This is a genomic window from Vibrio sp. Makdt, from assembly GCF_027587015.1.
Taxonomy (GTDB): Bacteria; Pseudomonadota; Gammaproteobacteria; order Enterobacterales; family Vibrionaceae; genus Vibrio; species Vibrio chagasii_B.
In genome coordinates, this window is the sequence record NZ_JAPPTH010000021.1 from 1 (window position 1) to 57,671 (window position 57,671).

Annotated in this window: 54 protein-coding genes and 1 pseudogene (1 of these 55 running past the window's edge); 13 read left to right on the top strand and 42 right to left on the bottom strand. The window is 43.7% G+C overall.

The window, feature by feature from the left end; translation table 11 throughout:
- Window positions 1–89 precede the first annotated feature (89 nt).
- The 5 genes from OH460_RS20815 to OH460_RS20835 form a co-directional block, all read right to left on the bottom strand.
- Window positions 90–851 carry an alpha/beta fold hydrolase gene (locus OH460_RS20815; RefSeq protein ID WP_269999391.1) on the bottom strand — a complete coding sequence of 254 codons (762 nt, stop codon included), beginning with the start codon at window positions 849–851 and terminating at the stop codon, window positions 90–92.
- 294 nt (window positions 852–1,145) lie between these two features.
- Window positions 1,146–1,754, bottom strand: coding sequence for a sugar O-acetyltransferase (locus tag OH460_RS20820; protein WP_269999392.1), 609 nt, complete (start codon window positions 1,752–1,754; stop codon window positions 1,146–1,148).
- A gap of 88 nt (window positions 1,755–1,842) precedes the next feature.
- Entirely contained in the window at window positions 1,843–2,223 is a 381-nt protein-coding gene (locus OH460_RS20825; protein WP_105057071.1) for a VOC family protein, read from the bottom strand.
- A 75-nt stretch (window positions 2,224–2,298) separates the two neighbouring features.
- Complete coding sequence (locus OH460_RS20830; RefSeq protein WP_443088693.1) at window positions 2,299–2,988, bottom strand: pseudouridine synthase; 690 nt, start codon at window positions 2,986–2,988, stop codon at window positions 2,299–2,301.
- The gene (locus tag OH460_RS20835) at window positions 2,988–3,149 is read right to left on the bottom strand and encodes a hypothetical protein (protein ID WP_269999398.1); all 162 of its coding nucleotides are present in this window, start codon (window positions 3,147–3,149) and stop codon (window positions 2,988–2,990) included. Before OH460_RS20835 ends, OH460_RS20830 begins: the two co-directional genes overlap by 1 nt.
- Window positions 3,150–3,331: 182 nt before the next feature.
- Here OH460_RS20835 and OH460_RS20840 point away from each other — a divergent pair, with 182 nt between their 5' ends.
- Window positions 3,332–3,733 (top strand): YkgJ family cysteine cluster protein, encoded by a 402-nt coding sequence (locus OH460_RS20840; RefSeq protein WP_171730665.1) that lies wholly within the window; start codon window positions 3,332–3,334, stop codon window positions 3,731–3,733.
- Between the two features lie 30 nt (window positions 3,734–3,763).
- Here the strand turns inward: OH460_RS20840 and OH460_RS20845 are convergent, their stop codons facing one another.
- The 9 genes and pseudogenes from OH460_RS20845 to glpT form a co-directional block, all read right to left on the bottom strand.
- Entirely contained in the window at window positions 3,764–4,165 is a 402-nt protein-coding gene (locus OH460_RS20845; RefSeq protein WP_269999401.1) for an NUDIX hydrolase, read from the bottom strand.
- A gap of 197 nt (window positions 4,166–4,362) precedes the next feature.
- Complete coding sequence (locus tag OH460_RS20850; RefSeq protein WP_269999403.1) at window positions 4,363–4,743, bottom strand: STAS/SEC14 domain-containing protein; 381 nt, start codon at window positions 4,741–4,743, stop codon at window positions 4,363–4,365.
- Window positions 4,744–4,851: 108 nt separating this feature from the next.
- Window positions 4,852–5,454 (bottom strand): class I SAM-dependent methyltransferase, encoded by a 603-nt coding sequence (locus tag OH460_RS20855; protein WP_269999404.1) that lies wholly within the window; start codon window positions 5,452–5,454, stop codon window positions 4,852–4,854.
- The gene (locus OH460_RS20860) at window positions 5,447–5,968 is read right to left on the bottom strand and encodes an HAD family hydrolase (protein ID WP_269999405.1); all 522 of its coding nucleotides are present in this window, start codon (window positions 5,966–5,968) and stop codon (window positions 5,447–5,449) included. The genes OH460_RS20855 and OH460_RS20860 overlap by 8 nt, the downstream gene beginning before the upstream one ends.
- 42 nt (window positions 5,969–6,010) lie before the next feature.
- A complete protein-coding gene (locus tag OH460_RS20865; RefSeq protein WP_269999407.1) occupies window positions 6,011–6,511 on the bottom strand; it encodes a GNAT family N-acetyltransferase in 501 nt (166 codons plus the stop codon).
- Between the two features lie 39 nt (window positions 6,512–6,550).
- Window positions 6,551–7,494: pseudogene (locus tag OH460_RS20870) on the bottom strand (D-2-hydroxyacid dehydrogenase family protein).
- 97 nt (window positions 7,495–7,591) lie between these two features.
- Window positions 7,592–8,056, bottom strand: coding sequence for an ASCH domain-containing protein (locus OH460_RS20875; protein ID WP_269999473.1), 465 nt, complete (start codon window positions 8,054–8,056; stop codon window positions 7,592–7,594).
- A gap of 222 nt (window positions 8,057–8,278) precedes the next feature.
- Entirely contained in the window at window positions 8,279–9,334 is a 1,056-nt protein-coding gene (gene glpQ, locus OH460_RS20880) for a glycerophosphodiester phosphodiesterase (protein ID WP_004739607.1), read from the bottom strand.
- Window positions 9,335–9,416: 82 nt separating this feature from the next.
- Complete coding sequence (gene glpT, locus OH460_RS20885) at window positions 9,417–10,787, bottom strand: glycerol-3-phosphate transporter (protein ID WP_269999408.1); 1,371 nt, start codon at window positions 10,785–10,787, stop codon at window positions 9,417–9,419.
- 572 nt (window positions 10,788–11,359) lie between these two features.
- Between glpT and OH460_RS20890 the strand changes: the two genes are divergently transcribed.
- Both OH460_RS20890 and OH460_RS20895 read left to right on the top strand, forming a co-directional pair.
- Window positions 11,360–12,079 carry a membrane lipoprotein lipid attachment site-containing protein gene (locus OH460_RS20890; protein WP_269999410.1) on the top strand — a complete coding sequence of 240 codons (720 nt, stop codon included), beginning with the start codon at window positions 11,360–11,362 and terminating at the stop codon, window positions 12,077–12,079.
- 196 nt (window positions 12,080–12,275) lie between these two features.
- Window positions 12,276–12,776 carry a hypothetical protein gene (locus OH460_RS20895; protein ID WP_061031415.1) on the top strand — a complete coding sequence of 167 codons (501 nt, stop codon included), beginning with the start codon at window positions 12,276–12,278 and terminating at the stop codon, window positions 12,774–12,776.
- A 97-nt stretch (window positions 12,777–12,873) separates the two neighbouring features.
- Here OH460_RS20895 and OH460_RS20900 read toward each other — a convergent pair whose 3' ends face one another.
- The 4 genes from OH460_RS20900 to OH460_RS20915 form a co-directional block, all read right to left on the bottom strand.
- Entirely contained in the window at window positions 12,874–13,128 is a 255-nt protein-coding gene (locus OH460_RS20900) for a DUF3297 family protein (protein ID WP_004739610.1), read from the bottom strand.
- Window positions 13,129–13,321: 193 nt separating this feature from the next.
- On the bottom strand, window positions 13,322–13,789 hold the full coding sequence (locus OH460_RS20905; protein ID WP_269999411.1) for a GNAT family N-acetyltransferase: 468 nt from the start codon (window positions 13,787–13,789) through the stop codon (window positions 13,322–13,324).
- A 77-nt stretch (window positions 13,790–13,866) separates the two neighbouring features.
- Complete coding sequence (locus OH460_RS20910) at window positions 13,867–14,004, bottom strand: hypothetical protein (RefSeq protein ID WP_171730656.1); 138 nt, start codon at window positions 14,002–14,004, stop codon at window positions 13,867–13,869.
- 26 nt (window positions 14,005–14,030) lie between these two features.
- Entirely contained in the window at window positions 14,031–15,173 is a 1,143-nt protein-coding gene (locus tag OH460_RS20915; RefSeq protein ID WP_269999412.1) for a PcfJ domain-containing protein, read from the bottom strand.
- A 235-nt stretch (window positions 15,174–15,408) separates the two neighbouring features.
- On the opposite strand from OH460_RS20915, the gene OH460_RS20920 reads away from it, so the two are divergent.
- From OH460_RS20920 to OH460_RS20935, 4 genes are all read left to right on the top strand, one after another.
- Complete coding sequence (locus tag OH460_RS20920) at window positions 15,409–15,831, top strand: universal stress protein (protein WP_061031418.1); 423 nt, start codon at window positions 15,409–15,411, stop codon at window positions 15,829–15,831.
- Between the two features lie 202 nt (window positions 15,832–16,033).
- On the top strand, window positions 16,034–17,392 hold the full coding sequence (locus tag OH460_RS20925; protein ID WP_269999413.1) for a DASH family cryptochrome: 1,359 nt from the start codon (window positions 16,034–16,036) through the stop codon (window positions 17,390–17,392).
- Window positions 17,389–18,948, top strand: a complete 1,560-nt coding sequence (locus OH460_RS20930; protein WP_269999414.1) for a cryptochrome/photolyase family protein — start codon at window positions 17,389–17,391, stop codon at window positions 18,946–18,948. Before OH460_RS20925 ends, OH460_RS20930 begins: the two co-directional genes overlap by 4 nt.
- On the top strand, window positions 18,948–19,688 hold the full coding sequence (locus OH460_RS20935) for an SDR family oxidoreductase (protein WP_269999415.1): 741 nt from the start codon (window positions 18,948–18,950) through the stop codon (window positions 19,686–19,688). The genes OH460_RS20930 and OH460_RS20935 overlap by 1 nt, the downstream gene beginning before the upstream one ends.
- 381 nt (window positions 19,689–20,069) lie before the next feature.
- On the opposite strand, the gene OH460_RS20940 is transcribed toward OH460_RS20935, so the two are convergent.
- The 6 genes from OH460_RS20940 to OH460_RS20965 all read right to left on the bottom strand — a co-directional run bounded on the left by OH460_RS20940 (window position 20,070) and on the right by OH460_RS20965 (window position 28,039).
- Window positions 20,070–20,213, bottom strand: a complete 144-nt coding sequence (locus tag OH460_RS20940; protein ID WP_269999416.1) for a DUF2256 domain-containing protein — start codon at window positions 20,211–20,213, stop codon at window positions 20,070–20,072.
- A gap of 245 nt (window positions 20,214–20,458) precedes the next feature.
- Window positions 20,459–24,175 (bottom strand): AAA family ATPase, encoded by a 3,717-nt coding sequence (locus tag OH460_RS20945; RefSeq protein ID WP_269999417.1) that lies wholly within the window; start codon window positions 24,173–24,175, stop codon window positions 20,459–20,461.
- Window positions 24,176–24,180: 5 nt separating this feature from the next.
- Window positions 24,181–25,434, bottom strand: coding sequence for an exonuclease subunit SbcD (gene sbcD / locus OH460_RS20950; protein ID WP_269999418.1), 1,254 nt, complete (start codon window positions 25,432–25,434; stop codon window positions 24,181–24,183).
- A 187-nt stretch (window positions 25,435–25,621) separates the two neighbouring features.
- Window positions 25,622–26,191: a porin family protein gene (locus OH460_RS20955; protein ID WP_105057840.1), complete on the bottom strand. Its 570-nt coding sequence runs from the start codon at window positions 26,189–26,191 to the stop codon at window positions 25,622–25,624.
- Between the two features lie 484 nt (window positions 26,192–26,675).
- Window positions 26,676–27,332 (bottom strand): glutathione S-transferase family protein, encoded by a 657-nt coding sequence (locus tag OH460_RS20960; RefSeq protein ID WP_171730647.1) that lies wholly within the window; start codon window positions 27,330–27,332, stop codon window positions 26,676–26,678.
- A 110-nt stretch (window positions 27,333–27,442) separates the two neighbouring features.
- Complete coding sequence (locus tag OH460_RS20965) at window positions 27,443–28,039, bottom strand: LysE/ArgO family amino acid transporter (RefSeq protein WP_269999421.1); 597 nt, start codon at window positions 28,037–28,039, stop codon at window positions 27,443–27,445.
- Between the two features lie 186 nt (window positions 28,040–28,225).
- Here OH460_RS20965 and OH460_RS20970 point away from each other — a divergent pair, with 186 nt between their 5' ends.
- Both OH460_RS20970 and OH460_RS20975 read left to right on the top strand, forming a co-directional pair.
- A complete protein-coding gene (locus OH460_RS20970; RefSeq protein WP_269999423.1) occupies window positions 28,226–29,578 on the top strand; it encodes a sphingomyelin phosphodiesterase in 1,353 nt (450 codons plus the stop codon).
- Between the two features lie 417 nt (window positions 29,579–29,995).
- Entirely contained in the window at window positions 29,996–31,714 is a 1,719-nt protein-coding gene (locus tag OH460_RS20975) for a S8 family peptidase (RefSeq protein ID WP_269999424.1), read from the top strand.
- Between the two features lie 208 nt (window positions 31,715–31,922).
- Here OH460_RS20975 and OH460_RS20980 read toward each other — a convergent pair whose 3' ends face one another.
- Window positions 31,923–32,381 (bottom strand): GNAT family N-acetyltransferase, encoded by a 459-nt coding sequence (locus tag OH460_RS20980; RefSeq protein WP_269999425.1) that lies wholly within the window; start codon window positions 32,379–32,381, stop codon window positions 31,923–31,925.
- Window positions 32,382–32,568: 187 nt separating this feature from the next.
- Here OH460_RS20980 and OH460_RS20985 point away from each other — a divergent pair, with 187 nt between their 5' ends.
- Complete coding sequence (locus OH460_RS20985) at window positions 32,569–33,891, top strand: sensor domain-containing diguanylate cyclase (protein ID WP_269999426.1); 1,323 nt, start codon at window positions 32,569–32,571, stop codon at window positions 33,889–33,891.
- 128 nt (window positions 33,892–34,019) lie between these two features.
- On the top strand, window positions 34,020–34,763 hold the full coding sequence (locus OH460_RS20990; RefSeq protein WP_105057052.1) for a class I SAM-dependent DNA methyltransferase: 744 nt from the start codon (window positions 34,020–34,022) through the stop codon (window positions 34,761–34,763).
- Window positions 34,764–34,884: 121 nt separating this feature from the next.
- Here the strand turns inward: OH460_RS20990 and OH460_RS20995 are convergent, their stop codons facing one another.
- From OH460_RS20995 to OH460_RS21010, 4 genes are all read right to left on the bottom strand, one after another.
- Window positions 34,885–36,918 (bottom strand): TonB-dependent receptor domain-containing protein, encoded by a 2,034-nt coding sequence (locus OH460_RS20995; RefSeq protein ID WP_269999427.1) that lies wholly within the window; start codon window positions 36,916–36,918, stop codon window positions 34,885–34,887.
- A 181-nt stretch (window positions 36,919–37,099) separates the two neighbouring features.
- Window positions 37,100–38,020 (bottom strand): LysR family transcriptional regulator, encoded by a 921-nt coding sequence (locus OH460_RS21000; RefSeq protein WP_269999428.1) that lies wholly within the window; start codon window positions 38,018–38,020, stop codon window positions 37,100–37,102.
- A gap of 259 nt (window positions 38,021–38,279) precedes the next feature.
- On the bottom strand, window positions 38,280–40,469 hold the full coding sequence (locus OH460_RS21005) for an immunoglobulin-like domain-containing protein (RefSeq protein ID WP_269999429.1): 2,190 nt from the start codon (window positions 40,467–40,469) through the stop codon (window positions 38,280–38,282).
- 467 nt (window positions 40,470–40,936) lie between these two features.
- Window positions 40,937–41,932: a DHH family phosphoesterase gene (locus OH460_RS21010; protein ID WP_269999431.1), complete on the bottom strand. Its 996-nt coding sequence runs from the start codon at window positions 41,930–41,932 to the stop codon at window positions 40,937–40,939.
- 278 nt (window positions 41,933–42,210) lie between these two features.
- On the opposite strand from OH460_RS21010, the gene OH460_RS21015 reads away from it, so the two are divergent.
- Window positions 42,211–42,450: a PAS factor family protein gene (locus OH460_RS21015; RefSeq protein ID WP_008217643.1), complete on the top strand. Its 240-nt coding sequence runs from the start codon at window positions 42,211–42,213 to the stop codon at window positions 42,448–42,450.
- Window positions 42,451–42,674: 224 nt separating this feature from the next.
- Here OH460_RS21015 and OH460_RS21020 read toward each other — a convergent pair whose 3' ends face one another.
- The 4 genes from OH460_RS21020 to OH460_RS21035 all read right to left on the bottom strand — a co-directional run bounded on the left by OH460_RS21020 (window position 42,675) and on the right by OH460_RS21035 (window position 47,443).
- A complete protein-coding gene (locus OH460_RS21020; RefSeq protein WP_269999475.1) occupies window positions 42,675–44,384 on the bottom strand; it encodes a methyl-accepting chemotaxis protein in 1,710 nt (569 codons plus the stop codon).
- Window positions 44,385–44,947: 563 nt separating this feature from the next.
- Complete coding sequence (locus OH460_RS21025; RefSeq protein ID WP_061031436.1) at window positions 44,948–45,364, bottom strand: MarR family winged helix-turn-helix transcriptional regulator; 417 nt, start codon at window positions 45,362–45,364, stop codon at window positions 44,948–44,950.
- A complete protein-coding gene (gene dmeF / locus OH460_RS21030; RefSeq protein WP_269999434.1) occupies window positions 45,342–46,304 on the bottom strand; it encodes a CDF family Co(II)/Ni(II) efflux transporter DmeF in 963 nt (320 codons plus the stop codon). The genes OH460_RS21025 and dmeF overlap by 23 nt, the downstream gene beginning before the upstream one ends.
- A 221-nt stretch (window positions 46,305–46,525) precedes the next feature.
- Window positions 46,526–47,443 (bottom strand): LysR family transcriptional regulator, encoded by a 918-nt coding sequence (locus OH460_RS21035; RefSeq protein ID WP_269999436.1) that lies wholly within the window; start codon window positions 47,441–47,443, stop codon window positions 46,526–46,528.
- Window positions 47,444–48,216: 773 nt separating this feature from the next.
- On the opposite strand from OH460_RS21035, the gene OH460_RS21040 reads away from it, so the two are divergent.
- Window positions 48,217–49,476 (top strand): adenylosuccinate synthase, encoded by a 1,260-nt coding sequence (locus OH460_RS21040; RefSeq protein WP_269999437.1) that lies wholly within the window; start codon window positions 48,217–48,219, stop codon window positions 49,474–49,476.
- Between the two features lie 80 nt (window positions 49,477–49,556).
- Here OH460_RS21040 and OH460_RS21045 read toward each other — a convergent pair whose 3' ends face one another.
- The 9 genes from OH460_RS21045 to OH460_RS21085 all read right to left on the bottom strand — a co-directional run.
- On the bottom strand, window positions 49,557–50,498 hold the full coding sequence (locus OH460_RS21045) for a sensor domain-containing diguanylate cyclase (RefSeq protein ID WP_269999438.1): 942 nt from the start codon (window positions 50,496–50,498) through the stop codon (window positions 49,557–49,559).
- Window positions 50,499–50,695: 197 nt separating this feature from the next.
- Window positions 50,696–51,331, bottom strand: a complete 636-nt coding sequence (locus OH460_RS21050) for an OmpA family protein (RefSeq protein ID WP_269999439.1) — start codon at window positions 51,329–51,331, stop codon at window positions 50,696–50,698.
- Window positions 51,332–51,339: 8 nt separating this feature from the next.
- Window positions 51,340–52,902 carry a TadE/TadG family type IV pilus assembly protein gene (locus tag OH460_RS21055; RefSeq protein WP_269999441.1) on the bottom strand — a complete coding sequence of 521 codons (1,563 nt, stop codon included), beginning with the start codon at window positions 52,900–52,902 and terminating at the stop codon, window positions 51,340–51,342.
- A 4-nt stretch (window positions 52,903–52,906) separates the two neighbouring features.
- The gene (gene tadF, locus OH460_RS21060; RefSeq protein ID WP_105057041.1) at window positions 52,907–53,464 is read right to left on the bottom strand and encodes a tight adherence pilus pseudopilin TadF; all 558 of its coding nucleotides are present in this window, start codon (window positions 53,462–53,464) and stop codon (window positions 52,907–52,909) included.
- The gene (locus OH460_RS21065) at window positions 53,454–53,936 is read right to left on the bottom strand and encodes a TadE/TadG family type IV pilus assembly protein (protein WP_008217623.1); all 483 of its coding nucleotides are present in this window, start codon (window positions 53,934–53,936) and stop codon (window positions 53,454–53,456) included. Before OH460_RS21065 ends, tadF begins: the two co-directional genes overlap by 11 nt.
- Window positions 53,923–54,660, bottom strand: a complete 738-nt coding sequence (locus tag OH460_RS21070; RefSeq protein ID WP_269999443.1) for a tetratricopeptide repeat protein — start codon at window positions 54,658–54,660, stop codon at window positions 53,923–53,925. The genes OH460_RS21065 and OH460_RS21070 overlap by 14 nt, the downstream gene beginning before the upstream one ends.
- An 11-nt stretch (window positions 54,661–54,671) precedes the next feature.
- Complete coding sequence (locus OH460_RS21075; protein ID WP_116870464.1) at window positions 54,672–55,514, bottom strand: type II secretion system F family protein; 843 nt, start codon at window positions 55,512–55,514, stop codon at window positions 54,672–54,674.
- The gene (locus OH460_RS21080; protein ID WP_105057037.1) at window positions 55,511–56,413 is read right to left on the bottom strand and encodes a type II secretion system F family protein; all 903 of its coding nucleotides are present in this window, start codon (window positions 56,411–56,413) and stop codon (window positions 55,511–55,513) included. The genes OH460_RS21075 and OH460_RS21080 overlap by 4 nt, the downstream gene beginning before the upstream one ends.
- 1 nt (window position 56,414) lies before the next feature.
- A protein-coding gene (locus tag OH460_RS21085; protein ID WP_063523672.1) for a CpaF family protein crosses the window boundary here: on the bottom strand, window positions 56,415–57,671 show its 3' portion. It continues 15 nt past the right edge of the window; the window shows 1,257 of its 1,272 coding nt (coding positions 16–1,272); its start codon lies beyond the right edge, outside the window; it ends in the stop codon at window positions 56,415–56,417.

Genomic DNA, 57,671 nt, shown 5'->3' on the forward strand with positions numbered 1-57,671 from the left:
CCGCATTAAGGTGTGAGCGACGCTTGGCTATACTTGAGCGAAGCGAAACTGCCAAGCGTTGGGAATCACTCTTAAATGCTTTGTTAGGTTTATTTAATAGACTTCTCAACTACTAACGCCAATCCTTCTGGATTCTCCCATGCCATTGAATGTCCCGCATTAGCTACAACTGCTACATTAATATTTTTACTAACCAACTCATCATAATCTGGATCAGGTAAACTTTCACTTCCGTAAATATATGTTTTAGCAGCATCCAGTGAATAATATATTTGGCGCCAACTTGGTATTTGACCTTCTATCAGAGATACTGCATTTCGATGAATGGCTATAGGTGAACTGTTTGATAGCCCTGCAGCCCATTCAGTATTACCACTTGCAACGCTCTCTTGAAGAATCTTCGCATACCCAAATTTTACAAAATCACTTTCACTATAACTTGCGATTTGTTTACTAAAAAATCCACCACCTGAATCAAGATTTGCCTCACTTAAAATAATAGCCTTAACTTTATCTTTTACGCGATTAGCTAATGCAATAGATACCGCTCCACCCATGCTGTGACCAAAAATTACAATATTATCCAAGCTCAAATAACTTAATAACTCTTCGAGATATTTAGCATGATTAGCTATTGTATAATCAAAAAATTCAGGCTTATCGCTGTATCCAGAACCGACTAAATCGACAAGTATACGCCTATGATTAACTAAGCCACCCATTGAAGCTACTTGTGGATAATCAAATGAAGATGCACATCCAAGACCATGAATGAAAATAATTGGTATTTCATCGCCAGAAAAGTCGTGATATCGAAGAATTACATCATTTCCAAGTTTAAACTCTTTCATTTTGTTACCTAACCTTCATTAATTGCTCTGAATAGTAGCACAACAACTGTATATAAGAACAGTATCAATGGGATATGTATGCACTGTGAAACCTAACAGCTCTATTAGACAGAAAAAATCTGTATTTAAATGCAGAATAATTCTATCTAGTTTCTACCGCTCACATCTCATATGCAATCTAGTCATTATATAACAACGACTTATATCACAGCTAGGGTTGGCGTGAGAGAAAGTATGGAATATTTCTGTCTAATATGACCAAACTCCCAACATAAAGAATCTGGTCAATACGGCTTACTTCAATTCGTCTGGGATGCGCCGGTCTTTGTAGTAGTACTCTCGGTCGCGTTCGCTGATTTCTCGTACTACTTTACAAGGATTGCCTACCGCAACCACATTGGCTGGGATATCTTTGGTGACTATGCTGCCCGCTCCGATTACCGAGTTTTCACCTATGGTAACGCCCGGTAACACAACCGTGTGTGCGCCAAGCCATACGTTGTTGCAGATACGTACAGCAACATTGAACTGGGCGGCTTTGAGCCTGAGTTCTGGGCTGATGGGATGTGTGCCTGTCGCAATGGTGACGTTAGGTGCAATCATTACGTTATCACCGATGAATACGTCGGTGTCGTCAACAAGCGTTAGGTTGAAGTTTACGTATACGTTGTTACCTAAGTGAGTATGACGCCCCCAGTTGGCGTGTAGTGGCGGCTCTATGTAACAACCCTCGCCGACTTCTGCGAACAGTTGCTTCATGATTTGTTGGCGTTTTTTACCCTCGCTCGGGCGAGTGTGATTGAAATCGTACAGCACTTCTAAGCATTGCGTTTGCTCGGCGACCAGATCGACGTCATCACAGTAATAAACGTCTTGGCTGTGGATTTTTGCCTTTATATCCATGTTTGAACCTATTTGATAATTACCGAAGAGCGGCATATATAAAGCGACATATGGATAATTTGAAGCGTTTCACTGGTCTCAAAACAAGTTACGAGTTACGCGGGCTTATGTTCTCGGCAACACGCCATAGCACGCCACTTGGGTCAGTGATACAAAACTCAAGCATTCCCCAAGGCTGCTCAACAACCTCGGTAACGGTTACTTCAAATTCCGCCATTACATTAGAGTTTTGTACGTGCTGATACCAACTTTTTACGTCCTCAACGAGCAAGTGCATCATGTAATTGTGACAGTGCGCAGGTTCGTAAAAATCTTGTAAAAGGAATGCATAATCACCGTGACGAAAATAGGCGATATCATGGAACTCAGACATGAGTTCAAACCCCAGAGCTTGGTAAAACCGCTTAGATAAGTCGAACTCTTTTGCGGGCACAAACGATTTTATTTCAGTGACTTTGAGGTTTTCCATGATAAACAATTCCTTCTGTTTTGAAGCCCAGAAGTATCGCTGAGCTTTGTGCATTATGCTTAAATTTGTTTTAGGTTACTGGCCGAAAGAGCTAACTTCATATTCAGTGAGGTAACGCCAGTGACCTTCTTCAACATCTAAACGGACGTCGCCTATTTGTTCTCTATGTAGCCCAACCACTCGGTTACCAACAGCAGCAAACATTCGCTTAACTTGATGAAACTTACCCTCGGTGATGGTTAAGAGCACTACTTTTGGGCTAATTACTTCTAGTTCTGCCGGGCGAGTAAGGTTCTTCTCACCTTGCAGCGGAACCCCTACTTTGAACTTATCAGCGACATCGTCTTTGATATCTCGTGACAATGTCACGCGGTACACCTTTTTACACGACTTTGTGGGCAATGTGATATTGAAAGACCAACGACCATCATCGGTGATTAATACTAATCCAGTGGTATCAGCATCCAAACGCCCTGCGATGTGCAGTTCAGACACTTTATCTAACTCTAAATAATTGAAAAGAGATGGATACACTTCGTCGATATTGGAACAGATGGTGCCTGCTGGCTTGTGCATCAAGATATAGCGAAACGCGCGTAGCGTTAATGCGTCGCCATTCAGCAAGATGGTATTACTTTCGTGTACTTGAGTGGATTCATCGAGCACAACTTCACTGTTTACACTAACCTCACCATTATGAATTCTTTCAATCGCTTCTGACTTAGTGAGGTCTGTGCTTTTACAAAGGAATTTATCGAGGCGCATTAATCGTCGGCACCACATTTAGCACAAGGCTTGTAAGTGCTCTCACCTTGTTCAATCACCACATAGTCACGCACACAGTTTTCACATAACGCCAGTTTTGGATAAGCGTCTTTCTGTTTCTTTGCGTTAATGTCGCCTTCAGTGGTGTAGATCGTTCTCATTTGGAGCCTTTGTATTAATCACATATGAAGCCAAATTGTATCACTGTTTATGGCAGTGCGTCGGTTCACTTTGCCAATGGTTGTTTGCGCCTCGCGCTATTTCTAAGCTCTGGACAACAAAATCAACGTGCCACGCGTATCAGTGATAACATTACAAGAGTTAGCTAACTAAGAAGCCAAGAATGAAAGATTGTAATCAATGCGGAAAATGCTGCATCAAATATGGAGATGGCGACCTCGCCGCGACTCAAGAAGAGATTGACTTGTGGGAACTGTTCAACCCAGACATCTTTGAATATGTTCGTGGTGGTGAGATTTGGTTTGATCCTGAATCTGGTGAGCGTTTAACTCGTTGCCCGTTTCTAGAACTCGTCCCGAACAAAAACACGAACGCTCAAGCCAAATACACCTGCAGTATTTACTTAGACCGCCCAGAGGATTGCCGACACTACCCTAGCCTAATCAATGAAATGGTGAGGGATGAGTGTGAGATGATTGAAGTGGTGGATCTGCAAGATACGAAAAAAGCTCAAAGAAGACTCGACCTTTTAATGAAAGGAAGTCGCCCTTCAAGCTTTTCATAATTGTGAACTTTTGTAGAGCTTATCTTGTTATTACGACAAGTATTGATTCTCTTCTAACCAATCTAGCGCAACCAGTGCCGCCAATGAACATACTTCTCTGTCATTGCTATCGACAAACTTAAGCTCTTCGATTTCAGCGTCTGGCGATAATTCGCCCGTGTAATCAGCAGCGTAACAAGTCAATTGCACAGAAACGCCTTCCGCTTTGCCATCAGCTTGGCCAGTAAACGTCTCAACGTATTTGATTGAATCAGGTACTAAATCGACTGAAATCTCTTCTTTGATTTCACGAAGCAATGCTTGCTCGTCAGTTTCATCCTCTTCGCGTTTTCCGCCCGGTAAGTAAAACAGTTCTTTTCCTTTTGATCTCACCATCAGCAGCTTGCCATCTTGAATGAATACCCAAGCGAGCTTATCAATTACCTTATTCATGTTAATAGACCTTGTTATTGTGCTTCTTATTCTAATTAAAGCGACGATATCGCATGGGCGGTATGTTACCTACAGCAGTCAGCATATTCTATTGAATTACATAAAAAATGACGTTGGGAGTCGATGAATGACAGCTGGTGGTTCGTTAAAGGTAAACACTTACCACCAGCTGTGACTTGAAATAAGATGTGATGAATCTAATCAACAAGCCACTCAATGGCAGAGTCGTATTCTTCGAATGACTTGATATCGCCAGACACAAACCAGCTACCGACTTTTGATGCCAGTTCTTGCCAGCTTTTATCACCACAAATAGCGATTTTGTCTATCTTGGAGTTGAGTTCTAGCCCGAGTTTGAAATCATCCCACGCGGCGCGCAGTTCCCAGCCCGTTAATGTGGAGATATCAACAAGCATCTTCAGTGCGGACGAATCGATCTCTTTTATGGTGGTTTTTAAGATGGGTATCATTGCTTGATAGTCGTCGTGCGTTAATTTCCCTTTCGCTTTGAACACGATGATGGTTTCGCCGCTAACACGCTCAATTCCAACCGATATTCCATGACGTTCGATACTCATAACCTAGCCCCTCTATTAGAAATATAGGCTTAGCTTAGAGTATTAATTAGACAACAAATGAGAAGTTGCTTTCAAAATGAACGCACAGAAAATTTTAGTTTAACGTTACTAGGTTGAACGTCGCTTAATCGCTACAACAGAATAAGTATGCCAATGCTTCATCTTGCCTAATGATGTAAGCGCTTGTTCGTCCCGCTCGTGAAAACGGATAACTTCGAACGCATCAAATAGACTCAGTACTTTTGCCTTTGTGAGAGGCGTCGTAGAGGTTCGATAACCATAAGCCCAACTATCGTCTACCCCCATGAAATCGCCCGCAAATACACCACCGATTTCAATGCTATCGATGATTCGTTGCCACGTCTGATCGAACTGATTCGGCTCTGCAAAAAATAGACTGGAGTTAGCAATCACTAGCCCGGCTTTGGGATAATCATAATCTTCAAATGCGCTCTGAGATATCTCGACCAAAGCTTTTTGACCGAACCTGTCTCTACATATCGATATTGAGTCAGGATTTACGTCGAAGCCATAAACTTGGTGGCCTTGCTGCTCTAAAAACGCAATGTCACTTCCTGTACCACAACCACAGTCGATCGCGACATTTAAGCGTGACTCGTTCAGCTTCATAGCGAATTCTGTTCTTTTTAAATGAGGCTTATCTAAGGCTTTTTGATAATACTGACGCCAAATCTCGGAATGATCATCCATTGTATAACTCCAGTAGTTCGGTCAGGTTTTGAACCTCAACGATAGGTAAGTTTGTATCTGTAGCCGCGCCTTCGGTGTTCAGCCAAACAGCCTGTAGGCCAGCTTCAAGCGCAGGGTAAATATCTTTTTCTAGGGTATCGCCAATCATGGTGATCTCTTGTGGCTTTATCCCGAGTTGCGAGATGATCGCAGGATAAAAGCCCGGTTCGTATTTAGATAAGCCAATACTCGCCTTACAGAAGTAACCATCAATGTATTGGGACAAGCCAACTCGCTCAAACGCGCGGATGATGTCAGTTTTGCTTGAGTCGGCCGCATTAGTAGCGATGTAGATGTTGTGATGCTTGGACAATTCAGCGAGTAAAGCTTGTGCTCCACTCACTTCTTGTACGGTTTCCCAGTCACACATTTTCCCTTGTGCATCTGGAAAGTCGATCATTAAGGTGTTGCCCCAATCAAATAACACTGTTTTGGTCAGCTTGGTTGAAGCCGTTGATTTTATGCCTTTGCTCATCATGCCTCCTGCATCGATGATGTTACGAATGTATCACCGTACTTATAAGAATTTCTCGATGAGAATCTCATCAAAGTACTGCTCACCTATCTTGGCGTGCTTCTTTGCAATTCCGACAGTTTCAAAGCCTTGTTTGAGGTACGCCGCTAATGCGCGCTCGTTATCGGCTAGGACATAAGCAAAAAGCTTTTCGTAGCCTTTGGCTTTTGCGACTTCGAATGTGTGATCAAATAGCTGCTTTGCAACGCCTTGCCCCCGGCTGTTTGCGTCTACATACGTCCCAATAATACCGACATGATCAAAGGCTTTCGTATAAGAGGCAAACGGTTCTACGTTTTGAAAACCAAGCAGGTCACCAGTCGTTTCATTGACAGCGACACTGAATACGCCTCGCTCTGGAAATGACTCAATAAATGCCTTTTCTTCTTCGACCGTAAACGTCTTATCCAAGATAGTGTAACGCGCTTCAGTGATAATTGGATTCAATACGTCAATTATGCCTTGAGCATCGCTTACTACGACTTGTCTGACTGTTAAGTTCATACTTTCTCTACCTTTTTTTTGTTTGGGCAGATTCTAGCTCTATATGCCACCTTTTTGATAGGACAGAATGTTATCGAAAGCGATATCAAAGTAGAGTTCGTAGCTATTTTGTTCAACGTAGCCTAAATGCGGTGTTGCTGTCACGTTTGGTAGAGACAACAGCGGTTCGTTATCTGGTGTCGCAGGTTCAATATCAAACACATCTATTGCTGCTCTTTTGCTTGGTACCTTAGTGAGTTCGTTAAGCAAGGCTTCTGGTTTGACTAACTCCGCTCGGCTGATATTCACGAATAGCGAGTCAGGTTTCATTACGCTGAGGTCATTAGCAGTAACACAGCCTTTAGTGACACTGTTTAAACGAAGGTGTAATGAGAGTACGTCAACACTCTCGAAAAATGCCTGCTTGGTTGCTGCCGCCTCAAAACCATCGGCTTGTGCTTGGTCTCGCGAGTTCTGGCTACCCCACACCATGACATCCATCCCGAACGCTTTGGCGTATTGCGCGATGCAGCGCCCGATTTTTCCATAGCCCCAAATGCCAAGCTTTAAGCCCCTTAGCGTTCTGCCTAAACCAAGTACGCCTGAATCTTGCCATTGGTTCTGTTTGAGGTTTGAAGCGTAAGTAGGAATGTGACGAGATGCCGCCATAATCAATGCCCAACAGAGCTCGGAGGGCGCGACAGGTGAACCTCGTCCTTCTAGCACTTTCACACCGAAACGTTCACACAGTTGTGGATCGATGTGATTACTGACTTTTCCGGTTTGGCTGATCACTTTTAGGTTTGGCAGTTTAGATAGCAGCGACTCCGTGATTTCGGTACGCTCGCGGATGAGCACAAGTACCCAAAATCGTATAGCTTCAACGCTAGTTCATTTTCTGGATAGGTCTCGGTGAATACGGTGACGTCATGTTGTTCTAACTTACGGTAACACTCGAGGCTTTTTACTATGTTTTGATAATCATCCAATATCGCAATCTTCACTACACACTCCTTGTTCTATTGCTTTGCCGTTTTTGAGCTTTAAGTGCCACGGGTTAAGATTCATTTAACTTGTGACACTCTGTATAGCCCAAACCAATTAATGATGGACGACTTTGAAACGCTCAAGCACCAACATCATGTCTTCACCTGGTGTGATCTTTAATTCTTCACACTCACGAGAAAAAAAGTTCCAATGTGCTTCTCGCCACCATGCCAACGTTTTATCACCCTCACCTTCAGCGGCAGCAAACTCAGCAGTTACCTGGTTATATGGGCATAGTAAAACCGACGTAAGTTCAACAATACAGACAGGTTCACCGTGCCAATCAGTGACCACCTGTAAATGTCCAACAACAGGCATGGTTTCGCCTTCATGGCTGTACCAATATTCCATGCTGCACGAGGCTTGTTTTTCACCTTTCAGTATCAGCTGCGCACATAGATTGGCGTTGTATTCATCCGCACAGTAATAGTCGGCACTGAATGAGGTGTATTGTTTGGCAACTTCAGCCGGCAGTGTATTGAGATAGCTATCTAGATAGGCTTTGCTTCTTTCTTCCATGATGGGTCCATTTTCAATATTCGTTTCAGCCAGAAGCACTTCATATTGAGCAACTGACTGCATTGCGCGTAACCTATCAAGGAGTGTAAACGGTGTAAACCAAGTAACAATGAAAGTGTGTTAAGAGAGTAGATTTAATGCAGGATTGTTAGATCAAAAAAGAGCTAAAAACACCTTCAGGCAGTGCTTTTAACTCTTTGTATTTTGGTGTGGATTAACCAATTAACGGTTTAAGAAGTCTACCGCTTTATCTGGGAAGTCGGTAAACACACCGTCGACTTTCACTTGGTTATAAAACACATCCAACATCCCATCGAAGTTATCTACATAACCTGGAATTCGGCCTGGATCAGCGCGGAATGTGTATGGGTGAACATCTAAGCCTGCGTCTTTCGCTGATTTCATCAATGGCTTTATGATGATGTTGTCTTTGGTTGATGCATCGTCCACCAGCATAGGTTTCCAAGGGCCAATACCGTCAGCATAAGTCGCCACTTTTGCCATACCGCCTTTCTCGAACATCCAATCGTAACTATAAGGCGTCGCTACGTCGCCTTTGTAAGTCATGGTTTCATTCCAGTCGGTGTAAGCCATTAGCTGAACAAGCTTGAGGTCCATTTCCATCGCTGGCATGAGTTCGTCGTTAATACGCTTTAGTTCGTTTGCATCGAAACACTGCAAGTAGACCTTATCGTCTTTAGATAGGTAACCATATTGATGCAAGGTAGCCAGTACTGCTTTAGAAATGTCTTTGCCTTCATGACGGTGGAACCAAGGTGCTTTGATTTCTGGATAAATACCAACGTCATAACCAAGGGTCTTATTCAAGCCTTGGATCATTTCGATTTCTTCTGCAAACGTTGGTACTCGGAAATCAGACTGCCACATTGGGAAGCGTGTTGGGTAACCTGCGACTTTGTTCCCTTGCTCATCTAGCTTAAAGCCTTCTGTCACTCTTAATGACTTAATCTCAGCGAGCGTAAAATCTATCGCGTAGTAGCGCCCATCTTCACGCGCACGGTCAGGAAATCGCTCTGCAACATCGGTAACGCGATCTAGATAATGATCGTGAAGTACGACGAGCTGGTCGTCTTTGGTCATCACAACATCTTGTTCGATGTAATCGGGTTTCATTGCATACGCAAGAGCCTTAGCAGGCAGAGTGTGCTCAGGTAAGTAACCCGACGCGCCTCGGTGAGCAATAACCAAAGGGTCGGCAAAGGCGTTAGCCGATAAGCTTAGAGCCAAGAGAGTCAGGGACAGTGACGTTGTTTTCATTGTTCTATTCCTTGATAAAATAGAGGCAGGTTATCCCTGCCTCGTTTAACTATTAGTATGATGCTGTTGAGTTAAAGAATGATTAAGCTATTGCCTCTTTCTCTCGCTCAAGGCTTTTCTCTTTATGGTGCTTACGCTCACCGACAAACGCGTATAGAAGACAGATGATTGAAGCGACACAAGCACCCACCAAGATAGTGAAACCACCATCCCATCCGTAATGGTCAACCATGAAGCCAAGTACTGCGTTTGCTGCAACTGCGCCACCTAAGTAACCGAATAGACCTGTTAAACCTGCTGCTGTACCCGCAGCTTTCTTAGGTGCAAGTTCAAGTGCGTATAGACCAATTAGCATTACCGGACCATAGATTAGGAAACCAATCGCGATAAGAGCCAACATATCAATGGTTGGATTACCCGCTGGGTTAAACCAGTAAACTAGAACGGCGATAGTAACCAATACCATGAACAAGATACCAGCTGGAGCACGGCGACCTTTGAATAGCTTGTCTGAGATCCAACCACACAATAACGTACCAGGGATACCTGCCCATTCATACAAGAAGTAAGCCCAAGAAGATTTATCTACAGAGAAGTCTTTCGCTTCTTTTAGGTACACAGGAGCCCAGTCCAGTACCCCATAACGAATCAAGTATACGAACGCGTTCGCGATGGCAATTGACCACAACAGTTTGTTATTGAATACGTACTTAAAGAAGATCTCTTTCGCAGTCATCTCAGTTTCGTGAGATTTGTCGTAATCATCTGGGTAGTCGTTCTTGTGCTCTTCAATCGGCGGTAGACCACAAGACTGAGGCGTATCTCTTACCGTAAACCAAACGAAAATAGCAACGAGAGTGGCAAAAAATGCAGGAACATAAAAAGCGGTTCGCCAATCATCGTTGAAAACCCACAGACCCAATAGGAACATTGGACCAATCAATCCACCACCCACGTTGTGAGCAACGTTCCATACCGACACTATCTCGCCACGCTCTTTACGTGACCACCAGTGCACCATGGTTCGTCCACACGCTGGCCAGCCCATACCTTGGAACCAACCGTTCAAGAATAGAAGAATAAACATGGCTGTGATGCTGCCCGTTGCCCAAGGCATGAAACCAAAGCAGAACATAACCAGTGCCGACATTAACAAGCCACCACTGAGGAAATAACGAGGGTTTGAACGGTCAGAAACGCTACCCATTAAGAATTTAGATAAACCGTAAGCAATAGACACGGCTGCTAATGCCACCCCTAGCTCACCACGGCTGAAACCCTGTTCAATCAAGTAAGGCATTGCCAAACTGAAGTTTTTACGGACTAGGTAGTAACCCGCATAGCCAACAAAAATACCGATGAACAGTTGCCATCGTAATCGTGTGTAAGTGCTATCGATCTTATCTGATGACAAGCGATCGATATGCGCCATAGGTTTGAATATTCCAAACATAGGAACCTCATATTATTGGGCGAAGGAAATATAAAATGCTCGAACGAAAAAATATACGCTCATTCGAAAACAGGAGGGATTGTATGTGCTTCAGGGATAATTTCTGTGATGCATATAGCTATTAACAATAAAATTGTTTAAATACAGCAAATTAGTTTCATTTAATTAGACCACGCTTCATATTTTTGACGATTCGTTTACTATTCAACCAATCGTTAACCGAACTATGACTAGCCAAACTTGAGCAATCGAGCACAAAACAACCGCAACACGTCGTATTATTGTTCTGGCTTCATATTGAATGCTGAGTTTTGTGGGTTATTGCCGCGAACAACAGACCGCAGTCTCCTACCCTCCATATACAACTCATCCCCACTAGCGTTCTTTTAGCCACATAAAACATAACCAATCGTGATGTGACAACTATGATTCAGTTTATTTATTGAACACTCATGTTTGCGTATCGTTCACTTCAAGCGATGTAGCAGAATAACTAAGTCAAACTTATTGGCATTCGAGACACACTTTCTGCGCATCAACTGTTTTGAACAAACCCAACGATAGGAAACATCATGAACAAATCACTTATCGCGCTTGTCCTTACTGCCGTTCTTGCGGGTTGCTCATCTGGCGGAACCTCAGCCCCCGCACAACCACAATTCGATGGGGATCATGGCTATGAAAATATCGACCCAGGTTTTGGAAACGGCGACTCTGATAGTGATGTCGACAATGGGTTTGATAATATCGACCCTGGATATGGTAAAGGCGATTCAAAAAATATCGCAGATATCATTGAACAAGCTGATCTAGGTTTCGTCTACATCCCAGATATCGGTGACATTCCGTTTTTCAATAAAGGTCACGACGACGCAAAGCTTGGCGCCGTGAAAGAACGAGACTACGAAGGTGAAACCTTATACGGGATATATGTTAACGACATACGAGTCGGTGAAATATTAATTAACGATGGTCATGTCAAAGTAACTGCAGGTGACAAAGAAATTAATGGTACTAGAGAGAATTACCAAGACACTGAATACACGTTTTGGACAGTGAGAGACACCAACGGTAACGTGATTGGCGACTTTAAACGTTTAGACGATGGTGTTTGGATTTTCCGTGAAGAAATAGACCGTGAAACATTTGTTGTTAAATATCATGATGGTAAGTGGAACTTTATCCCGGTTGCCGACATCAAGAACAAAATTAAAGACAAACTGCCTACTCATGCTGAAGTGACAAAAGTACGTACCAAGATGCAGGTAAACAAACTACGCACTTTAAAATAGTGGACTTTCACTCCTCACGATAATGACACCCTATAGAGCAGGCACTCTTTCAATTGGAGAGTGCCTGTTCAAAACAAGAACAACGGAAACAGATAACAAAAACAACTCAAGGACGATCCCGACTAGGTTACTCATTTAATGGCGTTCCATATCACCGATATGCGTCTCGACTAAGTACACATAAGCGAGCGATCCAATGATTATCAAAGCCCTTCCCTTTACAGTGTTAGCTTCTCTTCTTTTGTTCTCTACATCTCATGTTAACGCTTTCGAACAGACTCAAGAAGAAACAGCCGTGACGTTTGGCCTATCTGCTGAAAGAGGCTGGAGAGATTGGTCTGCTTCTTATGTGAAATACCGTGGTCCGGGAACCGTTGGTTATGGTGTTGAGTTTACACGCTCTGCATATAACGAGGATGACGGGGCTTACGAGTACAAACAACGCGACAACGAATATCAGTTCCATGCACCGATCGGTATCACTGATAACTTGTACATCACACCCGGCTACGGGATCAAACGAACACACACGGATATTACTTTCGAAGGACACGAGCTTTCTGATAGCGCGACAAAACAAGTTGGTGGCTTAGATGCAACCTATATTACGGACACAGGCTTCGTTGTGACCGCAGGTTTTGATAAAGCCGAAGGAGAAGATTTAGAGTTTTCCATCGGTGCAGGTATTGCTTGGTAAACACTACTAATCCAAACGATGCATACAACAAGGGCCTAGATTTCTCTAGACCCTTCTATAAACAGAATTCGGCAGCTGAGTCAGCTACAACCATCTATTATTCTTCGATGTAGTAAGCTTCTACAGTGCCTTTAAGAGTAATAAGCATTGGCTGACCGAAGCGATCAAGTGCTTTAGGAGAAGGAATCTTCACCCAACCTTCGCTGATGCAGTATTCTTCAACATCAGTACGCTCTTTACCATTTAGACGGATACCGATTGGGTATTCGAAACACTCAGCCACGTGGTGTGGGCTGCGTGGGTTGCCTGCAAGATGATCTGGTAAAGCTGGTCTTGAATTAGTATCGCTCATGTTCATTACCTGTATGTACGTAAATAAAAAAAGTGCGTCATTCTAGTCAATATAGGCTTCGTGCTCAACAACTGCCGTAATAAATCGTATTGATAGCTTTAATCAGCGTCTAGTTGTTTGATTTATTGGCGATATTGGCTCTGTTTCTTACATAAAACTAAACACTTTTAACATCGTAAGCCGATACGTTTGCTCAAAAAGAAACACACACCACATGATGGTCTGGGTCGGTATTGATGTTAACGATCGACCAACCGAGAGAAAGGTACAAAGACGGTATGTTGGTATAGGCATAAAGGTTAGACGCAGAATCTTCCTCGACTTTAGACCGGTAGAAGGCTGGCATTTGTTCAACCGCTCGCTTAATCAATTCACTCGCAATGCCTTGGCCTCGCCATTTCTCATCAACATAAACAGCATTAATCCAGACGACATCCCTTACTTGATGAGGTTCTTGAAAATGGGAGTACGCTAAACCACCGATGACAACATTTTCGCGAATAACCACGATAACTGGCGGTAGATGAGTGTTGGTTGGGTCCGAGTGTTCTGGATAGGCCGATTTAAACTCAAAGTCCGCCCATTCACTTTGAAAAAGGCGTTCGAGCTCTTGCCAGTGTGGAGAATGCTGGACACATTGTCTAAAAACGACTTTTTGCATTTAAACTTCCTTTTTAAATACGAACGATAGAAATGAGAACCAGTGAGTTAAACAACTCACATAACAGCAGTATTACGCTACTCTTCTTCCTCATAATGATCATAGTCTGCGTCTTGATCAATCTCTTCTCCACAACCTAAGCATTCCGCTTGTAAGTCCGTTGGCATCGCAATAATCAAACCACAATGTGGGCACAAATCGCCTTGTTGATACATATAGATTCCCTTCTACTTTAACCAGTCTACTTTACCCAATTTTGATTAGGGTACGTTTGCTTACTCGCTTCTAACCAATCGTGAATCACTTGGCGAGCTGCCTCCGTCGGTGGCGCGTTTCTTTTACCGCAGATTTGGTCAATCTCAAACGGAAACGCTTTGCTTGGAACACGACGCAAACCTATGGTTAGGCGCTGAGGTTTCATCATTCGAAACACCACATAGCGATCACTCATTATGCGATTATGATACACGCCAATGCAGTGCTTTTGCTCGATGCCTTCTTTCTCAAGATCAAAGTAATCCATAATGGGATGAATGTTATCATTACCTAGCAAAGGAACCGGATACGGGATATCCATGTCCATAGGGCGATTGCCTTCTAAACGTCGCATTTGACGTTGCTCAGTCCAACGGTCGTGGAGTTGTTCGAACATTGCGAACGAGTTCTGACTGGTTATTGAACGTAAAGGATCATCAATCTCTAAATCCTGTCCCAACAATATTGCATCTTGGAACATCGCCATCTTCGACGGAGAATTGAGTCTACCCTCTTCAACCATTGCAATACCCAATCGACTGCCAGTTAAAAATGGGTGTACCTGATCTAAGCGTAGTGCCGTGTAGCCAACCTTCGAGTAGTGCTTAAACTTCAGAACACGTCTTTGCAGCGGCTCTAAAATTCGCACAATATGGTCGAGTTCATCGCCAACGTTATAGTGCAGCTCAAGCTTATCAATAAACTTTAGCGTCGCTTTGTTGCTATCTAAACCAAGCTTAGCTAGGATCTTCTTTTGCCCTAAACGGCTCAGTTCCAAAGCCTTCTGATTATCAACACTGTATTTCATGCAAATCAGCGCCAAGATAACAGGCCGTAACTCCAACAGTTGCGCCGCTTCATAGGTGTTAGCCGCCAACCATAACATTTGGTACTGATATTCTGGAAAGTTATCTGTGATTTCGCGGTAGCGTGCTGGCAGAGTTTCTAACCATCGCCCGTTAACATCAAATTGCTCTATGAGATTAAGGCTTAACCCAATACCACCATCGAGTGGACGTCGTCCGTCTTCAAACACATGGAAGCCAACCAATTTTTGTGACCAATCACGAATCTCGATATCGTAATCAAAGCCAAGTGTTCGGGTGGGAATGGTGAGTAATGCTGTCATTGATGCCTCTTCATTGGTGGCGCATTGAACTTGCAAGCCTATATAACAGCATAAGCTAGCGCTTCATCCACTATATCAACTTTTTGTAAATTTCTTATCAATCAAAGCGCTATATACAAGAAAGCCTTTATAAGATCTTTGAATGATGATTTTCCTTAATATGAGACCTCTTCGATATCATTTGCGCTAACAAAAACTATGCTTGTTACATAACCCACAACAAAAGGCTTAAATTATGGAATACCGACATATTCTAGTCGCCGTTGAGCTGTCTGACGACACTAAGATACTGATTGATAGAGCGACTTTCTTTGCAGATAAACTCGATGCGGGTATTTCGTTTGTCTACATCGATGGTACTCATGGAGAAATCTACCCTGAGCTGGTTGATATTCAAGCAAACGACGGGGATCTACCCATCAATCAAGATGCCGTTAACCACTTGAAAGAGTTCGAGGCTTACGCAAAGCACCCTATTAAGCATATTTTTGTAGGTACGGGCGATCTCAACGATAAGCTCAAGAATACTATCTCACAAAATAACGTTGACCTATTGATGTGCGGCCATCACCATGATTTTTGGCACAAGCTTATTTCCCATTCTAAACAGATAATCGATACTTCTCCGATCGATATCTTGGTGGTTCCAATGGAATAGCCCACCTGTTAAACGGCTAAAGCACTCAGCATTGCCAACCTCTATCGGTATTATTGGTTGGCATAGTCCGATTCGCTGAATACCCTTTTATAATCGTTCCTTTTCCTCTGGCTAAGCACTACCTCTTTCCCGACATCATTTGTGATCTTGTTAACGTATCAAATCGTAAGCGTCTAATAATTAACAATTCACGAGTGTAAGCATGAAAAAGATTGGTCTCTATCTTTTTACAAATGACTTAAGAATCAACGATAACACACTACTTTATCAGGCGTCGCAGCTCGTCGATGAGCTACTGTGTGTTGCAATTGAACCAAAGCTTTCTACCTATTCAGTCCGACTTTCACAAGAACAGGAAAACGGGCCGCATCGTCACCTTTTCATTAAGCAGTCTATTGATAATTTAGCCTCGAGCTTGTCACACCTTGGACAACGCCTTTTTGTGTTAGACCAAAATACTAACGAGAACTTAGTTCAACTCGTCAAATCTCAGCATGTGACACACTTTTTTGCCAATTCTCATTGTGCCTATGACGAGCGACAGTTAATAATCGATACGTTAACGCAGTGTCCTGATTTGTTCATCTCTCAGCAGCATCACACTACTCTGTTTGAGAGTGATGCGTTCCCCTTCGAACTGTCCAAGTTTCCTCGTTCGTTCACCAAGTTCCGTCTTCAAGTTGAACATTTAGAGATTGAGACAGAAGAGCACGTGATAACTTACCTTCCACCAGCACCACTCACGTCTACTGGCTCTTACAGAGAGCCGACACTTAGATTAGATGACTCAAAAACAGGCGACTACGTAGGCGGTGAAACGGCAGGGTTAACCCACTTAGAAAACTACTTTTCACGTGACTATGCGGGAACCTACAAACAGACGCGAAATGCATTAGATGGCCTTGAGAACTCAACTAAGTTTTCGCCATGGCTAGCACTAGGGTGTGTTTCGCCAAAAACTATTTACCGCCACTTAAAGCAATTTGAAGCGCATCGTGGCGCGAACGATTCTACATACTGGATTTACTTTGAGTTGTTATGGCGTGAATATTTCTATTGGAAGTGCTTAACGCTGAGGACGTCGCTGTTTGGTCGAGATTCTAACGATCTATTTAATAAACAATTGCTCGATACCGCTGCGGGAGCAAGCTTCGCGAAATGGAAAAGCGGCAACACCAACTACCCTATTGTTGATGCCTGCATGCGCCAGCTTAACGCAACGGGTTATATGTCTAACAGAGGCAGACAGCTGGTGGCGAGCTGCTTGATTCATGAGCTCGGTATTGATTGGCGTCACGGTGCCGCCTATTTCGAAAGCCAACTCATCGACTACGATGTGGCGTCGAATTGGGGGAACTGGGCTTATATCGCTGGAGCGTTGAATCCACAGGCTCCTCAGAACGCCAACAAACCAAGAGCAGCCAATCAATCACAATCTAAATCCCGTCACTTCGATCTGGTTAAGCAGACAGATATGTATGATCCAGAGCACGCCTTTATCAACAAGTGGCACCGGGATGATGAAGCTTCAACGTCAACTCGATATCAGGACGTAATATGAACTACAAAACTGTACGCCTAATTTTAGGTGACCAGCTCAATATTGAGCACTCTTGGTTTGATCATGTTAGTGATGACGTAATCTACATCATCGCCGAACTCAAGCAGGAAACCGACTATGTTGCCTCGCATATCCAAAAAGTGGCAGCGTTCTTCTCCGCCATGGACTATTTCGCTGAAGAGTTGGCACAACGTGGGCACCAAGTGTTGCATTTAACCTTAGATGATACGGCACAATTTAAAGATCTCGATGCCGTACTTCAGCACTACACAAACGAGTTTAACGCCGAGAAATTTGAATACCAAAGACCAGACGAATATCGTCTATTAGAACAGCTCAACAAACTCAAACTGCCTAACACTATCAAAGGATGCTACGACTCCGAGCACTTCATGTTTCCTTTTTCCGAAATCGAAGAACAGTTTCCGAAAGACAAACACATAATGATGGAGCATTTCTATCGCCGAATGAGAAAGCGTTTCGATATTCTCTTAAACGATGGAAAACCAGTCGGCGGCAAATGGAACTATGATGCAAACAACCGTAAAAAGCTCAAGAAACAAGACATCGAAAACCTGCCACAACCCTTGATGTTTGCCAACGATATCTCATCCATCTTAGAGCGTATTGAACGCCATCAAGTAGCGACCATAGGACGAGTCGGTGACCAACTACTTTGGCCTGTGAATCGTGCACAAAGTTTGTCTTTACTCGCTCACTTCTGCCAAGTCTGTCTGCCCCTGTTTGGTCACTTTCAAGATGCAATGACGGCGGAACACGATTCAAAGTGGAGCTTGTACCACAGCCGCCTCTCATTCTCGTTAAATAGTAAGCTTCTTAGCCCTAGCGAAGTTATTGATGCAGCTCTTTCGGCTTATCACGCTTCTTCTAAGCAAGGTGCACCCATTATCGATATTGCACAGGTTGAAGGGTTCATTCGTCAGATTTTGGGTTGGCGTGAGTACATACGCGCGGTGTATTGGGCGAACATGCCAGCTTACGCTAGCAAGAACCATTACTCAGCAGACCGAGCATTGCCGCATTATTTTTGGGATGGTCAAACTAAGATGAATTGCATGAAACACGCGATTGATCAGTCACTAGAGTTTGCTTATGCCCACCATATCCAAAGACTTATGGTTACGGGCAACTTCTGCTTAATCACAGGCATTGCACCAGACCAAGTCGACAGTTGGTACCTCGGCATTTACGTAGATGCGATTGAATGGGTTGAAATGCCAAATACGCGAGGTATGGCACTATTTGCGGATGGCGGGATCGTCGGAACCAAACCATACTCTGCCAGCGGTTCGTACATTAATCGCATGAGTGACTACTGCAAAGGCTGTCATTACAAGATTAAAGAGCGCACTGGTGAAAGCTCATGCCCGTTCAACAGTTTGTATTGGCGCTTTATGAATCAACACCGCGATGCCTTAAACCGAAACCCTCGCATGGGAATGCTTTATCGTTCTTGGGACAACATGGATGAACAAGAACAGCAAGCGATACTAGATACCGCAGAACAACGACTAACTAATTTGGAGAACTTATAATGGTGGAGCAACTCAGACTACATATATTGGTTATTGGTGGTAGTGGCGGCATTGGTCTCGCCGTAGTTAAACACCTACTCTCTGAGCTGTCTCGCTTTGATTTTCTCGATATTCGTGTTGCAGCGACTTACCATTCTAAAAAGCCTGAGGTTGATGACAAACGCCTGACTTGGCACCAGGTTGACGTGACTCAAGAATCCGATATTGCCGCATTACGATCTCAATTTGGTCAACTCGATTGGCTGATTAACTGCGTTGGGATGTTACATACGCCAGAATTGGGGCCTGAAAAGAACCTTTCGTCCATCGACCCAGAGTTCTTCCTCAAAAACATGTCTGTGAATACCCTACCAAGCTTGTTGCTCGCAAAGCATTTCACTCCACTTCTCAAAGCAAGCGACAACCCCAAGTTTGCGGTGGTTTCCGCCAAGGTTGGTAGCATTTCAGATAACAGATTAGGTGGTTGGTATAGCTATCGTTCATCAAAAGCAGCACTCAACATGTTCATTAAAACCATGTCAATTGAATGGGGTCGAACCATTAAGAAAGGCACCATATTAGCGCTGCACCCAGGGACGACTGATACTGCGTTGTCAAAACCCTTTCAAGCAAATGTACCGGAAGGCAAGCTATTTGATTCAGCTTACGTGGCACATCAGCTCGTCGACATTATTCGCACCGCCACACCAGAGCAAAGCGGTCATTTCTACGCGTATAACGGTGAACAATTATCTTGGTAAATTAGAAGTAAAAGGTTGGGAGTTTCGGAATCTCACTGAGATTCCCTATCACGCTCGTCCCTCGCTGTAGGGAATGACGACATTAAGTATGTCGAACCCTTTTATAAATGCCCAAGAGGCAATTAAGCATCCAAAGTCTATTACACTCACGTGGGACATCCGAACACATGGGCATGACGATGACTAAGTACTGTGCAAGTAGGAAGTATACGCAATAGTCCACTCCATAACCTTTCACCGTCACTCCCGAGAAGGGGAAACGACTGAGTCGGGAATCTCTTTAAGACTTTGGCTAAACGTTGGTGAGATTCCCTACTGCGCTCTTTCCTGACGGTAGGGAATAACGAAGATTGCACCAACAAAACCTAGCTTTGTTAAAGGCTAACTTTGCTTAGGTTTGTTACGTCGACAACGCTCAGAACAGTACACCACTTCCTCCCAGCAACGCTCCCACTTCTTGCGCCATGCGAATGGCTTCTGACACACAGGGCATGTCTTTGTTGGGAGGTACGGTTTTTTGTGCATGTCGGTTCCTTATATAGGTCTAGTTCGTTGAAGAGCTCACAACAACACTACCGATTGCGCTAGCACCTCGCGATAGGGAATGAGATTAGTTGTCACATCCAAGCTCGCTTGCCTCAACTAAGAGCCCCCACTCCGTCATCCCCGAGAAGGAGGAACGACTGAGTGGGGGATCTGCTTTACTGAGGTTGGAACCATTTCAACTCAACAGGCTGGCTTTGAATACCAACCGACCAATCTCAAAGATATTAAGCAACCACTTTGTATTGCTTTTCCATTTCACTAACGCCAAGGCCTGCATGTTTCGTCACTTTCAATTGCACAGGCACACGCTCTTTCAAAGCTTCAACGTGGCTAATGACGCCAATCATTTTTCCTGAGGCATTCAAGTTATCGAGTGCGTTCAATGCGATGTCTAGCGTGTCACTATCAAGCGTGCCAAAGCCTTCATCCAAGAACAGTGAATCAATACTGGTTTTGTAGCTCACAAGATCAGATAACGCGAGTGCCAACGCCAAACTCACCAAGAAGCTTTCACCACCAGACAGAGTTTTGGTGTCGCGCATTACATCTCCCTGCCAGGTATCGAGTACCTGTAACTCTAAGCCGTCGTCAGCTTTACGTTTTAGCTCATAGCGACCATGCAAACGCTGAAGTTGCTTATTCGCTAAATACACTAAGTTTTCCAGTGTTAAGCCTTGGGCAAATTTGCGGAACTTGTCGCCATTCTTAGAGCCAATCAGCGAATTCAAACGAGAAATATCATCAAACTCGACTTGTTGTTCAGAGATCTGCTTAAACAGATCTTGCTGGTTACTTCGGTTCTGACGATCAGTTTCAAGGTTCGCAGAAATTGCGCCAATTTTGCTCGCATGGCTTTGCTGAGCATCTTGGCACTCAGCCGTTGCCTGCTCCACTAGCTGTTGATCTTGTTCTTGCCATGTTTGCGCATTTTCGTGGTTTTGTAGCTCCACTTGCGCTGCTTTTGCCGTATTCAGCCTTGCTTGTGCGCTGACAATTGCTTCATCCAGAGACCTCTTAAGGTTTTGTAATTGAGTGCGTACCTCTTCATCAAGCAGTGCCGCTTCAAAATCAATTTCAGCTTCGAATGGGCTTGCTTGTAAAGCTTCGCCCCAAGCAGTCCGTGCTTGCGTGTGGCTTGATTGCTTCGCGGTTAACTCATCAGAAAAACCTGTATGTTTGGTTTGTTCGGTTCGATGTTCCAATTCACAGCGATTAAGTACCAGCTGAGCCGCGTCAAATGTTGTGACTGAATCTGTTACCTTTTGCTTCATCGCTTGGCTTGCGACTTGAATGTCTTGCTCACCAAACAACTGTGCTCTTTCAGCACTAACACGAACCAGTTCCGAGGTTAGCAATTCGCTTTCTTTACTTAACGTATCCAGCTCTTTCTGCGCACTGCTTAGCTTGTCATCCAGTGTTTTTTGCTCAGCACATTGAGTAATCAAACGCTTCTCTAGTTCAGCCTGTTGCTGTTTGGTTTGCAGCCATGTGTTTGAAGCTTGCAGTTTTTCAGCAAACCAAGCATCAATGTGCTCAAGTTCAGGTGCCTCAATCGAGGTTTCCACAATACTCTCTTTGAGTGAGTGCCATTGTTGGTCTTTGGCTTGCGTGGTTTGAGCTGCTTGCTCATTCGCGACTTGGTTTTGCTTATTAAGGTCGTTGAGGCGCTCCTCCGCTAACACAAGATTAGCTTGCGCTTTATCAGCCGTAACACTCGCTGATAAACGTTGTTTTTCCGCATCGGCATAGCTGTTTTTAGCATCCACTAAGACTTTCAGCTGCTGCTGGGCTTGATTTACGTGAAGCTCACATTGCTCGACGAAAGCCGTCACCGCCATCTCATTCCCCAAGTCAGTCACAGCAAGCAGTGTTAACTCCAGCGTCACATTAGGAAAGTCAGACAAACTCTGTTGAAGCTTACCTATTACAGATTGCCAATTAAGTTGAGCTTGTTGGATATCCGCTTGTGCTCGTTGAATATCATCGCTTAGTGCTGTGATCATAGGAGCAAGAGAATCCAACTGTTGGCGATGCTCTTGACCATCTTTCTTAATGACCGCTAACTCATGTTTTTCACGCTCTTGCTGAGCAACCAAGTTCGCCATGTCTTGTGACTGCTCAATGGTATGTTCAGTAGAACCACACAGCGGACATTCAGAGCCAAACTCCAATTTCGCACGATACTTAGCTAACTCTCCTTCTTGGTCTATTAACAAGGTTAAACGCTCAAGCGAAGTCTCTCGCTCTTTATATCGCTCCACCAACACTTCACGTTCTTTTGAAAGCTTGTCGACCAACTGGGTGTTAGTTTGATGTGCCTGTGTTTTAACGTGTAGCTGTTGCTGTGCGTTTAAAAAGCCACGATTGATTTCAAACAACGAATGAGTGTTGCGATTCCAAAGCTCCAATAACTCTTTTTGGGCGAGTAACGCTGTTTCACTGGTATTCGCGTGTAACGCTTCCCATTGCTGCTTGGTATTGTTCTCGGCCAGCACCAATTCAGCCAGAGCTTGATCTTGCGATGCTTTGGTTTGCTGTGCGTTTTTAATCACTGCTTGCTGAGCTTCTAGCGCCGTATAGGTTTGTTTGGCCAAATTGAGTTGCTGTGAATGCTGAGACTCTAACGTACGTACTTGCTCAACCTTAGCTTGCCACTGGCCTAGGTGCTTTTCGAGGTGTTGGTTCGCCTTATGTGCCTCTAGGTACTCGGCGCTCAGCTTTTCTTGCTGTTTCAACTCGTCAATCTGTTGCGCCAACACAAGCTGTTGATTGCGTTGCTGCGAGTGTTGTTCGTTCAGCGTATTCGCGGCATTAACTGCCGAGGTATGCTTGTCTTTGAGTACCGATATTTGGTTGTCGAGTGGGCGGACTTGCTCAATGATCCTCTCTTGATCTTGTTGCTCCGCTTTAACTTTTTCAACCGCTTCGCTACTTTGAGTCAGCTTAGTTTGGGCATCTAGCTTCTCGATCTCACGCACTGCGAGCAGCTTGGTACTGTTATCTAGGTTAATCTGCGTAAGATTGAGCTCATGCTCGCAGCGTTTTAGGTCTTTGTGCAACGGTCGCAATTTCTCAGCGGGTTCGCTGTTTGCCAAACGAACCAAGGATGATTGGTTTTGCTCTAAATCACCTTGCGCTGTTTTTAAATCCTGTTCACTGGTCGCAATAGTATGCTGCGCTTTGGTCACGTCTTTCCACCAGCTAAGGTGAGCTTGCCACTCTTTTAATTGTTCAGCTAAACGTTTCTGTTCAATTTCTAACGTGTCACGCTCTGTTGTCAGCTCTTGAATCTGCTCATCAGACAGTAAACTCACACCTTCTGCTTTCGCTTTCAGGTGGTTGAGTGATTGTTCACTCGACTTAAAGTGATCATAAATACGCTCTGATATTAGGCTGTAGACCTCGGTACCGGTTAACTCTTCTAGAAGCTCCGCCCGGTCATTTGCGTTGGCATTTAAGAAGGCGGCAAATTCGCCTTGAGAAAGCATGATCGACTTAGTAAACCGTGAGAAGTCCAAACCAGTCACCTGCTCTACCAACTTAGTTTTCTTGGTCAACATGGTCTCTAAGACTTTGTCTGTGTCTGCATCCGAAAATTCACATGTTGGTGTTTGCAGTGCACCATCATGCTTGCCACGAGCTCGTTTTTGATGGAAGTTAGAACGGTAAGTTTTGCCCTGCACTTCAAATTCAAGTTCAGCGAAACACTCACCCGTACCGCGAGTCATCAGCTCGTTGTTGCCCTTCGCGATACTTTTCAAACGAGGTGTGCGGTGAAATAGCGCCAAGCAAATCGCATCCAGAATAGTAGTTTTACCCGCACCGGTTGGACCCGTAATAGCAAACAGGCCGTTTTCTGCGAACGGTGATTGAGTAAAATCGAGCTTCCAACGCCCTTTCAAAGAGTTTAGGTTTTCAAATTCTAGGCTTAAAATCTTCATACTCGTTACTCTTCTACTTTGTTTGTTGCTTGATCGCTTTCAGACACTTCGACCATGACCTGCTTAAACTTCACCGTCATTCGCTCTAAGCGGGCTTTTTCAGATTCAGTTTCGAACTCTTCTAAGGCAATACGCTTGGTAAACACATCCATTGGGCTCAGTTCAGACAGGGTTTCTGCTGATTCTTGCTCCAACGCTTGGTTACGACGCTCTCTTGCGCGGCGCAGTTGCAATACTTCCACATTCAAGCCTTCAGTCAATGCACGCATACGCTCTTGTAGATCAGATAGGTAATCTTGAGCCTGAACCTCTATCGACAACCAAACACTTTGTTCGCCATCCAAACCAATATATTGATTTAGTTGAGACTCTATCTCGCTCAAATCGCCTTTAATTTCAGCAAGCGGTTGGAATGTCGGGACAGCCAATTGAGAAATGGTTCGTTCGCCTTCAGAAAACTCAACCACGCACACCTGCTTTTGAGATTTAAGCTCATCAAAGCTAAGTGGGATTGGAGAGCCGGAATAACGAATGTATTCACGTTTAGCCACTACTTGTGGGCGGTGAATATGACCAAGAGCAATGTAGTCGGCATCAGGGAAACCGTCCGCAGCAAAGCCATCTAGGTTACCAACGTAAATATCACGTACAGAATCTGACTGTTGTACACCCATTGCAGTAAGGTGTCCCGTAGCGATGATTGGCATGTGCTCATGGTTTTCATAGGCAGAGCGCTTAGCGACCGCTGCTTCATAAACACTTTGGTAGTGCTGCTTGATTGCATCGCCAAGCTGTTTTTGACGCTCAACACCAGTTACACCGGCTTGACTGGTCAGCACATCGCGAGGACGAATAAATGGAATGGCACACACAAGCGCTTCTACATCGCCCGTTTTACCCTTGAGTTCAACAACCTGAGCCGCATGATCTTCGTTGGTATTTGGGATGACGTCAGCACCCATGTATTTGAGCAGCTGTTGGGTCTCTTTCAGGACCGAAACGGAATCGTGATTTCCGCCTAGCAGTACCAATTGGCAGCCGATCATGTTCGAATCGACAACAAACTTGTTATACATCTCACGAGCGTAACTTGGTGGCGTACTGGTATCGAAAATGTCACCAGCAACGATGATCGCATCGATGTCATGTTCAGTAACTTGCTCAAGTAACCATTGTAAGAAACGTTCATGTTCATTCTTACGGCTTTTATTGTAGAAGTTTTGGCCAAGGTGCCAATCGGACGTGTGAAGAATCTTCATTGCTGCTCACTGGAAGTCGGTAATACCTATAATCTACCAAAATCGCTCATACAATTCCCTTTTATAAGCTTGTGAAAAGCAACTAATTTTACGCATGAACGCATCATAGGCTATAGCTACAAAAAAGCCGCTCATAATGAGAGCGGCTTTCGTATCAACTATAAACAATTTCAAGTCTCAACATGCGTTAGAAATTGTAAGAAGCACCCAGTGTTACTGTGCTAAATGCGACATCACGGCTTTGCAGTCTATTGCCACGGCTATCGAAGAATTCGATGTTTACTGCATCCGCTTGTGAGATCAGGCGAAGTGTTAGGTTATCCACTGGAGTGTATTCCACACCAACACCGAAGCGGAAACCTGCGCCAGAATCATCATCAAATGCATTAGAGCTGTTTGCATTCAGATCAACGTAGCTTAAACCTGCTAGTACAAATGGGCGAATTGAGTTGTCGAAGGTATAACCAAGATTTGCTGCGACAGACAGAGACGTTGGTGAAAACACCTTAGTACCATATGACTCATAGTCAGCGTAGTCCGTGTAGCCAAGTTCAATGCCGACAATACGGTTAAATTGGTAACCGCCGTAAAGACTGTATCCCATGCTTTCAGCGTCTAAATTGCCACCACCATCTGTGTCCGAATCTTGATGTACACCAAGGCCAGCACCAATGTATGGACCGCCCTCAATACCAGCAGCAAATGTAGGAAGTGAAACCAAGCCAACTAGGCCTAATAGAAATGTTGATTTAAGCATGAAAATACCCTTTTTAGTTTGTCCCACAGTACCGTTCATCAACTATTAATAGGTTTCCGACACTATTCCAACGGTTGCGATACTGTTTAAATAAATTATTCAAGCGACTCCTAATAAACAATAAAACACTGTTCATTTGCGGAGTGATTGGGAAGTTATCACGACAATTTTTATTCACCAAGCGAATAATTAGCGAATTTTATATAGTCTTATTTATGAGACAAAATAGAGCAAAAGCAAAAAAACAACTAAGAGTTACAATATCCACATTGCACCTATCATAAACAAATACATTTAAATCAGTAATTTAATCACACATGCAGTCATATAAAGTGGCTTATACATTCTAGCTATTACTTAACTCTCCCCTCCGTAGAAAACAAAAAGCTCACACTATTGATTAATAGAGTGAGCTTTATTTTATCCTTTCTAATTATTCAGAATCAAACCCTGTTAAATTATATTTAAAATAATGAATATAATATTAATGAGCTTCAGCAAGGCTTGCCAAATAAGTATTCGTTAAATAGAAACCACTAAACTTCTCCACAAAGTCTTGAGGTACCGTTTTCTCCGTTAAGCCCGACTTAATCAAAGCGGTCTGCCACGCTTGCACTTTAGGGAAGCCTTCTAACATATCAAAACCTGAACGATCTTTTATCACCGATGCGCGGTGTAATAGTGGCAGCCAAGCTATGTCGACATTCGAGATGTAATCACCTTTGAAGAATTGAGTATCGCCTAATTTATTTTCAGCTTTTAGAAACGCTTTTTGAAGATTAGCCAAACGTGTTTCAAAAGTTTCTTTGTCTTTACTTCCCATCGTTCCGCATTGTGGCATGTAATGTTTACTTGCTTGATAAGACCAAGCACGGTCCAATGCTTTTTGCTCGGCTGTTACCTCTTCGATAGGGGCGTATTTATCATCAAGGTATTCAACAATCGCATCAGATTCAAACAATACCGTGTCGTTTTCAGTCACTAGCACAGGCACTTGTCCATTTGGGGAAATATCCAAAAACCATTGCGGCTTGTTGTTAAGCTCAATGTACTCGATTTCAAATGGCACTTTCTTCATGACTAGAGCCCCCATTACACGTTGAACAAATGGGCAGTTTTTAAAGCTAATCAGTTTAATCATTGTTGACTCCGTATCAGGTCATTAATTTGTAGTTACATCCCTAAGACGAACATCATCAACAAAAGACGAAAGAAAATTCTATTTTTTTAGAAATAATGAAATAAGGCCAGTTAAACGATTAATGATATTGCAATAGATGCCATTATCACACCCACGAGAAATTCCAACACCTTCCAGGCTCTAGGGCTCTTAAACAGAGGCGCCAAGAATCGAGCACCATAACCGAGCGAAAAAAAGAACACGAAAGAAGCCGACACCGCCCCCGCCCCAAATAACATTTGATTTGGTTGGTATTGAGTTGAAATAGAACCTAATAGCACAACGGTATCAAGATAGACGTGTGGGTTTAGCCAAGTAAACGCTACGCACATGGCTATCGCTTTGGTTAACGAGTCTTTGGTTTCAGCACTTGCTTCTAGCGCATGATTTTCAGTAAATGCAGAGCGGAAACTTAAAAATGAATACACACCCAAAAACATTGCTCCACCATAACGAGCAATCTGTTCGATTTGAGGAAACTGCTTAACAACAGCCCCGAAGCCTGTGACGCCAAAACTAATCAGCAATGCATCAGAGACAGCACACACCGTACAAATTACTAAAACATGTTGGTTCTTTAGGCCTTGCTTTAGTACAAAAGCATTTTGCGAACCTATCGCAAGGATCAGCGAAAGTCCGAGGGAGAAACCAGCAAAATAAGTCGTCATTAAATGCACTCCGAAATAGGTTGGATAATCATAAGTTACTATAAAATGGTGTAACTTTTCACAATCTTTACAATACGATCACATACCCGTTACACAACACAAAACCAACACAATCAATTTGCAACCACATGCATATGAGGGCTACTTTCTGACTTCGATTTTAGGAATGTAATCAAAGGAAGAAACATGATTAAAAAGGTATGTTTAACACTGATACTTTGGGCAATAGCGAGCCAAGCACTCGCAACATCGCTTTATTATATAAACCGCACTGACAAACCCATATTGATAAACTTTTCAGTAGACTCCAGTGCGCCTGTCAGTAATGGTTACCAATACAGGTTAACAGGAAATGACTTAGTAATTTGGCCCTATCAAAAAGCTAAAGTGGCTGATTTTAATCGATATTATGGAATTGTGAATGGCGCTACATATGATTACTTTCTCACAATATCACGATTGACTGATGAGGGAACATGGGAAGTCAAACCGCAAGAACCCGTCGCTCAACTTAAGTTGGTTGGTCATAGTTCAGGTACAACGCTGTCTTATGGGTATAAAGGTCAAGGCATGATGACCGACTACAACCCGTACATTCTTCATCGATATAATCAAGATGGATATCACTCTGAGTTCGGCGTTAAAGCGGTATACACATCGGGTTTTGACGACGTTGAATTTGTTGTGTCTGAGCATACGATCAATGACACAGAATATGAGCCAAACATTCTCAACGTCGCATCATACAACTTATGGTTGCTTCCTTCTGTGTCTTCTAATATTGCAGACCGTGCAAGCATCATGAGCCATAGCCTTTCTGGGTTTGATGTACTCGCCCTGCAAGAAGCTTTTTCGATCGATAGAGAAATTTTGTTCAACAAGTTAGCGGATGAATTTCCTTACAGAACCGAGGTTGTTGGTGGTAACAGTAATGCACTGTACGATGGCGGTGTGGTGACATTTAGCCGTCATCCAATCATCGAAACCGATAGTATCGTTTTCGAACACTGTACAGGCACTGACTGCTACGCAGACAAAGGCGTTGTATATACCAAGATTAATAAGGATGGCGAGATATACCACATTTTCAATACACACCTTGCCTCTTTCAACACACCTTCAGCCAAGCATCTAAGACGCCTACAACTCGGCCTAATGCGAACCTTTATGTTGACCAAAGGCATCCCTGCTAACGAAGCGGTTATCTACGCCGGAGACTTCAATATCGACAAAAATAGTGACTTCGTGGAATATCTTCTGATGTTGGCGACATTGGATGTTGATCCGCCAGAGTTCAGAGGCTACACCCGAGCAACTTTTGATCCGACCATCAACCCTTACGCCGCGAACAAATACTCGGGTGGTGATGATGTCGAGTATCTAGATTACGTTTTTGTCAGTAGAGTGCATAGGCAAGCAATCAGTAACACAAATACGGTGAAGCTCAACCAAAGACTAAACTCAGAAACTTGGGGAAGTTGGCATTTATCCGACCATTTTGCTATTGATGCTAACTTTGTATTTAATCCAAATGACTAACCTTCTAAAACAACCTTAAGGTTGAACTGACAAACACACTTAGGATGCTCGCTCTGTTCCTTCAATAAGAAGATCGAGCTCCTTACCCCCTCCTTCCCACTGGCTCAATGAAAACCTTACCGCCTGCTAAATAACAAATTAATCAATTGATTTTTAATAAGTTTAACCTTCAACGTGTATTTTATAAATATTGAATTTATTAATAGAATTCAGCTCAAACTTTAAAGCTTAAAAATCAATCACAGTGAGATCTCAATACCATTTCATTGACCAAGCGAATGATAGAAATCTAATTGCATATTACCTTTTGACTGCTTTTTGAACGGGCATTTCCCGCTCACTAAACTGGCTAAACGCGTGTTTACGCATTGCGTTTAAAAACAGTTTTAGTCGCATAACTATAAGGACGCTACACAGATGAAATACGGATACAGACTTACCACTCTCGCTTTAGCTATCATCGCTTCTTCAAACGCCACCGCTACAACAGTCAGAGAAGAGATCGTTACGCCACTTATCGTCAATTCGCCTTTCATACAAGACGTAAAAGGTACAATTGTTGAAGATTATTCTAAACAAACCATTCAACCATCCTTGTTCTCAATGAGAATGATGAGCTCTGCTGATTCACAGCGCGGCGATTGGTTCAATTTATCTGCGAGCTACACAAGGCTTCAAGGTGTCGGTTCTGACGTGGTATATGACTACCTAATGCCACCTCTAAAACCACAACCTGTAATTGTGGCTGTACTTGATTCCGGCGTTGATGTGGAACATGAAGACCTTAAAAACAAGCTTTGGACGAACACAGGCGAGATCCCAGATAACGGTATTGATGATGACGGCAATGGCTATATCGACGATATTCACGGATGGAACTTTCTCGGAAACTCCTTAGGGATCAACGTTGACCAAGATACATTAGAAGTCACACGGGAATACAAGAAGTACCTGAAACTGAAAGAAAATGGGCGTTGGATTCCACGCAAAAAACGAAAGTACTATGAAGGCGTTGAGTCCGACTACCTCTCCTCTTTAAAAGACGACCAAGATGCGCTAAATCGCGTAACTACCGCAATTGACCAAGCCAACGAATACAAAGAAGAGATTCTTCAGTATGTCGATCACAAAGACTTTTCGACGAACGGATTAAAAACATTATTAGATAGCGATAATGCAAGCGTTGTAGCTGCTGCACAAGGCCTTCTCAACCTATTTGAATCTTGGTACTCATTTGAATACTTGGAATCTCGCCGTAGCCGCTATCAAGACTCTTTAGACTTCCATCTAAATCTAGAGCTCGATACTCGTCGCGACATCGTGTTAGATGACATCAATAACCCATGGGAAAAGGGTTACGGTAACAACGATGTAAAGGGGCCAGTTGGCTCACACGGCACTCACGTTGCGGGTATCATCGCCGCTGAACGCGGAAACTTTATAGGTATCGATGGGGTTGCAGACCATGCACAAATTATGGCGGTACGTATGGTGCCAAATGGTGATGAGCGAGATAAAGACATTGCCAATGCGGTGCGCTATGCCGTCGATAATGGTGCAAAGATCATTAACATGAGTTTCGGTAAAAGCTACTCACCTCGCAAGTACATTGTTGACCATGCATTCCGTTATGCCGCTCGTAAAGGCGTACTGATTGTTCACTCCGCGGGTAACAGCCGTAACGACAATGACATTAAACCAAGCTTTCCAAACCGCTACGCTAAGCACTACCGCTCAAAGCCTATCTCAACATGGTTAGATGTGGGTGCGTCAGCAAAATACGCAGACCAAAGCTTGGTGGCAAGCTTCAGTAACTTCGGACAAGAATCAGTTGATGTATTTGCTCCTGGGTATCGAATTCTTTCAACTACACCAGGCAACACTTACGGTTCGAAAAGTGGTACCAGCATGGCAGCACCTGTGGTTTCAGGTGTCGCTGCTTTAGTATGGTCTCGCTATCCTGACCTATCAGTGAAAGAGCTGAAGTCGCTATTAATGAGCGAATCAAAAGTCTACCCGGAATTGCTTGTTAAAAAGCCTTCTAGCCCGACAGATTTAGTGCCTTTCAACACTCTATCGATTTCTGGCAGTGTGGTAGATGCTGAGGCTATAGTCACAGAGTTGGAAACACGCTAACACCTTATTATCTATTGATTAATTAGGAAAAAAGGTTGCCCGAGGCAACCTTTTTGCTTTTCACAACAACAGAGATTCCAGACACCTCGTCCCTCGGTTCTGGAATGACACGAGAGAAAAACGTGAACGCTTTATTCGTCATTCCCTACAGTGAGGAACGAACGTGATAGGGAATCTCTTTATACGGTGTAATTCTACTAGACCATATTTAGCGTAATTCGATACTCATGAACTGGCTGTAAGGGTCTAGTTCATAATCCGCGAAGGGTTCGCAGTAACCAAACCCAAACTTCTCGTATAAGTTACGCGCAGGCTTGAAGTATTCCTCAGAACCCGTTTCCAAGCTGATTCTTTGATATTGGCGCGAAGAAGCTGTGTCTAGAACATGCTGCAAGAGTTTGCTCGCCACTCCTGTATTGCGAGCACATTGAGAGGTTCGCATCGATTTAAGCTCGGCATGTTGGGAATCCAACTCTTTAATAGCAACACAACCCAATAATTGACTGTCTTTCCATGCACTGAAAAAAGTAATCTCTGGTGATCTCAAAGCATCAAGATCGAGTGCATGAACGCTTTCTGGTGGCGACGTCGCATACATGTCAGCTAAATGCTCTTCTAATAGCCGAATAACCTCTCCGCCTGACAAATCATCAATTTTTATTTTCATAACGCTTTAATTATCCTTAATAAAATTTTAATCCGTTTTCCATTCAGTAAAATTACGCTAGTGTCGTTACATGATGAATATCATACTTTGCATGTAGAGTCTCGCTGCATTTACCCTGTCTATCAGCGATATACCCAAGTTAATGCAAAGCACCTTTTTGCGGTAGAGATTAATTGATCAGACCGATATGAATATCCAACTAGACTTAACGACAGCCTTACCTTGCCAGAACTTCGATTCTGTCCAGGGTTACATTACTCTACAAGATCAAAAAGTTATCGATGTTGACGACAACATCGCGACACTATTCGGCTACAAAACTCGCGAACAACTCTTGGAGAATGTCGATTTTGTCTATGCCTTAATACCCGATAGCTACCATGGCACAGTGCGTGAACGCTACGTTTCTGCAATCAAAGGTCAGCTTCAAAAAGGTAAAGTCTATAAAGATATCCCTATTAATGGACGCCGACTCTCTTTGTTTAGCCTTGCGCACATGATTAAACTCAACAACCGCCCTGCTCTCCGCGTCATGCTTGTCGATATTACGGCAGTTGTCGCATCTGAGCGTAAGCTCCAAGAAAAAGACCACATGTACCGGACGCTACTGAAAAGCTCGAAACAAGGTGTGCTCATTCATCAAAACTTCAAACCTTTGATGGTCAATCAGGCATGGGTTGAAATGCAGGGTGCTAAATCTATTGAGCAAGTCCTTGCTATGGATTCGGTCATCTCTATTATTCCACCCGACAATCGTATCAACGCTCTAAAGCGCAGCCAAAATATTATGGCCGGTCACACGCCTAGCTTCAGTTCTGTAGTCGAGAACCGTTGTCTTGATGGAAGTAAGAAGTACTTCAATATCTATGACAACATCATCTTTTGGGAAGGTGAAAAAGCGATTCAAGTAGTCGTCGAAGACGTGACAAGCAAAGTTGCACTAGAGGAAGAGTTAATCCAGCGCGCTCTGTATGATGACCTAACACAAGTGCTAAATCGTCAGGCCGTCTACGACTGGCTAAAGAAACCAATCACTAATCAAGCTGATATGTCCTGTTTGTTACTCGATATTGATGATTTCAAAAAAGTGAATGACCAATTTGGGCATAGCGTGGGTGATACTGTTATTCGAACCCTTGCAAGCATCATCAAAAAGCATGTGAAAATATTAAACGGCGTCGTTGGACGTTGGGGCGGCGAAGAATTTATTGTCTTCTTTCCGAAGTCTCAGACAAACCATGCCACTGCATTGTCCACGGCAGAATCCCAGGCAACAATTGTCGGTGAGCGTATTTGTGAAGAGTTTCGAAGCCATCAATTCATCGGTTTTAACCGAAAATCATTTAACACAAGTGTCAGTATTGGTGTCACCGACAGTTGTATAATACGAACGAGTAACTCGCTCAATAACTTGATTCGTGTAACAGATGATGCCCTCTATCAGGCTAAATCGAATGGTAAAAATAGAGTGTCGGTCAACACGGAATGTGAATGCGCAGGATGTGAGTAATGAAAGAATTGCTAAGCATCAATAAAGGTTTATTAACTCGATAAATCAATCAAAGATTTTCTTGTTATTTTCAAGTTCTAGTTTACTATGCGCCACCCCAATTTTTTCAGCAAATGCTGCAGGCAAACATGTCCGCCAACGCGCTCTATACCGACCTATCCGGTTACTATGATTTAATGTGTGTTGATATTGACTACCAAGCGCAAAGTCACTGCGTTCGTAGGCTACATCAGATTTTTGGAAATGAAGGAAGAACTCACCTAGACCTTGGTTGTGGCACTGGCCCACACGTTCGTCACTTTATTGATTATGGCTATCAAAGCAATGGACTTGACCTAAACCAGCCCATGTTAGATATCGCTCAAATACGCTGCCCTGAGGCTAACTTTTCAGTACAGAACATGAGTAATTTTGAAGTGTCTGAGCCGTTCGACCTTATTACTTGTTTCTTGTATTCGATCCACTACAACGATGGCATCGAGAAGTTAAAAGAGTGCATTGCCAGCGTTCATAAAGCGCTAAAACAAGGCGGCGTGTTCTGCTTCAATGTGGTCGACAAAGATAAGATCAGTAATGATCTGTTTGTTCGCCATACCACAAACCAAGAACAGGATGATTTTACCTTCCGATCGGGTTGGTATTACTCTGGCGAGGGCGACAAGCAGGCTTTGAAGCTTAGCATCGAGAAAACCACTGCTGGTGAGACTCAGATATGGAACGATGAACACCCAATGGTTGCGTTCTCATTTAAAGAGTTAATCGAAATTTTGAAACCCTACTTTGAGGTTCACATCTTCGAGCATGACTATGACAAGCTTTTACCTTGGGACACGCTTTCAGGTAATGCACTCATTGCGTGTGTGAAAAGCTAGTTTACTTCTCGTAAAGCGTTAGCTCTCACGAAAAGCGCCTAAATCAAAAGACCCCACACAACGTTAAGTCATGTGGGGTCTTTTTCATGTGTATTAACTTATCGGATCAAACGGTGATTGATTAGAAGTCAGCCGTCATACCTACATAGTAAGTGCGTGGTTCTTCGACATACCCCATGTTTTCAAGCTCTTGAGATACCGCTTCGTCCGTCAAGTTAGTGATACCCGCACGAATACGAACAGAATCATTCACGTTGTAAACCGTACCAATATTCAATGTTGTGTAAGCATCCTGAGTTAGATCCGTTTCGATATTACGTTCGCCACGGTAGCGCGCGCTAATAAAGGTGTTTAGATCGTAAGTAGGGCTCCAGTTTAGCTTAACCAAACCAGAATGCTTGTAACGCTCTAACAGCTCTTCACCCGTTGATTTATCTTCTGTGTCTAGGAAAGTGTAGTTACCAGAAATACCCCACTCGTCCGTGATTTGGAATTGACCAGTAAGCTCTGCACCTTGGATAACCGCTTCAGAAACGTTAACGTAAGTACGCGTACCGTTGCTTACAAAGTTACCGCCGTTATCAACACATCCAACACCATTACCGCCCCATGTGCCACCTGAAGTACATTCAGTATCGCCACGGTCAATCAAATCTTGAATCTCATTACGGAAAAGCGCGCCTTCAACATTCCAACGAGGTTGAGTATAAAGTGCCGCAAGTTCATAGTTCCAGCTTGTTTCAGGTTTTAGGTCTTCGTTACCAACGATATCACACCAACCTTTACAGCTAGCTACAGTGTAACCAGCATGGTTTTGCGTTAACGTTGGCGCCTTAAATGCTTTACCAACACCACCTTTGATGATTAAGTCATTCGTTGTTTGGTGAACTAAATACACACGAGGGCTGAACTCTTCGCCGTACTTTTCGTGCTTATCTAGACGACCACCTAATGTTGCAGTTAGCTGCTCAGTTACATTCCATTGATCTTGGATGAATAATGCACCTTGGTAAGCCTCTGCTGGATCTCCCGTTACATTCTCTTCATTGGTCAACTCGCTCAATTGGTAATCTAAGCCAACTGTTAGAACGTGACTATCTCCAAGGTAGCTTGTAGCTGACGCTTCAAAGATTTGCGTCAATTCTTCTACATCACGAGTTGAATTGCCCACATCCGCAGCATTCTTATCCACTACATTCTCTCGTGAGTAACGAACTTGTGTATCACCCCAACTCCAGAAACCATTGTGTGTTAGAGCTTGGCTGTTACGTTTCACGTTTGAATTTGAATAGTTCACGCCTGTAGCATGCTCAGCCGCAGAATCACGCTCATCATCGCTGTAACCTACGTCCAAATCGATGGTTTGGTTGTCAGTTGCATGCCAAGTTAGCGTACCAAGTAAGCTAAGTGTGTCGCGCCCTTCAAGCGCAGTTATATCAGCACGATCTGTTGTTACGTTTCCATCAGTTCGAGTACCTGTATATGGCTGCCATGCATCACGGCTAGTTTGATTGATCGAGAATCGTGCAAAAAGCTCGTCTTCAATCAGAGCACCAGAAGTCGTTAAACCAACAGAGTGTTCTTGTCCGCCATTGCCATCATTTGGAGTGCTGATGTCTGTGCTTAGTGAAGAACTCCACTCATTGACAGGGGCTTTAGTAATAATGTTGATAGTACCGCCCATACCGTCAGAGCCGTATAGTGCCGACATTGGGCCACGGATGATTTCAACACGTTCGATAGATTCAGTAGGAATTGTAGAAAGATCGAAATCGTTGCCACGGATAATGGCACTTGCTGAACTTAAACGTCGACCGTTTACCATGATAAGCGTGTAATCAGAATCCATACCACGAATAGAGATCATCTGACGGCCAGCACGCGTGCTATCAAAGTCAGACTCAACACTCGTTGATTCAGCAACGATGTCTGCCAAGGTAATACCTGGGCTATCTTCGATATCTTGAGCAGTAATTACAGACATAGAAGCTGGTGCTTGTTTCAACGCCATCTCTGTACGAGTAGCGGTAACTACCATTTGCTCATCTGTATCCTTCACTTCCTCTTGCGCCAATAGGTTTGGCGAAAGTGATGTACAAATAACAGCGACTGCGATCGATAAAGGCTTACGAGTAAAAAGGGATCTCTCAGACATGATATTCATTCTTATATGTGATTGCTAATGATAATGGTTTGCATTAAACAGTCAGTTACCATTGTTATCAACGAAAGTTTCATACCAAAAATTCATTCTCGTTATTCACATTTCAAATAAGACAAAAGAACCATATTCATTTCAATCTAATACTTAAAATCCCATTCATGACACTGATGCTTTAGGCGTATAAGTCTTTGAATAGCTGGCGTACCCAACGGCACATAGGGTCATTGTGGAAGCGTTTATGCCAATATAAGTAAACATCTTCTGACGGACTTCTGATCGCTTTCGGCACGCGTTTACAAATTAAGTCACGTTGTTTGGCAGCTTGCGTGGCAAAAGGGGTTGGTAGGTGAAAGATGATGTCGGTCGTCTCTGCAATATCTGCAGCGATATTGAAGTTAGACAGCTGCACTGGGATTGAAAGTTGGCGCTGCTTATCAATCAGCCCAAGATCTTTGAATCGATTTTCAATAGAGAGCTTCTTATCACCTTGTAGCGAGATCTGACCTAGCTGGCTGTTAAGCAAGTCATCGACCGTGATCTCTTTGTCAGCCAATGGATGGTCTTTATTCATTAACAGCCTATAATCACGGCTGATCACGAACATTCGATACAAGTTCTGCTCGGAGCTTAAAGGCTCATGAGTCGACAGTACAAAGTGCGCATCACCAGACAGTAAAGGTTCGAAATGACGTTTCGGAATAGAATCGATATCGACAACCATATTCGGTGCTTGCTTGCGAATCTCGGAAACTACCTTAGGTAACAGATGAGAAACCTGAGGCACCAAACCGAAGAAACGTACAGTGCTATCACTTGTTTGTGGTTCGAACACATCGCCATGAACCAACTTCTCTAAACGTGTCAGCACAGAATTGAGATCTTGCTTAATCGCTTCTGCTTTTGGTGTTAGCTCATAGCCGTAAGCCGCTCTTACTAACAGGTCATCGTTAAACACTGTACGTAGCTTTTGCAGCGAACGACTCACGGTAGGCTGGCTCATATCAAGTGCTAAAGCAGTATTGGATACATGCTTTTCTTCAAGAAGGTGTTTAAGGATAACTAAGAGGTTAAGGTCGACTTGCGCTAGATTCATTATTTAAATATTAACAAACTTGAAAATTCAATGAGCGCATAGTGCAGTTTTCAGACATGTAATACAATTGATAATCACTCTTATTTTGATCTAAAGCAAAGTCTTTTGCCACCCTAGCCGCTATGTATATCGCCGACAAAAGTTGTGACATTAATAAGACCGAGGTCATGATTCGATTTGGATTAACGAATAAAAAAAGAGAGGCACAATGGCCTCTCTTTGGTCGTTTATTTTATATTGCTAGCGTTAAGCTATAAGACTAAAGCTTTGTCCAAGCATCTTGCCAGTATTGGCTATCTCCTGGAGCATAAGATGCGCTTGCACACCACGCTGTGTATGGCCAAGGCTTACATTCGTATAAGCCATTGTCACTGCCGACTACAATATCGCCCGCTTCGTAGTTCGTTCCGGCTTCATACGGAGGGTAATCACCTTGAGGTGGCGTTGTACCGCCCTCTTCTTTGATAGCGAATGAGTTATCGACCATCACCATTTCGCCGTCTGTTGCTTTACCAACGACTTCAAGCTTGTATTGGCCTTCGGCTACATCGTACAGATCCATTGTTATTGCACGACTGTCAGTTAGGTTAACTTTGGTCAGCTCTACTACAGTACCTGCGCTGTTAATCACCATAGCTGTTACATCTAACGCTTCGTTTGATGTCAGTGTGAATTGTAAACGTACATTGCCGTTATCTAGTACGTATTCCGACTGAAGGCCAGATACGTTCAGTTCTGGGTCACCACCTGGATTAGGATTTCCACCACATGAGCTGTCTGAAACCTTTCTCCAAACGCCCCACTCACCTGTCGTTCCTGGCTCTTCACCACGGGTATACCAGCCAGCTCCCCAAGTCGCGCCGTCGTGTGATACTTGGTCACCTTCAACATAAACAGTGTCGGCATCCCATGCAGCAGCACAGTTAGAACCATCAGTCACTGACACTTTACGCTCAGCAGTGACGGTTTGATGAGCACTGTCTGTCACACTGTATACAAGCGTGTAGTTGCCCATTTCATTCACATCGACACTACCAGTGTGTGTAATAGAACTTGTTAGGTCACCATCTTCAGCATCGTTTGCAGTCACACCAGCCATCGGATCAAATGCGCTACCTAACATGACAGTAGTATCAGACACGCCATCGAATACAGGTTTTTGGCTGTAAACTTCGACCGTTCTTGCTTTGGTTGTTTCATTGTTATCGCTGTCTTTCACGCGGTAGGTTAGAACATAAGTACCGATAACACTGGTTTCAACGTAACCTTCAACATCAATTGATGAAGTTAAATCACCATCTTCTTTATCTGTTGCTGTCACGCCTTCCATTGGATCAAATACAGTGCCGTGAAGAACACGCGTATTCTCAATACCTTTCAATACAGGCTCACTTTCTACCGGTGGTGGTGTCACTTGACCGTGAACAAAAGGACCGTAGTCTTTGATGAATTGTTCGTTGTACGCTTGACCGGCTTTGTTAGTACCCATATCCCAGTTGATAGACCAAGTCATGACACCGCGTAAAGGCTGACCTTGCGCCGTTAGGCTATCGAATGCGTCGTACAAATCTTGTGGCTCTTGCACAAAACCAGTAGCTGCAGCATCGATACTTGAAGGGATACCAAACACTAACTTGTCGTGCGGGATCTTATGGAAACCGCGTGTGCCGTTGATTAGTGAGTCAGAGATGTAGTAGATGAACTCTTCTTTTAATGCATCGTTGTTTTGTGCGATCCAGCCTACGCCTTCAACCCAGATACCGTCACCACCTTGGTTGTAAAACTGCGGGTTGATCCAATCGTAGTAACCTTCCAAGTTATCGATGTAAGGGACATATTTACCACCCGTCGTTAGATACGGGAACTCTGGCGCCATAGTAATAAGGAAGTTTTTGCCTTCAGCACGGTAGTGATCTTTCACTAGCTTAAGGGCATCTGGAATCACGGTTTGGTTGTTTGCTGCGGTTACTGCTGCTTGTTCTAGGTCGATATCTAGACCATCAAAACCATAGCGCTCCGTAAGACGGATAATCTCATCAGCAAAGGCTCTTTCATCACCTGTTTCAAGCTCTACGTGTGCATCTGCACCACCTAAAGCTATTAGCACAGAGCGACCTTGTTTGTTGAGTTCTGAAATTTGGTCAATAAATTGTTCTTCTGAAAGCCCAACAGTAGGGTCCAGTTTAAAAGTTGGAATTCGACCATCCGCCACGTCATACACTTTCATAAATGAGACATTCACAATGTTGTACATCGGGTTCACTTCATCCAGCGTTACACATGGCGCATTACCACCTTGGTAACCACCACCATCACACCAGTTATGCCAATAACCAACGACGACACCTGAATCTGGATTCGTCATGTCAGATCCATTTGCATAAACCGCGCCCGACATGGCCGCCATACCGACTGATACTGCTAATTGTAGAGCTTTACGTTTTAACATTAGTCCCACTTCCTTACTTAACAGCTGTGCCAATCACAACCGAACCAATTCATTTTAATCATGAATATTTATAGAGAAGTAATGGAATTTATAGGAAAAAACGACCTTTGATTTAACTTGTGATTTTAAGTCACAGATTGAATATTAGAATCAATATGATTTTGACTTTTCATTCAATTTAAAATGCTAAATCAGAGGTTTTTCAATAAAATTGATTGATATTATGAATATATAAAACGCAGTTAATTCACAATAAAAATTAAGATATATTAGGTAAAGTTAATTTAATGAGCCAATTCGAATAAAGGCTCTAAAAGCACTGATATTAAAGACATTTAAGTTTGCGAGTGATATCACTAAAAAATCAAAATCGTTCAGCTTTCGTGTATTTAAAAAGTACACATCGGATTGGAACACTAGACTTAATTCTTTATTCTGAGATAAAAAATCAAACATTACTCACCAAGCTAATCACCAGAAGATGAATAATATCGCTCCATAAGCGCAACAAAATTCATCTTGTCCACTTCCTTAAGCTGATTAATTCCAGCAGCTGCCTTTCTTCCACCTCCCGTATCGAAACTAGAACAAACTTCATCGGCTCCAGTCCTATTTGATAAAGGTGCTCGTAAACTCACTGTATAAGACAAGCCATCAGGATTTTTCGTTAATACGGCTTGAGCTCGATCAGGATCTTGGTTAACGATTTCATTTCCAAATACACCACTAATTCGTCTTGCCCAAGTCTCGGCTGGCAGTTCAAACACTCTTGCAACGTTACTCTCGTATATTGGGTTTAAGCCAGATAGCTCTTGGTAGTCACTCTTATAGGCATCGCGAAGTTCATAAAACACGGAACTTACATCAGATAACAGAGCAAACGGATTTGGGTATTGGTAAAGGCGTTGATAAAGTTCAACAGGCGTAAAATGCAAATCGCTCAATGACGCACCATATCCGTTGTAATTTACCAAAGTTCCGAGCTCCTCTAAAAAGTCGATTTGTGGTTGGTCAAAACCAGTTGCTAACGCAAGTCGAGTCGCCACTGCTTTTAAGTTGTCACCAAATGCCGCCGCTATTGCCCATGCCACATACGCACCCTTTAGCTTTTGATTTATTAACAAGCTGGTACAACATTCCGGTGCAGTGTTTATTAAGGTTTCGAGGTAATGAGACTTCGGTATTTCTCCCGTACGATGATGATCGCAGTAGAAGACGTTGATCTCACTATCAAGCAGCGAACGTAACTCGCTTAAGTTCTTCTCCATTGAAACATCTAAAACAGTCACCGATGTAATGTCGCTTTGGGGATCCTGCTCCGTGAGTTGAACAAGCACTTGCGAGACTAGCTTAATATCACGCTTAACACCGGTGACAAGTGTGCTCTCTTTTGGCTCATGCAAGCGCAATTGCAATAATGCGATAATGCCATCTGCATCCCCATTGAATACGTCGTAGTGCATTTTGTTCCTCTTCCAGTGAGATTCAACCATTCACAATAACGATATTTGTTCGGACTGTATCGTGAAGATATGAGTAAGCTTAATAGATAACAAATATTTTAACCTTATTTCATAGATACTTAAGTCCATTTTGGAATGCCTTATTCTGATAAACTTCTAGCGAAACAAAAGTTAACGTAAACTATCGATAATTTGACTTATTGTATGACATATATCACAGCAAGTTGTGAGCAAAAGATTATAAAATAAGCATCTCCCACTTGATGATATAGAGACGAATGAACACTACTACCACTCTTGTTTATGACACTTTAAAAAGCCTTGCTGCCCACGCTCCTGAGCAGCATGCCGAGATTCGCCAGCGTTTATATGAGCAGTTGAGCCTGCCATTTAATAAGCAGCTCTCGTTATACGCTAATGTGCTTGGGCCTATCAGTTCAGGGAAATTAGCCGGATGCGACAACATTGATAAAGCGGTTGAACTTGCACTTGACGTGCTAGAAGGTCGAAGCAAATAACCTCCACGGAATCCCGTATTATCAATCATTAAGCTCAAACGACCCAGCTCCTCCCCCCACGGGTCGTTTCTTCACACTGTAATGATCTCTAATGGTCATACTAATTCACAGTATAATTCATACACATCACTCACATATTCAGTTAGAAGCATCATCCATTAAACGCCAGACACAAAAAAGGCGCAGATGATCCGCGCCTTTGGTATTGGTTTATCCTGAGGAACTTACGACGTCTTGAACTGCGCTACAGCTTGGTCCATATCATTCGCTTGCTCTGCGACTTTATCGACTTCAATCAAACAGTGTTGAGCTGATGCATTGTTATCATTAGAGATGGTGTTCAGCTCTGTAATGGAATCACTCACTTGTGCCATTACAGCACCCTGCTCTTCAATTGCTGACGCGATACGTTCAGAGTTACCCTGAATGCTCTGCATGTCACTTAAGATAAGTTGCAGGCTAGCATCCAGCTCTTCTGAATCTTTAAGCGTTAGCTGGCCTTGCTGGTTACACTCGCCAATTTCAGTCATCGATGCCTGCATCTGGCTTTGAATCGCACTTACCACCGAGGTTATCTCTGTCGTCGACTGATGTGTTCTGCTTGCTAGTGCGCGTACTTCATCTGCTACCACTGCGAAGCCACGCCCTTGCTCACCGGCACGTGCTGCTTCAATTGCAGCGTTCAACGCTAGTAGGTTAGTTTGTTCAGCAATGCCTTGGATAATGTTGACTGCATCACCGATTTGATCAACATGATGGTTCAGTGAGCTGATTGAATCTTGGCTGCTTGATAGACGTTCAGACAACTGAGTAATGTTGTTGATGGTATCGACCACCACTTCACGCCCCTTGTCTGCGTTCACTTTCGCTTGTTGAACGCCTTCTGCAGCAACTGAAGTACTTTCTGAAATTTCACCAATCGTTAATACCATCTCTTGAACGGATGTTGTCATGGTTGAGGTGTGGTTGGCTTGAACTTCAAACTGTTTGATTACTGACTCAAGCTCATCATGCATATTAGAGGTACTTTGAGTCAGTTGTAGAGACTTAGATTGAGAGGCAGAAATCAAGCCTTCAAGCTGATCAAGCAATTGGTTGAAGTATTGACCTAAGGTGCTCAACTCATCTTTACCATCAAGGTGTGAACGTATTGACACATCGTTGGAATCGACAATATTGCGGATCACTGAAAGTAGTGATTCAATTTTACCAATGATAGAGCGAACGATTAACCAGCTGAACAAAATGATCGACACAAGCAATGTGACGCAAAGGATGTTGTTGATCAGCGATAGTTTGTCCATCTCCTTTTGAGTTTCTTGGTCGAGCACTGCTGAAAACTCTTTAAACTGAGTCTCAATCACATGTGAACCAGAGCGTGCTTCCCCAAGAAGGCCCTCATTGTGCTTAAGTCCAATAACTTTCTTCTGTTCAACCACTTGCTTTGCTGTCTCTAGCAAGGCACTCGAGCTTAAAGAAAGCATGCTCGGATCAAAGGTACCCTTTTCAATCAGATCATTAAAAAGATAGAACTCTACTTTTTGCTCAGCGCTCGCGGTTGCACTCATGCTATCTAGCACTTCATGAAACAGTCCCAAAAGACCTTTGTCTCTCGTGAGTCCATAGACTTCCGTTGCTTTTACCAGTTCAACGAAACTCGTATGGTACGTCTCGATGTCTTCACGTAAGTGTGTGCTGTTTACCAACCCTAGATCATTCAGAACCACATTGAGCTGTGACTCTGAAGCCAAAAACTTGTTGTAGTTCACGTCGAACTTATCTAGGTATTTCATATCATTTCGCAACAAGAAGTCTTTCTCGTTACGGCGCAGGTTAAGCAGGCGAACTTCGAGTTCTTTGGTGATTTGTTTAGCTTCGCTCATTTGAGCAGTCGTATCTGCGAATTGTGAAGTGGTGAACAGCAATGAAACCATGCCGAAAATGGAAAACATTCCCAATGAATAGAGCTTTTTCTTTATATCCATAGATGTGACTCGTCTTTACTAAATTTAGGTATCTAAGGCTGGGCGTCTGACTGTTTTATCTCGCCCATGCTATTTCGTTATTTTTATCTTTTTACCAATAATGGGCGCTTTACAGAGGCTGTCTTGCCCCTATATTTCGCCATTGCACATTCATTGAAAATGCAAATAGCAAAACCCATTAAAGTTAAAATTATCAATAACACAAATTAGTACGATGTACATTAGCAAGATTATAAAATTGGGATACAAAGGTTTCTCATGTTTGATACAAACGTTAAAAACATCTCTGACACCTTTTAAATAAAGGGATTTGGAGATTTTCTCACCGCCCCTTTTGTTTAGATCACTTCCAAGTGATAAGTACTTAATTTTAAAAAACAAGTCACTAATCAATGAGCGTTGTAACCGCTCGCCAAATAGCAATAGGCCGACATCACTGTCGGCTTTGTAAGTTCATCTTGTGACACACAAATTCGCACGCCCTTGGATGCGAGCGAATAACCTGGAACACGTTAAAAAGCTTTCACCATTTGGGTTAAGCACTTCAATAGCACCGCTTTGTCTTGTTCTTCTATGCCTTGGGTTAGCTCATTGACGAGATTTAGGTGAAGTTGGTTATGGTGAACGTGGATCTTTTGCCCTTCACCAGTCAAAGCAACCACAATTGCTCGTCGATCAGTTGGGTGCTCATGACGTTCAATCAACTCTGCTTTTACCAGCTTCTCAATTTGAACAGTGAGTGTGCCTGTTGTGATACCAAGCTTTTCAGCAAGCTCTTTCATTCGCAACGCGCCATGCATACCCAACACTTCAATCGTATGGACCTGTGCGAGCGAGTAACCCGTTTCTTTAACAACGGATTGCTCCCACGAAGACATTTTGTCGTAGAACTCAGTCAATATTTGGTTAAGCTGTTCTATGTTTTGCATGGCCGTTTGAGTGCACTTCAAGAGTAAGATGATTTATCTTATCAAACTTGGCGAGCATTTGTTTATAATCAGAAACGGATTTGTCACTGATTGATTCAAGAGTAATCGCCGCTGAATAGTGATGCCCGCTCACCTTCCACATGTGAAAATCTGTCACAGAAGCATAAGGTGATAGCGTCTCGATCACCGAATCACGATATTCCTGATGAATGTTTTCATCCAATAAGATTGGGCTAGTCTGCTTCATGAGGTTCATGGTCCACTTGGCAATGACCAGCGCGCCGACCATCCCCATCACTGCATCTAACCAGTTCCAACCATAAAACTTACCAAACAGCAGCGCGACAATTGCGAGTAACGACGTTAACGTATCCGCTAGAACGTGCATATACGCAGCACGCAGATTGTGGTCATGATGATGGCCGTTGTGACTATGATGATGTTCTTCTCCATGGTTATGGGAATGCCCGTGAGCGTGTCCATGATCATGGTCGTGATGGTGGTCCCCCAGCAAAAACATGCTGACAACATTCACCACAAGACCAATACAAGCCACAATAATCGCTTCATTAAATTGAATGGTTTGAGGGTTGAACAAGCGATGTATCGATTCCACCAGCATCAAAAGAGCCACAATACCCAAAGCAATCGCGCTGGTGTAGCCCCCTAACACACTCACTTTACCTGTACCAAAAGAGAAACGAGCACTATCGGCATGTTTTCTTGCGTAACGATAAGCAAACAAAGTGATGCCAAACGCTGCTGCGTGTGTGCCCATGTGCCAACCATCTGCAAGCAATGCCATCGAACCATAAACCGTACCTGCAATGATTTCGATAAACATAGTCGTGACTGTCAGTAGCAGGACATAAAAAGTGCGCTTTTCACCTTGGCTGTTATGTGAAGAGAAGTTGTGTTGATGGTGGGTTGAAAAGCTCAAATTGGTGTCCTTAGCTTGTGTTCAAAGTTAATGCTACTGATCAGTCAAACTACTTTGACGAACAAGTAGTTTGACTATCAAATTAATATCATTAAATTTAGTTTGATAGTCAAACATTGTCAAGACGGTATTTCTTGTGACGTAAACGGCAGCGACAAAAAAGCCCACATGGAGTGGGCTTGGATTCTTCTATAGAAAGGTACGCGAGCTATCTTGATAAGCTAATCAACGTTTGTTTGTAGCAATGTAATCTCATCATTCACCCATCCCAAAAGTTGCTTTGTGGCTTTCGATAAGACTTGGTTCTGCCTTACGATATAACCAAGGCTGGTGCTAGAAAAGTTGATTAATGGCGTAACCTTGGACTTAAGGTGTTGCTTAGTTGAGATCGCAAACTCAGGAATGATAGCGACACCAAACCCCGCCTCCGCCCAGTCAATTTGTGCGTCGACGCTCCCTACTTCCATGACTCTGTGATTGGGTAGATTCAAACTGGGTAAACCTTCATCGATGAAGTCACGCGTTCTCGTATCATGACCCAGAAGGATCAAGGTCAGTTCAGAATCGACTTCATCATTCTGAGTATCATTATCCTTTGAATTGTCAGAATTTTGAGGATCCAAACCATCCCCTAGTGCACACCATGATAACTCTTGAAGCTTGGCAAAATAGAGCGACTCGTTCTGCTGCTCTTTCGCAATCACAAAGCCAAGGTCAGCCTTAGCGTTCTTCACCAAACTCGATGCTTGAGATGAGGTGGTATTGAGCAATGTGAGGTCGATGCCCGGGTATTGCGCTTTAAATTTCTGGAAAGGACGAATCAATAAAAATCGAGAGATAATGTCACTAACCGCAATGGTTAGCGTGCCAATTTTGAGGTCATTAATCGCATTGAGATCAGCCTGACATACCTGCAACTCAAGCAAGGTTCTTTGGCTGGTCTCTAAGAGCCTTTCGCCCGCTTGAGTTAGCTGAAATGGGCTTCTTTCTATCAGCTTGATGCGTGTCAGTTGTTCAAGTTGTTTTAAATGCAAGCTTACATTTGGCTGTGTCATATGTAGAGCGTTGGCCGCCTTACCGAAATGTTTGTGTTCGGCTAACGTCACAAACGTGTTCAACAAATTAATATCAAGCATCATCTTCTCTCTTGTGTTACTTCCAATTGTTCGGCACTAAAAATGCGTCACTCTCTATTTCACAGTCCCACTGCTCCGTCATTCCCTACGGTAAGGAACGAACGTGATAGGGAATCTCGCTTGGGGTTTGAGATTCCTGATACCTCGTTCCTCGGTTCTGGAATGACGCTAACAAAAACGAGTGAACGTTCGGTTAATCACATCCGAAGCAAAGAGCTACAAACGCGTGACTCTCTATATTCACAATCCACCAGTTCAGCCATTCCCTACAGTGAGGAACGAACGTGATAGGGAATCTCGCTTGGGGTTTGAGATTCCTGATACCTCGTTCCTCGGTTCTGGAATGACGCTAACAAATCGAGTGAACATTCGGTTCATCACTACCAAAGCAAAAAACTAAAAACGCGTCACTCTCTATTTCACAGTCCCGCTGCTCCGTCATTCCCTACTGTAAGGAACGAACGTAATAAGGGATCTCGCTTGTGGTTTGAGATTCCTGATACCTCGTTCCTCGGTTCTGGAATGACGCTAACAAATCGAGTGAACGTTCGGTTAATCACCCCCAAAACAAAGAACTACAAACGCGTCACTCTCTATTTCACAGTCCCGCTGCTCCGTCATTCCCTACGGTAAGGAGCGAACGTGATAGGGAATCTTATTTGTGGTTAAGACTTTAGAGCCATATGGAATCCTTATCAAGATTATAAAGATAATTAATTTCTCTTATCCACGTCGCAGCACTAACATGATTTCTCAATCAGTCAGGAGATAAACTTATGCCATCTATCGTTGTTGTGGGTGCAAACTGGGGTGACGAAGGCAAAGGCCGCATCGTCGATTTTTTAGCAGCTGAAGCATCTGCGAGCATCCGTTTCCAAGGCGGAAACAATGCTGGTCATACCGTGGTTAACGACTTCGGTACATTCAAACTGCACCAACTTCCTAGTGGTATTTTTAACCCTGACTGTACCGCCGTTCTAGGCCCAGGTATGGTGATTAGCCCTGCGGCACTAAGCCAAGAGATTGAAGAAGTTAAAGCGGCAAACATTGACGTGAAACTTGCTATCTCTGATCGCGCAACACTCTGCCTACCATTACATGCACTAGAAGATACGCTTGAAGAAGAACGCTTAGGTGATGCTGCTTACGGTTCGACTCGTCAAGGTATCGCGCCAGCATACGGCGACCGTGTGATGAAAAAAGGCATCCTTGTGGGCTGGCTAAATCAACCAGAAGTTCTTGAGCAACGCATTCAATTCATGCTTGATTGGAAGATGCCTCAACTCAATGCGCTTTACCCTAAATGTGACTTCACTCAGACTGCTTCTGAGATGACGGAGTGGCTACTTGAAGTGACTAAAGCGTGGCGTCCATTCATTTGTAACGTGACTGAGCCTCTTAAAGCCCTCCAAGCACAAGACGCAAACCTACTGTTTGAAGCTCAGCTCGGTGCGGGTCGTGATTTGGTTTACGGTGAATACCCTTGGACAACCTCATCAAATGTAACTGCAGCATACGCAGGTATCGGTAGTGGCTTACCAGCCCTTCGCCCTGAACGTATTATTGCAGTTGCTAAAGCATTCAGTTCTTCTGTGGGTACAGGTACTCTAGTTACGGCGATGGAAGAACAAGACAGCTTCCGCGAAAGCTCAAATGAATACGGTGCTACAACCGGTCGTCCACGTGATATGGGTTACTTTGATGCTGTTGCGACGCGTAACGGCGTTGAGCTTCAAGCGGCGACAGAAATCGCTCTCACTAAGATCGATTGCCTATCTGGCTTGGCTGAACTTAAGATCTGTACGGCTTACTCAGGTGAGCACACAGAGAACCCAATTTGGCCACAAACGGCTGAGCTTAAACCTGTTTACGAAGATATGGCAGGCTGGGACGAAGACATCACGGGTTGTCGCACCTTTGAAAGCCTCCCTCAAGCTGCGCAAGATTACGTAACTCGTATCGAAGAGCTGATGGGTGTACCAGTTGTAATGGTATCGGTTGGTCCTGAGCGCGATCAGATGATCATTCGAGCTTAGTCTTAGACAAATTAAACAAGCAAAAGCCCACATTAGTGGGCTTTTTAGTATCTGCGATTTGCACCTAGAAGCGATAAGATCTACAGCTTATTTTTCTTATTGCGATACATGTTCTCGTCTGATGACTTGATCAAGTTTATGATGTTCAAACTTTGAGAATCAGAAGTTCCACACCCGTAGGAAAACCCTAATGGAACATCATCATCACCGCGAAACCCTTCAATGAACTCATGAAAATCTGCATGAATTTTTCGAACCAATTCACAAGCGTATCCGGGATCTTCTGAGTGAATAACAACAATGAACTCATCACCACCCACTCTCGCCGGTATCGTGTTGTATTTGATGTGGTTTCTTATGCACGAAGCAAAGCCAGAAATATAGTCGTCACCTTTAAAATGCCCGTAAGTATCATTGATGTACTTTAAATTATCCAAGTCAAAATAGAGACAAACGATCTCTCCATCATCAATGTTTGCTTTGTTGAACTCATGAAAGAACCCTCTTCGATTGAGCAACATCGTCATGATGTCGAAGTGGCTGTTTTTATATAAAATCCGGCTTTCTTCTTTCAAGAGGATTTCAGACCGTAGCAAGGTTGAAATGTTCTCAATCAGGCTTACTTGGCTGTCCGTGTACTGGGTCGGGCTTAAGTCGAACACAAATAAAATAGCAAACACTTCGCCGTCTATGCCACTTACGGGGATGCCACAAAAGGACTTGTAGTTGTCAGTTTCCCTCTCAGAGTTTGATTCGCCACAAGCACAACCACTCAAATAAACCGTGCGATTCTCTTTATATACATATTCACAAAAGCAACTAATTCGACTCTTATGTAACTCGCATAACTTGGTTGAAGAGCACAAAACGCTCTCAAAACCCAAACAAGTAAAATCGGAGACCGTGATGATCCCCGCATTCGATGCGTCCATGATGTCGCATATGTTGTCCAATATAGATATCCAAGTATCTACATCGATATTGTTTTCCATCCCTTCGGGAGAGAACTTATCAAAAAGCATTAATATTTCTTTAGTTTCAAACGATTAAATGTTGTTGAATATTCATTAGCGTCCGTTATAACAAAAACTCTAAGGGCTCTGAATTTAAGCAGGCTTACTGTGACCAAGGACGACAGTAATTAGCGACACCCGGCCGCTAATCCCCTGCTTGACTCTCTATATCGCGCTAGTTAAAAAGCTAAGAGGCATTAATACTCCTAGTTTGTTAATTCAACAGCGTCCTTTGAGGCCGATATTTCCACACGTCTGTTGTTTGCTCTTCCCTCTACGGTTTCATTAGAGGCGATAGGCTTGCTTTCTCCGAATGAACGAATGACCAAGCGATGCTTGTCTACACCATCTACGGTGAGCGCATCCGAAGTCGTCAACGCCCTTTGCATACCAAGAGCTTGGTTGTAGCCTTCATCACCAGTGCTGTCTGTGTGCCCATCCACCGTGACCGAACTGCCACTGGTTTGTAATTCAATAGCGAGCTGGCTCAGTGCTTTGCTGCCCATTGGTGTTAGACTGTGTTGGTCAAAACCAAAGTGGATTCGAGCCAACAATCCGTGGCGCTCTTGGCTGCTGATCCAAGTCTTACATCCGGTTTTATTGATACCTAGACTCGATTGACGGGCTAATGCCTGTTTCAACTCGTTGCTATCGGATTGCTGTTCTATTTGTAGCGCCCCCAACCTGTGCTGCGCGACACCAACAACATCATCAACTCTCACACTGTGTTGATATTCACTGAATGCCGTGTCGCAATAAACGTTTATCCCGTCCTCCGCATTGGCGTGAAGGCTAAATTGCAATGTCGACAGGACAATGGAACCGATCATTAACTTTTTCATATTTTCCTCTAATACAACTTAGTGATGCCGCTTGTTTTTGAGCCTTTACGGATGAGTTCTTCTATCTTTTCAATCAATTCATCAAGGTTAGATACGTCGATGATGTCTTCATTTGGGTCGATAACACAGTCTTGAAAACCGCTTTGCTGAGAAGCACGGAAGTCGATACCGATGACACCAATATATAAGCCAGGTATCTCCTCTCTTGCTTTGTCACACATGCCTCTATCAACAAGCCCTTTAAGAATGCCGTTATTAGGGCTTTCCTGACCATCACTCAAAATAAGCAACATCTTGATTTTCTTGTTGTATGCTTGCTGTTCTTCGTCATCCGAGCTATTTGGATCGCCATCCTTAAGGATTTGAGAGCCTCTTAAGATCCCTTGAAAGGCGGCGGTACCACCGTCTGCCCACATAGAACTAATCGGGTTTAGATCGGACAATTTGTTCGATAATCGAATGTTTTTAAACTGCGTTGAACTTGAAGAACCATGAGCGTTAAAAAGATCCGTTCCATTCACACCATAGAAGTTGGGTCTTAACCCCGACTTGTCCGTAAACATCGTGGCTACAGACGTCGATAAATCAACATAGTTGTATACGTCAGCAACGTGATAGTTATCTAAATAGATCACATCCTTGATGCGCTTAGCGTACTTTTGATTGTCCGATTTTGGGCTTGGGCAGTAGGACTGCCAATTCGCGCAATTAAGTACCTCATTCTGCGAATACGCACGCCAATAATCCCAATTAACATCATTGTAAGAATAAGGGGACACGTTGGGTTTATAATTGGGTTTATAACTCAACTGACTGGTCGCGTTCGCTCGACCACCTGAGACGATTTCCCTCGTTCTCACATTAAAAGGCACAAAGCCCACTCGGTTAAGTAGCTTATCTCCGGTGGTGTCTTCTCCAGGTTCATCACACACCTCTTTCCACTCACCATCGACGTACTCTAAGTCAGTCGATGTGCACAGGATCTTGCTAGATATCTGATCGATGGCCGTTTTCAAATCATCAATTTTTTTATGACGACTTGACCCCCACCTATCATCCATCGAGCCGGAAAAGTCTGATACGAACACTATGTCGATGTTGTTATCACCAAGGTAAACGGGGTACTTTCGCGCTAATGAGCGCCCAGCAAGATCTTGCTGCTCATCAAACGAAGGGATAAAACTGCTCGCAAACCAAGAGTCATGAGTGGTCTTTGCATTAACCGTGTATTGGATATATTCAAGAATCCCTGCCCCCTCATCTTCAGCTTGATGAAATCTCTGTGCAGAAAGATTGGTAGACTTAATGTCCCTCACGTAATTCTCGACATATTGAGTTGCTAATCCACGCGCAAGATCAGGCTGATCTTCAATAGTCACCGCTATTGCCGCAGCCTCTGCGGAATCTCTAAGTCGACTGGTCTCTTGCACGTAGCGTGTACCTTCGACTGCCCAAAAGGTCATTCCCATGATAGGAACAAGCAATAAGCCCATCCATACTGCGGCGACACCTTGCTGTCTTTGTAGACTGAGATACTGACGATTGATATGACGTTCATGCTGAATTTTCATTTCATTATCTCCCAGGCATGATAGAAGAAGAGGCAATCTTAACCGTGGTACTCGTGCCATCATTAAAGAACGGCTTGAACCAAGAGCTTTCCTCTTCGCAAAGGCTAACGCGATACAAGGGGTAAACAACGCCCTTATCTACCGGCGCTAAATCCGCATGGTCAATAATTGAATCCGTCTGGCAATTTAAGCTTCTGAACTTACTGCTACTAAACTCAGCGACATTACTGTTGTTCGTTAACGACTCGATCTTGATTGCCACATTGTCTACGGGTGTATTGAGCATTCGGCTTGCTACCTTCGTCATGTCTTGTAATTCTGAGTTAGTCACAGACAGGTTCTGCCCCGCCAATACATCTGCTTCAAAATAACGCGTGCGTTCTTTAATCACGTTCACCAAAGCAAAGCTGGACCTATCGAGCTTTGCGCGTGCGAGCAGTTGATGGCTTAAATCGGCGCCAAAAAGATAAACGCCCCACAACGCGACAAGGATGAACAGCAACTCAACGGTAAAAGAACCTTGTTGGCGATTTCCATAAAACGCTCCTGGGTTACGGCGCATCATCGTTCCACCCCTCGTGTTCTAAGTTCAAAACCATGGTGCGTGAAATATCTCTATCTGCTGCACCAGCCAATTTAATGATTGGTGTGTAGCGATAAGTCACGGTAATTTCGGCCAGATCGTAATTGAAGTTCAAACCTTGGTCCGAATGCCCTCTGTTCTCAACAAAATCGTCGTAGGTTTTGAAATACTGACCCTTTATCGAGAAGCGTGAGCCATCAATTAAAAAGCTCCATAGATTGTCGTCATCTTCAATCAAGCTTCGGAACTTGTTCTCGTATTGCTCATTGATCCCTTTACCTTCATAGATCTTGGTATTTCTGATCGTTTCTCTAAGCGAGTATTCGGTCATGTTTACAACGTAGATTTGGTAGCTCGACTCAAAGATCGCAAAGGTTGCGAAGAACAGCACCAGAGCCCCTAAAACAAACTCAATCGCCGTCACCCCTTTCTGCTTATTAAGACGCTTCATCACTCACTCCCAGTTGAGTCAATTCAGCAGCAATCACTTGAATTTCTTGCGCCGAAAAGTCGCCTTTAAGTAGCTTTTGGGCCGAATCAATCTGCTGAGTTTTCATCAATGCTATCGCCAAGTTCGCTTTTACAATCTGATTGGTTGGTTCTTCTTTCAACACTGGCGCTAATGTTTCAATCGCCTGCTGGAACTCACCATTAGCCATCTGGATCATCGCGATGTTGTTCTTAACCACTACATCGTTATAACCACGTAAGCGTGCCAGATTCAGCTCTTGATATGCTTTCTCATACTGACCAATTTTTGTATATGACACGCCGAGTAATACGTGAATTTGACCAGATCTGTTGCCGGCCTCAACAGATGCGATATAAGCAGCTATCGCACTATCCGTGTCATTTTTGGCATCGAATACTTGCCCTTCTAACTGATAAAGGTCTGGGTTTTCGATGCCCTCTTTTTTCAGGTGTTGAGCGTAAAAATCTGCGGATTCGATGTCGCCTTTATAGAAGTACGCCCATGCTAGTTTCTGTTTCACCACTGGATCTTGGGAGCCTTGCTCAAGCTGAGATTTGTAATGGTTAATGAGACCGTCGTAGTTTTTGACCTTCTCCATACTTGTCACCTCGGCAAGCTGGTGGTCTTGCTCGGAAGGTGTCGATTGGCACCCGGCTAACAGGCTTAGCGTTAGCAGCATCAGGTACATCGTTATTTTATTCATGCTTCACGCCCCTAGATACTCAATGTCATTTGCATGATGCTCGGTGCGAGAATCAAGATGACGATCGGAAACATGATGAAAAGAATCAACGGCACACTCATCTTTGCTGAGAGCTTACCTACCTTTTCTTCAACCGTGAGGATTTGAACTTTTCGCATATCCTCAGCAAGGTCACTGAGTGTTTGCGCGACAGAAGTACCGTATTGCAAGTTCTGAATAATCGTCAGAACAAAGCTTCGAACGGCGGGAGTTGGAATACGCTCAGTCAAATCGTTCAATGCCTTCTCTACACCATGTATCTTGGCAGAATCAGAGGTACGCTTAATTTGGTAGCAAAGGTCGGAATCAAACTCGGCCAGCTCTTTACCCAAGTACACTAAAGATGCCTCTATTGTCATACCGGTTTGTACACATACCGACATCATGTCGAGTAAATAAGGGAGCTGTGCTGAGGTTTTGCTGATCAACATCTTGCGTCGCATTTGTAGCAAGGTATCCGGAACAACAATCACCGCAATTAGAGAGACAATCACCACCAGCAATTTGTTGGTCGATGTCATGTCCCCTAACAGAACCAAACCTGAAACAAGGCCTAACACCAACACCTTGGCTGGAAAGTAAAACTTGGCCCATTCGGTGTTGTAATAACCTGCTTCTATTAATTTCTGTTCAAGTTCATGTCTATGCTCCTTACCAAATCGAACAAAGAAGCGGTTCATGCGCGAAGGTGGTTTAATGGCATCCCCCCCAATATACGCAGCAACCTTCTTTTGCCTTTGATCGGCACGCACCGACTCAATAATCAAAAAGAGCAGCGAAAAAAACAGAACGATAAGCGAAGCTAGTATCATCATGCTCGTACACCTCTTACTAATAGCCAAACGATGAACAAGCCGAAAAGCTCACTGCCAAGTACGTAAAACAACACCACACGACCTGATTCGTCATACAGGACATAATTGACATTGTCGGGGTTTACATAATTCAGAATTATCATAAAAACCAAAGGTATAGCGGCAACAATCTTGGCGGAGATCCTCGCTTCCGAAGTCATCGCCATCTTCTTTTTTTCTAACGTTCTGGAATCCACTAGTACACGAATCAATCGAGCTAACACACCTTTGAGCTGCCCACCGCGCGCAATATTGGCTCTAAGCGTCACGGTGAAGAACAAAAACTCTGGATACGGGTAGTTTTTGCACGATCGCTTAAGCACCACTTCTGGCGATTCACCTAATTTCAATCGGTCGCCCATCAGCTTAAATTCACGCCCGATAGGGTTGTCCATCACTTCACCAACATAACTAATGGCTTGCATCAAACTGTCACCCGCCGTCACGGCACTCATCAGAATGTTCAACGCATCTGGGAAGGTATTCTCGAAATCTCGACGCCTTCTGGTCACCAAGAAGCGGTAACCGAAAAAGGAAAAAATCGAAGCCAACACAGGTACCCACCAGGAGTTTGTCATCGAAAGCAGGTCAATCACGATGTACCACGAGGCAATTAAACTGCCCGTAATGTATAACGCGATGTACAAGGTAGAACGCGGACCCAACACCATCAAGGTCGGTGAAATAGACTCTTTGAACGTGTGCCAGCTCTGTTTACGAACCAATGATTTCACGTTAATAGCGTTAAAGTTTTCCGCTTCCGCTTCTTCAATATTGAAGAATTGATTGACCTTTTTTACCTTTGAATCCCGAATCAAAAGCAGCACAAAAGCGAATAGGATCAACGAAATCCACAGCATGTTATGCCCCCTTAAAGGATGCGATAAGCTCTTCATAGAGCCCAAAGAATTGCGCTTTTTTCACAAGCTCAGATCGCTGCATAATGCCGTTAGTGACAAACTCCCCTTTCACGTTTTCGCCATAGTGAGCATCGTCGTAACGGAAGCGGTAGATCTCCTCCATCACCACGCTATCGCCCTCTAAGCCAACGATTTCCGAGATACTAGTAATCTTACGAGAGCCATCACGCAGCCTGTTTACTTGAACTATCATCTGCACAGCACTCACGATCGTTCTTCGAATCGCATCCAGCGGCTGATTTAAGTTCGCCATCATCACCATAGACTCAACACGGGCAATCGCATCTCTTGGGGTATTCGCGTGGAGCGTAGACATAGAGCCATCATGCCCCGTGTTCATCGCTTGCAACATTTCAAACGCCTCAGAGCCACGACACTCACCAAGGATGATTCGATCAGGGCGCATACGCAGTGCGTTAATCACCAAGTCTCGCTGAGTGACCGCTCCTGTTTGCTCAACACTCGAAGTTCTCGTTTCAAGTCGAACTAAGTTAGGCTGTTGCAAGCGCAGTTCTGCCGCATCTTCTATAGTGACAATTCGCTCATCTTCCGCAATGTATTGAGAGAGCGCGTTGAGTAGCGTAGTTTTACCTGAACCCGTACCGCCAGAGATCAAAACATTGATACGGCAGCGAGAAGCAATCATCAGTACTCTCGCCATGTCTGGAGACATCGAACCGAAGCCGATCAGGTCTTCAAATCCGATGTTCTGCTCTCTGAACTTACGAATGGAGATTGAGGTACCGTCTAATGCAATCGGTGGGATCACAATGTTCACACGGCTGCCATCTTCTAGCCTTGCATCGACCGTAGGAGAAAGCTCATCGACACGTCGTCCAACACGCGAGGCAATACGCTTAGCAATCGCCAATAGCTGCTCTTCATTCACAAACGAGACTTCAGATTTTTTGACCTTGCCATGTCGTTCGAAAAAGATGTTATTTGGCCCGTTCACCATAATATCGGAGATAGACTGATCTTCGACCAAAGGCTGAAGTGGACCAAGACCAAACAGCTCATCGATTAAACTTTTCACCAAACCAGACTTCATCATCGATGTGATGGGTCTTTGGTAACTGTTTGCCAGCAAATCAACCGCGGCTTGGATCTGTGATTCGAGGTCTTTGCGGCTCATTTTCTGAACCGCTTCCGCATCTAACGCCTCAAAGATTTGACCACGAAAAGCGAGATATAAGTC

Coding starts and splice junctions, on each gene's coding strand:
- OH460_RS20960 (WP_171730647.1), bottom strand. CDS start 27,332: ATGATTAAACTGATTAGCTTTAAAAACTGCCCATTTGTTCAACGTGTA.
- OH460_RS21005 (WP_269999429.1), bottom strand. CDS start 40,469: ATGTTAAAACGTAAAGCTCTACAATTAGCAGTATCAGTCGGTATGGCG.
- OH460_RS20980 (WP_269999425.1), bottom strand. CDS start 32,381: ATGAAAATAAAAATTGATGATTTGTCAGGCGGAGAGGTTATTCGGCTA.
- glpT (WP_269999408.1), bottom strand. CDS start 10,787: ATGTTTGGAATATTCAAACCTATGGCGCATATCGATCGCTTGTCATCA.
- OH460_RS21055 (WP_269999441.1), bottom strand. CDS start 52,902: ATGAAAATTCAGCATGAACGTCATATCAATCGTCAGTATCTCAGTCTA.
- OH460_RS20965 (WP_269999421.1), bottom strand. CDS start 28,039: ATGACGACTTATTTTGCTGGTTTCTCCCTCGGACTTTCGCTGATCCTT.
- OH460_RS21035 (WP_269999436.1), bottom strand. CDS start 47,443: ATGATGCTTGATATTAATTTGTTGAACACGTTTGTGACGTTAGCCGAA.
- OH460_RS20855 (WP_269999404.1), bottom strand. CDS start 5,454: ATGGATGATCATTCCGAGATTTGGCGTCAGTATTATCAAAAAGCCTTA.
- OH460_RS20945 (WP_269999417.1), bottom strand. CDS start 24,175: ATGAAGATTTTAAGCCTAGAATTTGAAAACCTAAACTCTTTGAAAGGG.
- OH460_RS20935 (WP_269999415.1), top strand. CDS start 18,948: ATGGTGGAGCAACTCAGACTACATATATTGGTTATTGGTGGTAGTGGC.
- OH460_RS20890 (WP_269999410.1), top strand. CDS start 11,360: ATGAACAAATCACTTATCGCGCTTGTCCTTACTGCCGTTCTTGCGGGT.
- OH460_RS20825 (WP_105057071.1), bottom strand. CDS start 2,223: ATGGAAAACCTCAAAGTCACTGAAATAAAATCGTTTGTGCCCGCAAAA.
- OH460_RS20900 (WP_004739610.1), bottom strand. CDS start 13,128: ATGAGCGATACTAATTCAAGACCAGCTTTACCAGATCATCTTGCAGGC.
- OH460_RS20970 (WP_269999423.1), top strand. CDS start 28,226: ATGATTAAAAAGGTATGTTTAACACTGATACTTTGGGCAATAGCGAGC.
- OH460_RS20990 (WP_105057052.1), top strand. CDS start 34,020: ATGTCCGCCAACGCGCTCTATACCGACCTATCCGGTTACTATGATTTA.
- tadF (WP_105057041.1), bottom strand. CDS start 53,464: ATGCGCCGTAACCCAGGAGCGTTTTATGGAAATCGCCAACAAGGTTCT.
- OH460_RS20995 (WP_269999427.1), bottom strand. CDS start 36,918: ATGTCTGAGAGATCCCTTTTTACTCGTAAGCCTTTATCGATCGCAGTC.
- OH460_RS20905 (WP_269999411.1), bottom strand. CDS start 13,789: ATGCAAAAAGTCGTTTTTAGACAATGTGTCCAGCATTCTCCACACTGG.
- OH460_RS20895 (WP_061031415.1), top strand. CDS start 12,276: ATGATTATCAAAGCCCTTCCCTTTACAGTGTTAGCTTCTCTTCTTTTG.
- glpQ (WP_004739607.1), bottom strand. CDS start 9,334: ATGAAAACAACGTCACTGTCCCTGACTCTCTTGGCTCTAAGCTTATCG.
- OH460_RS20910 (WP_171730656.1), bottom strand. CDS start 14,004: ATGTATCAACAAGGCGATTTGTGCCCACATTGTGGTTTGATTATTGCG.
- OH460_RS21045 (WP_269999438.1), bottom strand. CDS start 50,498: ATGCTTTTTGATAAGTTCTCTCCCGAAGGGATGGAAAACAATATCGAT.
- OH460_RS20985 (WP_269999426.1), top strand. CDS start 32,569: ATGAATATCCAACTAGACTTAACGACAGCCTTACCTTGCCAGAACTTC.
- OH460_RS21070 (WP_269999443.1), bottom strand. CDS start 54,660: ATGAATAAAATAACGATGTACCTGATGCTGCTAACGCTAAGCCTGTTA.
- OH460_RS21040 (WP_269999437.1), top strand. CDS start 48,217: ATGCCATCTATCGTTGTTGTGGGTGCAAACTGGGGTGACGAAGGCAAA.
- OH460_RS21010 (WP_269999431.1), bottom strand. CDS start 41,932: ATGCACTACGACGTATTCAATGGGGATGCAGATGGCATTATCGCATTA.
- OH460_RS20850 (WP_269999403.1), bottom strand. CDS start 4,743: ATGAGTATCGAACGTCATGGAATATCGGTTGGAATTGAGCGTGTTAGC.
- OH460_RS20955 (WP_105057840.1), bottom strand. CDS start 26,191: ATGCTTAAATCAACATTTCTATTAGGCCTAGTTGGCTTGGTTTCACTT.
- OH460_RS21075 (WP_116870464.1), bottom strand. CDS start 55,514: ATGATGATACTAGCTTCGCTTATCGTTCTGTTTTTTTCGCTGCTCTTT.
- OH460_RS21080 (WP_105057037.1), bottom strand. CDS start 56,413: ATGCTGTGGATTTCGTTGATCCTATTCGCTTTTGTGCTGCTTTTGATT.
- OH460_RS20975 (WP_269999424.1), top strand. CDS start 29,996: ATGAAATACGGATACAGACTTACCACTCTCGCTTTAGCTATCATCGCT.
- OH460_RS20820 (WP_269999392.1), bottom strand. CDS start 1,754: ATGGATATAAAGGCAAAAATCCACAGCCAAGACGTTTATTACTGTGAT.
- OH460_RS20845 (WP_269999401.1), bottom strand. CDS start 4,165: ATGAATAAGGTAATTGATAAGCTCGCTTGGGTATTCATTCAAGATGGC.
- OH460_RS21050 (WP_269999439.1), bottom strand. CDS start 51,331: ATGAAAAAGTTAATGATCGGTTCCATTGTCCTGTCGACATTGCAATTT.
- OH460_RS21020 (WP_269999475.1), bottom strand. CDS start 44,384: ATGGTTTCATTGCTGTTCACCACTTCACAATTCGCAGATACGACTGCT.
- OH460_RS20865 (WP_269999407.1), bottom strand. CDS start 6,511: ATGAACTTAACAGTCAGACAAGTCGTAGTAAGCGATGCTCAAGGCATA.
- OH460_RS20925 (WP_269999413.1), top strand. CDS start 16,034: ATGAAAAAGATTGGTCTCTATCTTTTTACAAATGACTTAAGAATCAAC.
- OH460_RS20940 (WP_269999416.1), bottom strand. CDS start 20,213: ATGCACAAAAAACCGTACCTCCCAACAAAGACATGCCCTGTGTGTCAG.
- OH460_RS20830 (WP_443088693.1), bottom strand. CDS start 2,988: ATGCGCCTCGATAAATTCCTTTGTAAAAGCACAGACCTCACTAAGTCA.
- OH460_RS20835 (WP_269999398.1), bottom strand. CDS start 3,149: ATGAGAACGATCTACACCACTGAAGGCGACATTAACGCAAAGAAACAG.
- OH460_RS21065 (WP_008217623.1), bottom strand. CDS start 53,936: ATGAAGCGTCTTAATAAGCAGAAAGGGGTGACGGCGATTGAGTTTGTT.
- OH460_RS21000 (WP_269999428.1), bottom strand. CDS start 38,020: ATGAATCTAGCGCAAGTCGACCTTAACCTCTTAGTTATCCTTAAACAC.
- OH460_RS20915 (WP_269999412.1), bottom strand. CDS start 15,173: ATGACAGCATTACTCACCATTCCCACCCGAACACTTGGCTTTGATTAC.
- sbcD (WP_269999418.1), bottom strand. CDS start 25,434: ATGAAGATTCTTCACACGTCCGATTGGCACCTTGGCCAAAACTTCTAC.
- OH460_RS21015 (WP_008217643.1), top strand. CDS start 42,211: ATGAACACTACTACCACTCTTGTTTATGACACTTTAAAAAGCCTTGCT.
- OH460_RS20920 (WP_061031418.1), top strand. CDS start 15,409: ATGGAATACCGACATATTCTAGTCGCCGTTGAGCTGTCTGACGACACT.
- OH460_RS20860 (WP_269999405.1), bottom strand. CDS start 5,968: ATGAGCAAAGGCATAAAATCAACGGCTTCAACCAAGCTGACCAAAACA.
- OH460_RS20840 (WP_171730665.1), top strand. CDS start 3,332: ATGAAAGATTGTAATCAATGCGGAAAATGCTGCATCAAATATGGAGAT.
- OH460_RS20875 (WP_269999473.1), bottom strand. CDS start 8,056: ATGGAAGAAAGAAGCAAAGCCTATCTAGATAGCTATCTCAATACACTG.
- OH460_RS20930 (WP_269999414.1), top strand. CDS start 17,389: ATGAACTACAAAACTGTACGCCTAATTTTAGGTGACCAGCTCAATATT.
- OH460_RS20815 (WP_269999391.1), bottom strand. CDS start 851: ATGAAAGAGTTTAAACTTGGAAATGATGTAATTCTTCGATATCACGAC.
- OH460_RS21025 (WP_061031436.1), bottom strand. CDS start 45,364: ATGCAAAACATAGAACAGCTTAACCAAATATTGACTGAGTTCTACGAC.